The sequence below is a fragment of the Pseudoxanthomonas sp. 3HH-4 genome (assembly GCF_006716465.1).
Classification (GTDB): Bacteria; Pseudomonadota; Gammaproteobacteria; order Xanthomonadales; family Xanthomonadaceae; genus Pseudoxanthomonas_A.
The window spans coordinates 229,210-285,353 of record NZ_VFPB01000003.1; the positions used below are offsets into that span (position 1 = coordinate 229,210).

The window sequence follows — 56,144 nt, forward strand, 5'->3', positions numbered from 1 at the left end:
TGATGAAGCCCCACTTCTTCGGTGCCGCCCCGGAACTGACCTAGGCGGTGATGTCAGTCAATGCCCAGGCATTGCCGGCCAGCAGGCCCATGCGCTGCTTGATCACGGCGCCGGGGAGCGAAGTGTCTACGACAAGATCGATTTGCAGATCCTGTTGGGAGCCAGAAACGCGCGCCCCGGGATCGACCATGGCCAAGACCGGATCAATGCCGTCAGGATCCACATGGGTGTTCTTCCATCGCTCAAAGAAGTTCGGATGGCTCAACGCCGCTTGCAGCTGATCGGCAAATTCCTGGGATCCTTGCGCGCTAAAGCTAAACGCCGGGTCTTGCCCCCGGGCCACCTGAGGGTTCGGCAGACTGATGTAATAACGGATCGACACGGCAACTTCCTTTTTCTGGTTTCAAACGGCGCAAACTCGACCATCTCTGCGCTCAATGACTAGCCACCAATGTAATGCATCTCGATCTTCCTGCCAGAGGATCTGGTTGAACTCCCCCGGCCTCGCAGCTCGCTATACCGGTCCGAGCGGGCTGCCCAGATTTCATGCACGCGCGCTTCAATGCGCTGATCGTCCAAACCGCTGCGCAAGAGGGCCCTCAGGTCAGTGCCTTGGGTGGAGAACAGACAGGTATACAGTGTGCCATCGGCGGACAGTCGGGCACGCGAGCAATCCCCGCAGAAGGGTTTGCTGATCGAAGAGATCAGACCAATCTCCCCTTGCCCATCGAGAAACCTGTAGCGGGTCGCCACCTCCCCAGGATAGTGAGCCGGCACTGCCTCAACAGGCCATCGCTCCTGTATCTTCGACAGCAGCTGGTCCGATGACACGATGTCCTGTCGCTGCCACTGGTTCCGATTGCCCACATCCATGTATTCAATGAACCGGACAATGACACCTGTGGCGCGCGACCAAGCCACCAGATCCGGGACGGAACTCTCGTTCACACCCCGCTGAACCACCGTGTTGATCTTGATACCTTGCGGAAAGCCGGCGTGCACCGCCGCCTGCACGCCAGCAAGGACCTCGGCCACCGAGCCTCGACCGCCGCTCATTTGATGGAACAGGGCCGGTTCCAGCGCATCCAGACTAACGGTTATGCGATCCAGTCCCGCCTTGCGAAGATCCTCGGCTTGACGCGTCAGCAGCATCCCGTTAGTGGTCAGGGCAAGGTCCGTGATGCCAGGGATGGCACGCAAGCGGGCCACCAGATCGGGCAGCCCGGGCCTGAGCAGCGGCTCACCCCCGGTCAAACGCAGCTTGCTCACACCCAGTTGCGTGCAGGTCCTGCATATCCGCTCGATCTCATCAAAGCTCAACCAGTCCTCGCTCGCCATGAAGCGATAGTCAGGTCCATACGTGCCCTCGGGCATGCAGTAGGTGCAACGAAAATTGCATCGGTCCATGACCGAAATGCGCAAATCCCGCAACGGTCGCCCACGCGTATCCAACAGCGCAAGCAAAGCCTCTGAAGCAGTATGTCTTGCGGTCGCACTCATAGGACCTCAGTGCAGCTTGATCTTGGTGGATATCGACCTGCGCAACAGGTTGGCCAACATGTCAACGCCCGTTCGCCACCAGCCATGCAAAGCGACACAGTGCATCCGATACAAGGATCGATACATGATCCTGGCCAAGATGCCATCGACAAACAGGCGACCGCTGATCAACCCGCCCATCAGGTTGCCCGTGGCACCCAGCCTGCCCAGTGAGACGAGCGAGCCTAGATCCCGATAGCGGAACAACGGCAGTCGTTCGTGAGGATCCTTTAGTCGGATTCCCAGCGCACGCAACAGGAACTGGACTTGCTGATGGGCCGCCTGGGCACGTGGAGGAACCCACTGAGCCTGCCCACTCCAATGACACTGGGCACAATCACCAAGGGCGAAGATCGTATCATCGTTCACGCTCTGCAAAGTCTGTTTCACCAACAGCTGGCCGCGCTCCCCTACCGCAAGCCCATCCAGCTTGGAAAGCAGCGGGAGCGCTTTGATACCGGCCGCCCACACGATCAGGTCGGCACCATGAAAAGTGATGTCAGAGGTAAATAGCCCTTGCGCCGTTACCGTTTTAACCTGCTCGCGCAGGGCCAGTTGCACGCTATACCGTTCAAGCAGCTCCGAGGCGGCTTCGGACACGCGCTCTGGGAGCGTGGGCAGGATCCGAGGACCGGCCTCCACGATGCTGATGTGAATATCGCGCATGGGATCAAGATGATGCAGACCGTAGACGGAGAGAAAGCGAGCCGTCTGTCGCAGCTCGGCCGCCAACTCCACCCCCGTCGCACCGCCGCCTACGATCACGATACGCACGCGGCGTTTCGCACCCTCCTGCGCGCTGTCGGCCCGAATGCAGGCCGACACCAGATTGCTGCGAAACCGCTCCGCGTCCTCGACCGTATCCAACGCAAAACTGTGCTCGCGCGCACCTGGGATGTCGAAGAAGTTTGTCGTGCTGCCCACGGCAATCACCAACGTCTCATAGGGCAAAGCCCGGGCCGGGAACAGCGGCTGGCCATGCGTATCGAACACAGCACCCACCTTCACCAGCTTCCGGCTCCGATCCAGACCCGTCATGGCACCTTGTGCGAAATCAAAACCATGCCAGTAGCCCTGCGCCGCATAGTCCACTTGGTGAATACCCGGATCCAGGCTGCCTGAGGCCACCTCGTGCAGCAGGGGCTTCCACACATGGAACGGCTCTGGGTCTACCAGCGTTACCCCCACCTTCTTGGCCTTCCTGCCGCGACAGTAGGCATTGCCCAACTGGGTGGCCAGTTCCAGGCCGCCCGCACCGCCACCGACCACGACGACTCTATGCATGTCGAGCTCTCTCTAGCCTGGGAGTATGTCCACTCACCGCAGCTCAGAGGACACTGGGTGGTGCATACCCCAGATAGAGAGCAACTTGCGTGCCAGCTCATCTATCCAATGAACTCAGTATCTTGCGATACATGTGCCCTGCTTGACGGACAATCTGTCTCGATGCGAGCGGACGTTCTGTCTTCCATGCGCGGCCCGCAACCGGCGTAGGATGCAATCGCAAACTCGGATCAGGAAAGCGCCATGGACTACCACAGGCTCCCCAACGATGTAGCGTTGACCAACCTCATCCTGCAGAACCTCATCCGCACCCTCCTCGACAAGGGCCTGCTTTCCGAACAGGACGTGCACGACCTGCTATCGATGGCAGCCGAGCGCATCGACATCGTGGGAGATGAACTCACACGCCCGGCGGCACATGCCATCGTGCGAGCTTCCTTGCTACCGGCCATCTTGCAGCGACAGGAATAAAACGCCTCATCACCCTTGGCCAATGTAATCCTCGTTGGACGTCCCTTCCGGGCCCAACTCATGCTGCAAGGACCTCAATACCCTGCGCAACGCATGAATCTGATCCACCAGGTGAAGGGCCACTTCAATGCCAGCGTCGTTGACACCGAAATCGGCGCTGAGGTCCCGCACGAAATACACCCTGGCCACATCCACCGATGTCAGGTGAACACCCACGCCCGTTCTCGAAGGGGTAACCCACTCGTTCTCGATCCATTGCTCGAGAACCTCACGCTTGATCCCCGAGTTCGATAGGAATACTTCAATATCGATGCTCATCGCTTGCTCTCCTCGCGGGGATTGAACGAACGCCCCGCCTCCCATGCAGAAACGAAGTCTTTCAGAGCTGGATCAATCGCCTTGGGCAGCGCAATCCTGAGCTTGACGAACTCATCGCCTCTACCGCCTCCGCGGCGGGGCATGCCCTGCCCTTTCAATCGCAACCTGACGCTTCCATCAGAGCCAGGCGCCACCGTTACCTCAAGCCGACCGGTAGGCGTCGAGACACGAACCTTTCCGCCCGACACCGCCTCGTGAAGCGAAATGGGAACCTCGATCGTCAAGTCATCGCCCTCGCGCACAAAACGCGGATCGTCCCTGACTTCAAGCTCGATCAAAGCATCCCCAGGCTTACCCTTGCCGGCACCCGGCGCCCCCTTGCCCCGCAATCGTATGGCCTGCCCATCCACCACGCCGGCGGGAACGACCACATCCAGCGTATCGCCAGTGGGCAACGTCAGGCGCTTCTTCCCACCCTCAATCGCTTCGGCAAGATCGATGGACAATCGAAAATGCAAATCCTGTCCGGGGCGATTGGCCCGGGCCTGCGCACTACGCCGCAACAGGTCAGCGAAAGGATCATCACCCTGCATGAAGTCTGCGTAAGCGTCATCGCCACCGTAGCCGTAGGCTTGCTCGGAGTCGGCATAGTCGCGGTAGTAGTTGTGGCGGGGCCGCTCAGCGCCGGTCTCATCGATCTCGCCTGCATCAAAACGTGCCCGCTTTTCCGTATCGCTTAGCAAACGGTAGGCGTTGTTGACGTCCTTGAATTTCTCCTCGGCCGCCTTATCGCCCGGATTGAGGTCGGGGTGCAGCTTTCTCGCCAACCGTCGGTAGGCTTTCTTTATCTGATCGAGGGAGGCATTGGACTCAACGCCCAGCACTTCGTATGGATTGCTCAAAACCTGATCTCCACTATTCTTTCTATGCTCAGAACGGATGCCACCGCATTGCTAGGCGCTCTCAGGCAGCCATAGTGTGAAAGTAGAACCCTTGCCCAACCCGCTGGTGGCCGTCAGTGTGCCGCCCTGCCGGGATGCCAGCATTTGGCTGATAGACAAGCCAAGCCCCGTCCCCTCCTGCTGCTTTGTGGACACAAACGGATCGAAGATCCGGGCAAGCAAATCTGGAGCGATGCCCGCACCGGTGTCTGCCACCTGAATGGCAACGCCAGCATCACCCGTCATGCTCTCCGCATCTGTCGTGCGAAGCACCAAACGCCCGCCATCGGGCATGGCATGGATCGCATTAACGATTAGATTGACCAGAACCTGCTGAACTTCGCTCTTGTTTACCGATACCAAGCGCGTAGCGGAAAACTGCTTCTCAATGACGATCGAGGTCTTCCGCAGAATATGCTGGACCAAGGGGAGCGTATCGGACACGATCTCGGAGGGATCCTGCTCATCCAAATGTCCGGCATATTCGGCTGGTTTGGAGAACTGCAAGAGCTTGGTTACGATCGAACTGATGCGATGGATCTGCTCATCCAACAGTTTGAACTCCACGTCAGCTGTATCGGCCTGACTGCCCAGCAGATCGCGCACGACCTCAAGGTTGCCTTGCATCACGGCCAGGGGGTTGTTGATCTCATGCGCCACCCCTGCGGTGATCTCACCAATGGTAGCCAGCTTTTCGGACATGATCAGTTGCTTGGTCGTCGCCTCAAGCTGCTGATTGGCCAACAGCAGATTTCGGGTTCGCTCTTCCACCCGCTCATTGAGTTCCTCGTTCCACCCCCGAAGACGCTTATCGCTTTCCTCCAACTGTCCCAACAGCTTGTCCAGATGCGCTGCCAGCTGACCGAGTTCATCGGTCGCATCGATCTGTCCAGTCCTGGCGCCGAGATTGCCGCTCTCAACACGCTCGATCGTCCGGGCAATGCGCTCGAGTGGCTTGAAGATGTTCCGTGCCCAATGAAGGAACAGTGGCGTGGTCAACGTCGCCACAAGAAGAAACACGAGCACGGTGGCGATTAGGGTGCTCTTCTTGGCATGCACGAAGGGCTGGGACTTGAAACCCACATACAGCATCCCCACCCTCTTGCCGAAACTGTCCCGGATGGGCTCATAGCCGGATACATACCAATCATTCACGACATAGGCGTCGTTGAGCCAGGTTTTCCCCTCCACCAGAACCGCCTGCCGCACCACCTCAGATGCTCGAGTGCCCATGGCCCGTTTGCGTCCGGTCATGTGCACATTCGTGCTGATCCGCAGATCGTCCAGGAAAAGCGAGGCGGTGCCGATACTGCCTTCTGGCAGCGCTTCCCGCCGATAGACCATGTCGTGGATGGTGTCGATAAAGCGTAGGTTCCCATTGAGCAGCATCCCGCCCACGAGCGCCGCTGCTTTGCCGTCGGGCAGTCGAACGGGCGCAGCCACATGCACCACCAGCGCCCGGGTCTCTTCTGCTCCTTCCAAGGTATCGGCAGACCGGTTGCCCAAGATCGGCAACTGCGCACGCCTCGCCAGCGCAGGGTCAATCGCATCCAGATCCCTGGCACTAAAGACATCCGTGGCAACGCTTGCCCCCCCTTTCAGGGCCGAGGCCACGACAGGCCAATCCACGCGTTGGATAGCGCTGCTGGCCGGGCTGCTCGAACCCACCCTGCCGCCCTGCGCGTCGACCAGATACAAAAAGTCCAGCTCTCGTTGCTGCGCCTGTGTGGCCAGTAGCGCATCCAAAGCGCCAGGAGAAGTAGTCTCCTGCTTGAGCGCCTGATCAAATCTCACGCTCTCCGTCAGGGCGACCAGCGCTCGCTGGGACCTTAACAACAACTGCGCCATGTATTGATCAGCGATCTTCAGATCGCTACTGACCTTGGTGGTCAGCATGTCATCGATCTTGGTGTTCCATTGAAGACCCGTGGCTGCCAGGAACAGCGGCAGAATGACCAACGTGGGAAGCAGGGCTATCGTAAGCAGTCGGTAGCGGACCGATCGCTTTCCTCTTCCAACAGTGGAGCTGGCCTTAGACATTCCAGATGGAGCATTTTCTATCAATGGTCTTTCGCGATATCCCCAACAACCGGGCTGCCTTCTCCCGATCTCCACCGGTCTCGCGCAGGATGGAGAGGATATGCAGTCGCTCCACTTCGGCCAGGGATTTGTTCCTGCCCTGACGGGGCGTTTCGATGCTGGAGAACGACTTCGGGAAGGAGCCCACGATCAACGCTCGCTCGATCAGATTACGCAATTCGCGGACGTTTCCCGGCCACCGGTAACTCAGTAGGTGGGCCTTGACCTTATCGTCGATCGTGATGGTCGGCAGCCCCAGTTGCACGGACATATCTTCCATGAAGCGCTGCGCCAGCTCGAGCACATCCTCACCGCGCTCGCACAGGCGCGGCATGTTGATTTCCATGATGTTGATCCGGTAATACAGATCCGCCCTGAAGGTCCCTGCCTCCACGCACGTCATCAAATCCACATTGGTAGCAAAGACGAAGCGGACATCCACCGGTTGCTCGCGCTCTGAGCCGACGGGCCGAATGCGTTTGTCTTCCAGCACGCGCAGCAACTTGCTCTGCATGGCCGCAGGCAGATCCCCGATTTCATCCAGGAACAGCGTGCCACCTTGCGCGTGCATGATCAGACCCGGGCGCGCGCTTTCGGCATTGGTGAAAGATCCTTTCAGGTGCCCAAACAACTCGCTCTCAATAAGGTCTGCCGGAATGGCGCCGCAGTTGATAGGTACAAACAGTCGTTTCGCGCGACTGGATAGCGCATGCAGCGATCGCGCGGCGACTTCCTTGCCCGTGCCCGACGGACCGGTGAACAAGACGGTGCTCGGCGTGGGTGCAGCGCGGGAGATCAGTTCGCGCACGGCTTCAATGGCAGGCGAGTTGCCCAACAGTCTGTCTCGGAGCAAGGTCTGATCGCCAGCAACATTCAACTCGTGACGCAGAACGGCATTCTCCCGACGCAACTGGTTACGCTCCAGACAACGGGAGAGCGCACCCAGCAATTGATTGGAGCGAAATGGTTTGAGCAGGAAATCGGCTGCCCCGGCACGCAGTGCCCCGATAGCAGCTTCCAGATCCGCATAAGCGGTGATGAGGATGACGTCGGCAAACATGCCGCGGCGGCGTTGCTCGGCCAGCCACTCCACGCCGTTTTGGCCGGGCAGGACGTTATCGAGAATGACCACGTCAAATGGCTGGGCATCCAGTTTCGCCGACGCCTCGCTGGTGTCGGCCACCTCTTCGACATGCTTGCAGCGCGGCCGAAGGGTGCGAACCAGGAAGTTCCTCATACCCGGCTCGTCGTCCACGATCAATATCGAGGCCTGAGCTAGCCAGGGCCACAGATCTGCCCCGACAGCAGGATCGTCGGAACTACGTGCGCTTTTGAGCGGCATAGAACTCCTGAGCAGCTGAATCTACAACAATAATTTAACTTTCCCGCTGGCGACTGGGCGTCATTGACCTAATAGCGCTATTTCGGAAAAGCTTCCATAGGCTGCCGGTTCAAGGCCGCAGCACCAATCCGATCAACCACGCGAAGCCGCCCACCATCCCCACACCAGCCAACCAGAAGGCCAGCATCCACCCCAGACGTCTCCAAAGCGGGCCGGAGGGTTGGTCAGTGGTAGCCATGGACGCCGGCCTTACCGCGGAAAACCCAGTAGGCCCATGCCGTATAGGCCAGAATGATCGGGATGATGACCACCGCCCCTACCAACATGAACGCTTGGCTTTGACGGGGAGCGGCCGCCTCCCAGATGGTGATCGTCGGTGGAACCAGGTAGGGAAAGACGCTGATACCCAATCCCACAAAGCCCAACATGAACAGCCCCAGGGATGTGAAAAACGGCATGCGTTCACGGCCGCGTCGCAAACTCCAGAGCAGAGCCGCTGAGCACAGCAGGGTCAGGATGGGAACCTGGGAGGTGAGCATCACCCCTGGCATGGCGAACCAGCGGCGCCAGTAGGCGTAGTCCAAGAAGGGAGTGGCCGCGCTAACCGCGGCCAACGCACTCAAGGTGCCCAAGGCCAACCAGAACGCAACCTTGCGCGCATGCCTTGCGCTACCGCCCTCGGTCTTCCAGATCAACCACGTAGCCCCCAGCAGGGAATAGCCGATCACCACGGACACGCCGGTGAGTAGGCTAAAGGGACTCAGCCAGTCCAGCCATCCGCCGGCATACGCGCCGTTCTCCACCCGGATGCCCTGCAAGATCGCACCCAAGGTGATGCCCTGTGCCAACGCCGCCACCACCGAGCCCAAGGTGAAAGCAAAATCCCAGAAGGCGCGGTGTCGTGGGTCGCGCCAGCGGAATTCGAAAGCAGCACCCCTGAAAATCAGCCCCAACAGCATGGCGATCATCAGCGGATAAGTCGCCGGCAACACAATGGCGTAGACCATCGGGAACGCCGCAAACAGCGCCCCACCGCCAAGAACCAGCCATGTCTCGTTGCCGTCCCAGAAGGGTGCAATCGAGTTCATCGCTTGGTCCCGCTCCTCGCCCACCGCCAAACTGGGGAACAAGATCCCAATCCCCAGATCAAACCCATCCATCACCACATAGGCGAAAATGGCGAACGCGATGATGGCAAGCCACACAAGGCTTAGATCCATATTCGCCATGACGCTACTCCTCGATGGCCGGTGCAGGGGTTACACCCGCCGCACGTTGGGGAATATGGGGAGGTTCCGGCTCACCCGGCTGCGGCGGCTTGGACATCAGGTGAAGCAGGTAATAGATGCCGGCGCCGAAGACGAAGAAATACACCACGATGAAAGCAATCAGTGAGGTCGCCACCGCCGGCGCTGCCAGGGGCGAATGCGACTCGGCTGTGCGCAAGAAGCCATACACCGTAAAAGGCTGCCGACCTACTTCGGTGGTAACCCAACCCGCGATCACCGCCACAAAGCCCGCAGGGCCCATCGCCACGGCAGCGCGCTGCAGCATCGTGGCTTCGTAGAGCTTCTTCCTGGCGCGCATGAGCAGGCTCCAAAGGCCCAATGTCAGCATCGCCATGCCCAAGCCCACCATGATCCGGAATGACCAGAACACAATAGGTGTGGGGGGCCAATCCTCGCGCGGGTAGTCATTCAAACCCGGAAGCGGCGCGTTCGGATCGTGCTTCAAGATCAGTGAACCCAACTTGGGCACTTCCACCTTGTAGCGCACGCGCGCCTCATCGTTGTCGGGCAACCCAAACAAGATCAGGGATGCACCATCGGGGCTCGGTTCGTAGTGGCCTTCCATGGCCAATACTTTCACCGGCTGATGTTCCAGCGTATTCAAGCCGTGTGCATCCCCTACCAGGATCTGTATCGGCGCTACAAGGGCGACCATCCACATGGCCATGGAGAACATCTTGCGCGCGCCAGCAGTGCTGTTGTTTCTCAGTAAGTGCCATGCCCCCACCGCACCCACGACCAAGGCGGTGGTCAGATAGGCTGCGATGACGGTGTGCGCCAGGCGATAGGGAAAGCTTGGCGTAAAGACGATCGGCAACCATGACCCTGCGGGGATGAACTGGCCGTCGGCGTTGATGGCAAAGCCCTGCGGCGTCTGCATCCAGCTGTTGACCGCCAAGATCCACGTCGCCGAAATGCAGGTTCCCAACGCAACCATGCAGGTCGCGAAAAAGTGCAGACCTTTGCCGACCTTGCTCATGCCAAAAAGCATCACGCCAAGAAAGCCCGCCTCCAAGAAGAAGGCGGTGAGCACCTCGTAGGCCATCAAGGGGCCAATGACAGGCCCGGCCTTGTAAGAAAAGACCGACCAGTTGGTGCCGAACTGGTAAGACATAACGACGCCGGAAACCACGCCCATGCCAAAGACAATGGCGAAGATCTTGAGCCAGTAGCGATACAGATCACCGTAGACCGCCTTGCCGGTTTTGAGCCAGCAAGCTTCCAGCACCATCAGGTAGCTGGCCAGGCCGATGGAGAACGAGGGAAAAATGAAATGGAACGCAATGGTGAACGCGAACTGCGCACGCGCCAGCGTCAAGGCATCAAATTGCTCGAACACACGCCACGCTCCCATGCTCTTTCGAGCATCGCTTGAACCGATACATCACCACCCACCCGCTGCTCTAGAGGGCGATGGTCCGCACAGGAATGGACTTGGCTGCCGGCGTTCCACTGATCTTGTCGTAATACTCCAGCGGCAGCAGCGGATTGAGCTCGGGGTAGTATCCGGCCACCGCACCACGGGGCATGGGGTAGTCCAAAATCGTCAATCCATCCACACGACGCTTGATCCCGTCATCGCTGATGGTTTCCAAGGCCACTTTGGCTTGGGGGTCAAGTCCGCGCGCGATCCTGTCCTCGGCATTCATGAACAACACCATGCGATCGTTGTAGACCCCGCGGTAGCGATCGTTGTTGCTGTAAATCGTGGTGTTGAACTGATCATGCGACCTGACGGTGGCCAGACGAAGCATCGTGGGGTCATCCACCACATCGTTGACTTCCAACCCCGGCAGCAGCAGGAAGTTCGCCTTTCCGTTGGGCGTATTCCACACCCGGCGGCGCGGCGGCACGTCCAGATGGAACCCGCGAATATCTTGAATTCGCTCGGAGAAATTGCTGTATATCTCCGGATACACCTGAGCGATCTTGTCCCGGATAAGATCGTAGTTGTCGATGTAGCTTTCCCACGGCGTATTGCTGTCGGGCAAAGTCGCCATGGCCATTTGGCAGACGATCTCCACTTCTGGCATGCAGTGCTCGCTGGGCGCATTTAGCACGCCACGCGAAGGCGAGACATTGGACATGGAGTCTTCGATGGTGACGAACTGCTCACCCAACGCCGTGATGATGCGCTCCGAACGCGAGACCACCGGAAGAATCAAGGCCTCGCGCCCGTGAACCAGATGGCCTCGATTGAGCTTGGTGGCAATCCCCACCGTAAGGTCCAGCTTTCGCATCGCATCATATGAGCGCTCGGTATCCGGCACGGCGCGCACAAAGTTGCCGCCCATCCCGATGAATACCTTGGCGGTGCCCGCCATCATCGCCTCGATGGTCTCCAACGTGTGGTGGCCGTGCTCCCTGGGAGGCTCGAATCCAAATGCATCGCGCACGCGGTCAAGATACGCCTGCGAGGGCTTCTCATCGATGCCCACAGTGCGATCGCCTTGAACATTGGAGTGCCCGCGGATCGGCGAGATGCCCGCCCCTGGTCGGCCGAAATTGCCTTTCAGGAAGAGCAGGTTCGCGATCTGCTGGACCAGACGAGAACCCTCCTGGTGTTGGGTGATCCCCATGCCGTAGCAGATAACGGTGGCGCGCGACTGGATATAGATCTCCGCGCACTTGCGAATCTGCGCCTCAGAGATGCCCGACACACGAACCAAGTCCTTCCAGTCGTGGGACATGACCTCTTCACGGATCGCATCGATACCGACCGTGTGCTCAGCAATGAACGCCTCATCCAGAATCTTCTCGCCCATGGCCTGGCGCTCGAAGATGACTTTCATCATGCCCTTGATCAGCGCCAGGTCGCCGCCGATCTTGATGTGGACGAATTCGCTGCTGATGGCCATCGATCCGAAGGTGGCCATTTGCAGAAAGTCCTGCGGCTCGGTGAACTTGATGAGCGCACGCTCGGGCATCGGATTGACTGCCACGATCGGTATGCCCCGTCGCCGCGCTTCGACCAGGTTGGTCATCATCCGGGGAGAGTTGGTGCCGGTGTTCTGACCGATGACGAAAATCGCATCAGCATGCTCGAAATCTTCGAGCACGACTGTGCCCTTACCGATCCCGATGGAAGGCGGCAGACCACGGCTGGTAGGCTCGTGGCACATGTTCGAGCAGTCGGGGAAGTTGTTGGTGCCAAACTCCCGCACGAAGATCGAATACAGGAATGCCGCCTCATTTGGCGTGCGCCCAGAAGTATAGAACTCAGCGTGGTGCGGGCTGCTCAGCTCCCGCAAATGCTTGCCGATCAACTCGAAAGCGTCGTTCCAGCTGCAGGGCACGTAGTGATCGCTTTGCGCGTCGTAGCGCATGGGCTCGGTCAATCGCCCCTGCATCTCCAGCCAGTAATCGGACTGTTCCATGAGCTTGGAAACAGAATGCGTGGCGAAAAACTCACGATCGACCCGGAACTTGGTCGCCTCGAAGGCCAGCGCCTTTACGCCGTTCTCGCAGAACTCCAGCTTCTTCGTGCAATCAGCATCGGGAAATGCGCAGCTGGGGCATTTGAAGCCACCATGCTGGTTCATCGCCAACAGCGCTCGGGAGCCCTTGGTTACCACGCTTTGTTCCAGCAGCACCTTGGCCGTGGCAGCTGCAGCGCCCCATCCGCCTGCTGGCTGATCGTAGGGCTTGTATAGCGGGATCTTCTTCTCAGCCATGGCGCTCGCACTCCCAAGAAGTCAGCTGGCGTTTCGAAAGTAGATCACGCTATCTGACTGATCACCATAGACATTTTGTCCGCGCGCCACGGACAAAATGTCCATCCTCAACCCTTTAAGACGCGCGCTCTACGTCAGCACATGGCCTTGGGGTTCGGCAGGTGAAGGCAGATCAGCGTGCCCCAGAATGGCGAGCATTTCGCGCTCGACGGTTCGCCGCATGGCATACAGCGGCAGCGCATTGGGCTCCAAGCTAAATGGGTCTTCCAACTGATGGCCTAGCGCGTCCAAGCCGAAGAAGGTGTAGGCCACCAGCAAAACCGGCACCAGCGTCCACCACCCCAGCGAACCAGCTAGGGCAAAGGGAAGCGTCAGGCAAAAGACCAACGCGGTGCGGTGCAGCAATAGCGAGTAGGAAAAGGGGACCGGGGTCGACAGGATCCGTTCGCAGCCGCCTTGCACGTGCGCCAGTTGGGTCAGCTGCACTTCCAGCACTGAATACAGAATTGAACCGATCTTCTGCTGTTGCTGTAGTTCGAGAAAATACCGACCAAGCCCTTGGAGCACGTCATTGGTCGGATTGGGCCGGCCGGGCGTGGCCACCGGTAGCCAAAGGGAGATGGCCGCCTCCTCATTGGCACCCCGCAGCCGAGCCGCCAAGCCCGCAGTGAATGCGCACAACGATCGCCCCACATGCTCTCGCTCGTCCTTCCCCTGTAGCGAGATCTGTCGCGCCAAACTGCGGCAGGCCACGATCAGCTCTCCCCACAGCTCCCTGCCTTCCCACCACCGCGCATAGCAGGCGTTGTTGCGGAAGCTCATGAACACCGACAAGGCGATGCCGATCAGGGTGAAGGGGATGAAGCTCATCTTGGCGAAAATTCCAGGATGCTCAGAAGAAGCCAAGACGGCAATGACACTGACTACGGCAATGGTAAACAAGCGCCTTGAGATGCGAGGCAGGATCGAACCGTTGATCGCAAAGACGATGTCGTTGAACGTGGGCTGCCGCTTGGTAATCATCTGGGTATGCTCGGTTGAACCTCGGATGCTCCAAACCTCGGAAAGGTGATGCACTAGAACTCGAGAACCTCGACACAGCCGCCCATCTGAACCGGATCGGCTTTGCTGGGCCGGCGAATGAGAACATCTGCCTGAGCCAGTGCACGTTGCGCGCTACTGTCCTGCTCAGGCAGCGGCAGCACGCGGCCCTCATACCAAAGGGCGCGAACAAACGTCTCGCGCTCATGGCCCGCCGCCATTTCCAGTGCCAACCCTGCCTGTATCCAGCGCAGTGCATCGGCCATGCGACCACCACCCAACCGCATCAGAAGCGGGGCCAGGAACAACCGAGCAGTAACCAGCGCGCTGGAAGGATTACCCGGCAGGCCGAGCACCAGTTTCCCACCCGCACGGCCTAGCCAAACCGGCTTGCCAGGCTTGATGGCCACTTTGGAGAAGATCAGCTCTAGGCCATGCGGATGAAACATGGCCTTGGCGAAATCTCGTTCCCCCACCGATGCTCCGCCTGCCACGACCACCAGGTCGGCCTTTTCAAGCGCACCCCCTGCGGCACGTTCAAGGATGTCGAGCACATCGGGCAGCAGAACGCGACCAATGCATACCCCACCCCATTGCTCAACGAGTGCGGCGACGCCGAAGGACACACTCTCAGGCACCCCCAGCTCGCTTTCACGCGCCGTGCCAGGCGCGCACAGCTCATCACCCAGCCCCAGCACAATCACGCGGGGACGCAGATGCACGTCAACGCGTGCACGATCGGCCCCGGCTGCCGCAACCACCGCGCGCGCGTCGAGTCGGGTGCCAGCGATCAGCAGCATGTCGCCTCGCCGGAAATCACTCCCTTGCGCGCGGATGTGGCGCCCTGAACCCACGGCCTGCTCAAAGATCGCCTCCCCTGCCTTCTCGTGCACCTGCTCCTGGATAACGACCCGGTCCAGATCTTCGGACACGCTAGCCCCGGTAAAGATGCGCGCGCAGCTTCCTCGGGGCACGTCCGGGGCCGGGCTACCACCGGCATAGCAGGTGGTCGCAACCGGGAGACGGACCGGAAGGATAGCCAGATCGGCCTCTCGCACCGCATAGCCGTCCATGGCGGAGACGCGCTGCCTGGGCGAGTCCACATGCGCATGCACATCCCGTGCAAGGACTCGCCCGCAGGCCTGCGACAAGGGAGTGGACTCGATCCCGGTGCGCTCGTGCAGTCCTGCGATCAGCGAACACGCGTGCTCAAAATCGATCATGAGCTTTCTCCAGCGTCACACATCTAGCTCACGCAGCCGGGGAATGTGGCCCGCAATGGAGCAAGGCCGATATCGGCTGTCCAACTCCAACACCAAGACCTTGTCCCATCCATCGCGGCATGCACCGGCCGATCCCGGCAGACAGAAAATGAAGGTGTCTCCCACCTGGCCGGCGAACGCGCGAGATTGCAGGGTGGACACGCCCACCGTGGCCAGACTGGCTAGGTGAAACAGGACGGAGAACCCATCCATCTCCTTGCGAAGCAACGGCCTAACGGCCTCCACGGTTACGTCCCTGGGACTAAAACCGGTGCCTCCCGTGGTCAAGATGACATCGATCTCGGCGTTATCGGCCCAGGTCAACACCTGATCCTGTATCTGCTGGATGTCATCGCGCACCAACGCGCGCTCCATCAGTCGATGTCCCGCATCGGCAAGCCGGCCAGCCAGCAGCGAACCAGAACTATCCGTGTCCCGGGTGCGGGTGTCTGAGATGGTCAGCACAGCGACTTGCAAGGCGTTGAATGGCAACTGGCTATCTATTCCTGGCATAAAAGGATTCAAGGGTCGATATCGCCGAACCGATGGCGAACAGCGGAGTGGAATTGGTGCAAGGTCTGCGGTTTGACAAACAACGCGATGACATCCGGGTGCAGCGACTTCACCTGAGCCTCAATCGAGGCCACGCATACTTCAACTTGCGATACCGACAGCGTGGGCTCGAAGGCGATACTCAAAGCGACCAGGGATTGGTTGGGGGAGAGCTGGGCAGTCAAGGCGCTGTTGGCCGATAGCACGCCCGGTTGCTGGGCGGCGATACGGCAGATTGCTTCTACCAATGCCGGTGGGGCGCGCTCTCCGATCAGCAGACTCTTGCTCTCCACGGCCAACAACCCGGCAATGATCGCCAAGACCAGCCCGATCAAGATGGACGCCACTCCATCGAGCATGGGAAGCCCCAAACGCTCCGACAGGTAGATGCCCAGCGCTGCAATCACGATACCCACCAATGCCGCAGAGTCTTCAAACAGCACCATGAAGGCAGGTGGATCCTTGCTCTTGCGAAATGCCTCCCAGAAGCCCTGCCCACCCCTGACCTGGGAGAAACCTTTCCAGGCCACCCACCACGAATAGGCTTCGAACACGAACGAAAAGCCCAACACGACATAGGTGATCTGGACGTTCTCCACGGGGTCAGGCGCCATGACATGGCGCACACCTTGATAGATCGAGACGCCCGCCCCTACCGAGAAAAGCAACAAGGCAACGATGAAGCTCCAGAAATACAGCTCACGTCCATACCCGAACGGATGCATGAGATTGGGTCGCTTCTCCGACTGCCGATACCCATACAGCAGGAGCACCTCGTTGCCCGTGTCCACAACCGAGTGAATGGCCTCGCTGAGCATGGCCGAACTGCCGGTCATCACCGCAGCAACAATCTTGGTCAGCGCCACGGCTAGGTTGCCCGCCAAGGCGGCATACACCGTGCGGCGGGAAGTGATGCCGGCCTTGGAGTTGGATTGGGCTGCTAGCTGGGTCATAGAATGGACTCAAGGTTGGCGCTGCGTGGCCACGGTGCCAGCGGCACCGTCAGGCCAGCAATGCTGCAGCCTTCTCAACGGTTTCAAACACCCCCCAGCAAATGGGAATACCCACCGCGATCCATGCCAGGGCCAGCCTTCCGCGAACCGGATTGACAGCCTCACCTCCAATCAAGCCCAGGACACCCGTTGACCCCACGCTCTTGGTTGCCACCCCTTCCGACGCCGCGCTCATGTGGAACCGCGGGTTCACGGGCCGGATCAGCAGGTTGAGTAGGAAACCCAGCACGAGCAGCCCAGCCAACGTCCAATAGATTGGCTGGTAGACATCGCCTCCTTGCGCACCCGCGGCAATACGTGCATCGCGTATTGAGGTAACCAAGTAAGGACCCACGATGCCGGCAGTGGACCATGCCGTGAGCAAGCGTCCGTGGATCGCACCCACGAACCGCGTTCCAAACGTATCAGCCAGATAGGCAGGCACCGTGGCAAAGCCGCCGCCATACATCGAGGCACAGATGCAGAACACCAGGATATACAACGCGATCGGACCGCCAACCAGCGACGGCGCCGCGATGCCATAGAGCAATGCACCCAAGCCTGTCATCACGGCATAGGTGAGCTTTCTACCCAGTTTGTCTGAGGAGCTTGCCCACAGAAACCGTCCGCCAATATTGAACAGACTGATGACCCCCACAAAGCCCGCGCCGATGGCGCCGGCGGCCACGCGCTCAGCATCACCAAACTGGGAGAATGCGAGATCCGGCAACGCGATCAGCTTTCCACCGAAGATCTCCTGGAGCATTGGCGAAGCCATGCCGATAATGCCGATGGAGGCGGAGACATTGAGAAACAGCACCAGCCAAATCAGCCAGAACTGAGGCGTGCGATGCGCATCCTTCAAATGGACATCGAACTGGCTGCTAGCCACGGCTGCGGGCGGCGTCCACCCCGCCGGGGCCCAGCCTGGAGCGGGAATGCGATAGCCCAGCGCACCGGCCATGGTGAATGCCAAATACAGCACGGCCAAGATCAGCAGCGTTTGCCAAACACCCACCTGCGTGGCATCGGCGAACTTCTCCATGAGGATCGTCGCCAAAGGACTGCCGATCATGGCGCCTCCACCAAAGCCCATGATGGCCATGCCCGTGGCCATGCCGCGACGGTCTGGAAACCACTTGATCAGCGTTGAGACTGGGGAAATGTAGCCAAGACCCAATCCGATACCGCCTATCAGGCCCGTGCCAAACCACAACAACCAAAGTTGATGTATGTAGACGCCCAATGCACCGAGCAGCAGACCACCGGACCAGCAACAGGACGCCACTACACCGGCCTTGCGCGGCCCTACCCGTTCCAGCCACCCGCCCCAAAGCGCGGCCGCCGCGCCAAGCACGACGAAGAAGATCGAATAGGTCCACACCAGATCACTCACTCTCCAATCGCAGGTGCTAGTGGTGAGTGCATCAAGAAGCGTCATGTCCGGGCATGCAGCAGGCTCTGAGAGGCCGATGGCCCTGGACAGGGGCAGCCAGAAGACACTGAACCCATACGCCATGCCGATGCACAGATGCATCGCCAGCGCACAAGGGGGAACAAGCCATCGATTGAAGCCAGGTCGTGCAACGCTACGGGACTTGTCCAGAAACCCAACGGTGGCCCCACTGTTGGCTGCCTTCTCCATACATCTCCTCCCAAAGACTGCTGGTATCGACATTGGCCCATGACGTGATGGACCTGCGTGCCAGTAATGTTGTTGGCCCGCGGAACGCTACCACCGCGTTAAAGACAGAATGTCCGGACAAGATGGACAGAATGTCCGTCCGGAAGCGCTACTTTCGTAGCGGCGTTGCGAGAGGATTTACGGTCTGATCCGGAAAGGTCTATCCTCATCCGGCTCGCCGACAGTTTGTCCGCAAATGTTCCAATGGCCAGAGGATGCGAAGGCCGCGGTGCCGTGGGGTGAATCAGGGTGAAGGCATGATGTGCGCAACCAACACCGAGTCGATCACCAGGTATGCACAACGCCCGATCGTGCGTGTGCAGGGCGATGCGAGCGCCAACACAAGTGATAAGGTCGCAGAGGAAGTCCCTATCGCCATGCTCTACAACGATCGTTCCTATGCCGTGATGATGGCCACGCCTGGCGATCTGGACGATTTTGCGCTGGGCTTCTCGTTGACCGAAGGATTGATCAGCCATCCAGATCAGCTGCTGGATGTCAAAACCAAGGACTATGTCGAAGGGATTTCCCTTTCCATGCGTGTGGCCGAACAAGCGCCCGTCAACGCCCTGTCTACCGACGACCAAAGATTGCTTCCTGGTCGCAGCGGATGCGGCATCTGTGGCACACGCCAACTCGAAGATCTCGTCAGGCAGCCCGCCCCTCTTGCCAAGGTGCGCTCATTCTCCGCGCAGGCATTGCGCCATGCACTGGAGACACTCAGTCAGCACCAGCCTATCAACGATGCCACCGGCTCAATGCATGCGGCAGCCTGGGCCGATACGAACGGCAACATTCAGCTCACGCGCGAGGATGTGGGGCGGCACAACGCCTTGGACAAGCTTATCGGCGCACTCACGCGCGAGGGTATCAACCCCAACGACGGCTTCTTGCTCATATCCAGCCGAGCCAGTTATGAAATGATCGCCAAGGCGGCCAGTGCGGGGGTAAGCATGATCGCGGCAATTTCTGCCCCCACGGCCCTGGCGATCGACTTGGCCCGTGGCGCAGGGATATGTCTCATCGGATTTTCCCGCCCTCAACGCTACAACATCTACACCTATCCCGAGCGCCTGACATGACTGCGCGCCTCGAACTGCCCAACCTAGCTGGGAAGACAAGCTCCTTGCTGGACCCAAGCTCCCTAGCCGGCGCGATCATCATAGGCATCGTGGCGCTCTGCGTTTGTGCAACGCTGGCGTGGTTCACACGAAGGGCGGCCAAGCGCTTAGAGCACCGCCTTTCAGATGTGACCGTGTTGCAGTTCGCCAGCGTCTTTGTGCAGATGCTGATCTATCTCTTCGGCATCGCCGCATTCGCGCACGTCGTGCCAGAACTTCGCGCCTTGGGCACCGCCCTGCTGGCGGGAGCGAGCATTATCTCCGTGGTGCTTGGACTGGCTGCGCAAGACACGTTGGGCAACCTCATCGCCGGCTTTTCCCTCGTGGCCTCCAAAGCCATCCGGGTGGGCGATGATGTGCGAATTTATTCACCGGTTGGCACCATTTCAGCAAGCGTGAAGGAAATTTCCTTAGGGTTCACTTCCCTGATAGACGAGGAGTCCAACGAGGTTGTTATCCCAAACGGTGTGATCATGAGCGGTGCTGTGGTTCGTGTAGTCAATGCCCCGAAGAAGGGATGAACTCACTGGGGTTCCAACAGCCCGTGCCATAACCGACGTCGATTGAGCGAGGGATCCAAGCCATGGCACAGCCGGAAATCTACACCGAGCAGCAAATACACCAGGCCATCATCAACAATGAGATGTTCCTTGAATACATGCCAACCGTATCGTTGATGCAAGATCTGCGCTGCGTGGGCGCTGAGGCCTTGGTTCGCTGGAAACATCAAGGACAAATCATCGAGCCCATGGACTTCGTGCCCCTGGTGGAGAACACGCCCGTCGCTGGAGCACTGACTTATTGGGTAATCGATCAGGTGGCAAAGGAACTCGGACCATGGCTTAAACAGTATCCTGGCGCTCAGATCGGCATCAACGTCCCGCCCAAAGTGCTGGGCCGCGGTGGTTTTGAGTATGTGGCCAGAACATCGAAGCTACTGGACTACCCAGGGTCCATTCTGCTCGAGGTAACCGAACGCGGCATCCCCGACAGGCTGGGCCTCGAAGAACTCAAGGAAGTATCGGACGAGGGCGTAGCGATCGGACTGGATGACATCGCCGCCCGCAGCCGCAACCTTCTGGTGTTGTTTCAGGCACCCGTGGATGTGATCAAGCTCGACAGGGAAGTAAGCCGCAGCATCGATGACAGTGGCCACAGTTCGCTGCTGCAGGAGTTGGCACCCCTGATCCAGGCCAGTGGTAGGAAAGTCGTGGCTGAATGCGTGGAACGGATAGAGCAGGAAGCAGCGCTGCGCAAAGCCGGCATTGAGATGGCACAAGGGTGGCTGTATTCCAAGTCTCTGCCCGCGGAAGAATTCATTGCCTGGCACGCAGCACACCAGCACTCAACGCAACAGGAGCAAGTGTGACCTCAGCCATCTCCCAACCGGTCGTAACCAAGATCACGCGGGCGGCCATCTTTCTTGTGATCGTCTTCAAACAAGAAGCCGATCCACTCAAGGCGTGCAGTGCATTGTGCTCGGATTTGAGTTCCATACTCCGCGCCGTTGGCTCCCGCGCGCCTGAGGCGGGCCTGTCTTGCATCATGGGATTTGGCTCAGATGCCTGGGACAGGCTCTTTGGCGACCCCAGGCCCAAGGATCTTCACCCGTTCCGCGAGATCAAAGGGCAACATCATGCGGTGTCGACACCAGGCGATGTCCTTTTCCACATCCGAGCCGATCGCATGGACTTGTGTTTCGAGCTCGCCTCTGTCCTGATCGAGCGCTTAGGGGCTGATGCGGCCACGACGGACGAAGTCCATGGGTTTAGCTACTTCGACAGCCGCGACCTCATTGGCTTTGTCGATGGCACGGAAAACCCGGCTGATCAGGATGCAATAGACGCTGTTGTTATTGGTGAGGAGGACTCCTCCTTCGCAGGCGGAAGCTATGTGATCGTCCAGAAGTATCTGCATGACCTCACCGCGTGGAACAAACTTCCGGTCTCAACCCAAGAGGCCATCATCGGACGCAAGAAACTCTCCAACATAGAGATCGCCGACGAAGAGAAGGCTCCCTACGCCCACAATGTGCTGACCAACATCACCAAAGATGGCAAGCAGCTACAGATTCTTCGGGACAACATGCCGTTTGGCGATGTGGGCAAAGGGGAATTTGGCACTTACTTCATCGGCTACGCCCGCTCGCCCGAACGCACCGAACAGATGCTCACCAATATGTTCGTCGGCAATCCACCCGGCAACTATGACCGCCTGCTTGATTTCAGCAAGGCCATCACCGGAAGCCTGTTCTTTGTCCCCTCGGTGGACCTGCTCGCAAGCCTTCCCGCGCGCCCTGAGTCAGCGCCAACGATCCGAGAAGAGCACTCCCCTTCCTCGGAGGTTGAAGGCACAAAGAACGGCTCGCTCCGCATTGGCTCACTGAAAGGAGAATAGACCCATGAACAACCTGCATCGCCAGCTGGCGCCCATCTCCTCCGGCGCATGGGAGCAGATCGAAGAAGAAGCTTCTCGGACCCTCAAACGCTACCTGGCAGCGCGCAAGGTCGTGGATGTCATCGGGCCGGCCGGATCCGATCTGGCTGCCGTGGGCACCGGCCACCTGCAGGCCCTCAAATCCGAGCAAGAAGGCCTGACGGTGAGCCAATACAAGGTAAAGCCCTTGGTGCGCTTTCGCGTTCCCTTCAAGCTTTCCCGCGAGGCGATCGATTCGGTGGAGCGTGGCGCGAACGATCCGGATCTCCAACCGCTCAAAGACGCAGCCCGCTGCATCGCCTTTGGCGAGGACCGGGCCATTGTCGATGGTTACGCGTTGGCCAACATCGACGGAATTCGCCCCAGCAGCAGCAATCAGTCCATCGCCTTGCCTGCCGAGGTGAGGGAGTATCCGGGCACCGTGGAGCGGGCCGTTGCAACATTGAAAAATGCAGGCGTCAACGGCCCTTACAAGCTTTTGCTGGGCCGCAAGCCCTACGAACGACTCAGTGGGGCCCCAGCAGAGAGCTACCCGGTCCTCAAGGACATTCGTGGCTTGATCGATGGAGAGATCATCTGGGCACCGGCCATCGAAGGCGGGCTCATGCTCACCGGGCGCGGGGGTGATTTCGAACTGCACCTGGGCGAGGAGTTGTCCATCGGCTACATCGGTCACTCGCATGAAGACGTCGAACTGTATTTCCAGGAAAGCTTCACGTTTCTCAATCTGACTACCGAAGCGTCTGTGGATCTTTCACTAGGCGGCTGACCCTTTCCGACAGGAGCATGTCAAATGCAACCGCAAGAGTTCGACCTCTACATCAATCCTAGTCGCCCTACCCTGGGTCTTTATGTGCGTAAAGGGGCGGGACTGCCCGACCTGGCCGATGCAAGCCAGTGGCAACTGGAAGGACACGTCTGGCAGAACGAGATCCCACCGGATCAGCTAAAGGAGCTTGAGGCCAACGGCCACCTCTTCCAGGAACTGGGCTGAGGGCGAGCGTGGCCCATGTTCGGCCCCTCTATGGCCTTGTGCTCAGTGGCGGCCAAAGCCGACGCATGCAGCAGGACAAGGCCTACTTGGGCTACCAAGGACAACCGCAGCTCCAGCGGGCTTACGCACTGCTCCAAAGCCGAGTGGATCGATGTTTCATCTCCGTGCGCGAGGCGCAGACGGATGATGCGTTGCGATCCACACTTCCGCAGATCGTCGATCAGCTGGCCGACTGTGGCCCGGTCGCGGGGATCTTGGCGGCCATGCACGCCTATCCTGATGTCGGCTGGCTGGTGATCGCCTGCGATCTTCCTCTGCTCGATGCACCCACACTGCAAAGATTGATCACCTCCCGGTTCCACGAAGGCGGTGCCACGGCATACGCGAGCGTCGTTGACGCGCGGCCCGAGCCGCTATGCGCCATCTGGGAGCCTTCCTGCCGCACGGCCCTGCATGCCTGTATCGACCATGGCGGCGCAAGCCTGCGGCACGCAATGGCTCACCTGCAGCTGCGCCTGCTGGATGTGAAAGATCCTACCGTGCTGATCAATACGAACACGCCCGCCGATGCCTCATATGTGAGGACCATCAATCCGGCACTGAGGGAGTAGACCTGCACTGCAGCAGGCATGAACCCGACAAAACAGGTGCGTAGGACTAGGTCGCAGGCTCTGGATGCAACCAGTCTTGGCGACCGTCCTCGTAGTGCTCTTTCTTCCAGATGGCCACATCTTCCTTCACTGCATCGATGATGTAGCGACATGCGGAGAACGCGGCATCACGATGAGCTGCGCTCACCCCGACCCAAACCGCCATTTCCCCCAACGCCAGCTCACCGATCCGGTGCACGCAGGCGGCATCGAGAATGGCGAACTTCTCGCACGCCATGTCAACGATGCGCTTGCCCTCTGCCGTGGCAAGCGACTCGTAGGCTTCATACCGCAGGCCCCGCACAGCTTGGCCCATATGATGATCCCGAACCCAACCTTCGAAGCTGGCGAAGGCACCCGCACGTCGATCCAGCAGCGTATCCCGAAGGGATATCGCATCGATAGGCACGTTTGAAATGACGAAGCCACCCATATCAGCCTCCGCTCACCGGTGGAATGAAGGCGATCTCGCTGCCTTCTTGGGGCGCATCTGACCACCGTGCAAACGCACCGTCCGAGGCGACGCGAAGGTGAGCAGTAGGCCACTGTAGCCCGTGTCGCTGGGCCACTTGCGCATAAAGACCCGCCAGATCCAACGCTTCGGTGCTCACATCCTCCTCAGCGAGCCCCACCGCATCGCGCAGCGAAGCAAAATACAAGACGCGCACAGTCTTCATGCCAGCCGATCTACACCAAAGAAATTAAGAATAATCATTCTATCGGCCTAATCATCGAACAGCGCATCTAGCGCCATGCTATCTCCACGGCCGAACTGATTCTCCAAGTTAGGAGTAGCCCCGTTGTTCGGTCCAGTAGAGAACAGTTGCAACGCGTTGACTTGAACCTTGATGGCTGCACAGCATCTATTAGCCCTCACACATCTAACGATTTAGCCCGAGAAAGTCTGTCGACAGTGAACCTCGGGAAGCGGCTGCGATGAGGGGCGCCAGATCACTGCTTCACCGCTCTGCTCCCCTTGCCGCCAACTCTTTAAGGCGCTCTAGCGCCTCCTTCTGCTTCGCCACGGGAAGGCGAGACACGACCAGAATAATTTCGGCAAGCACGTCGGATGTCGCGTGGAAATACGCAAGCGGCAGGCCCAAGGCCTTGGCCAGCGCCTCCGCCGTTGCAGGATCCGGGTCATGCGCACCGGTCTCGTAGCGACTCACGCGCGTGGCCCCGGACACGGTGTCCACCATGCCAATCCGCTTGGCCAAGTCGGCCTGCGTCCAGCCCTTGGCCAGCCGCGCACTGCGCAGGCGCTTGCCATAGACCGTTGCCGGCGTTTTGGGCTGGGGCATGTCGGAAATTGCACGGCAGCTGAATTCCCCTAAGTGTGCCGGTTGGACCCCGTCTGCACATCTGCGATTATCGTAAATGCCGACGGCTCGTCGGTCTACAGGGGCCACACCAATGAAGCACACAGGACACGGAGCCCTGGCGCTCCTGACGCTGGCACTGGCCAGCTTTTCCACCCTCGCCCAAGACCAGCCCGCACAGAAGCCCGGCTTCTTCCGCCAATTGGGTGACAGCCTGAAAGGCGCGGGCCAACAGATGGTCGGCGCCAAGCCCCGCTCCGGCGCTCGTAAGACCGCGGGCCCGCTCTACACCCCGATCAGTGGTGCTGGCCGCATCAATGGGCTCTTCAAGGGCCAGGATCATCAGGCCGCCCAGATGGGCCGCCTGGACTGGCCCCGGGTCGCGCTGACCTTCAAAGAATGGGGCGCGTCGCTGCCCTGCTGGACCGTTGAAGCCCGGATCTGGACCAGTGCCGCCGCATCGACCTCGGAGACCTTCCAGGCTTGCGCGGACGCCCCTCTAACCATCCTGGACGATCTGGGTGAGGAAGCCGAGCTCAACGATAACGCCAGGGCGAAGGCAACCACGGATTTGATGGTCGGCCTGCGGGTGCGCCCTGGGAAGCCCAACACCGGCGACCAGCGGACGACCGGGCCGAATCCTCCCAGGGAGCCATTCAACGTCGTTACGTCCCGCGATGGCGTTGCCGAGCAGGCCCGGAAGGTCGCCTTGAGCATGGCGTGGGTGTCCGGCTACCTGCGCGCCGAAGACCTCTACCCCGGCCCCTCTGGGATCCTCACGCCCTTCCGGGACACCCGTATGTGGATCGGTGGGTTCGACCCCAACGGCAACCGCGACAAGTAAGTGCCCCCTCCCTACCCATTCTCAACAAGGACGAATTCATGACCACTCTTCGCAACGCCGCCCTCGCACTCTCCGCAGCCCTGATCTTGGCTGCCTGCAGCAGCAATGAGCCCTCTGAAAGCGACGCCAAGAAAGCCATCGCCGCGAGATTCGAAGGTGCCATGGGCAGCGCCGTCCAGGTCAAGGAATTCCGTGACTTCGCCTTGAGTGGCTGCCGACAATCGGAGACGGCAGACGGTGTCGTCTGCGACGTTGGGGGTGCGATCGTTTTGGACATCGCCGGGACGCCCCAGGTTCGGCCGTTCACGGAGCCGGTCCGGTTCTCCAAGGCCTCGGGCACCTGGACGGCGCACAGGCCCTGAGCACCCCTATGACAACCACACGCTCATACGCGCACGTTGGCTGCGCGACGGTCCTGCTCGGCGGGGCCAGCCTGGTGTTCGCAGGTGGAGGCTTTGAGGCCATCCAACAGGGGCACCCTCTTGGTTGGCTCGCCGTCGCGGGCGCAATCGGTCTGCTCCTGCTTCTCGGCTTCCTGTATTGGATCAGCTACCGCGCGTATCAGCGGCGGGACTGGATCGAACGACAGCCCTATTCCCACTTCGCACAGCAGGGGCTGAAGCGGGGTGGGTTCTGGAAGGGCTTCCTAGTCGCCTGGTCCGTGGTGCTGGTTGTCCACGTGGTGGCCCTCTTCGGCATGGGATTTGCGCCAGCGCTTCCGTATCCCGAGCAAACCGGAGCGATCTTCAGTCTGGCGGTGTTGGTCCTCGTGCCGGCACACGTGGTGGTTCCGATACTCGGAGGCGCTGTTTACAGCTTGACTAGATCCACCAGCATTCCCGACCAATGAGCTCGCTCGGCCCCGACCCCAAGAGCGAAACTCTCACCTCTAGTTCTAAACTGGGTATGTAACACCTAAGAATCCATATCAGTCCACCGCCGCACCCGAACGCCATTGAACAGACCTGCCTGGAGAAGAAGGCAGGCTGGATGCCGCGACAACCAATGTCTTGCTGGATATGATCACATCTCAGAATGCACCTTTCTGACCGTTACGCGGCAGGAGGGCCGAGTCCGCGCCAGAACACAATCCAAACCAAACTATGCCCCGTTTTATCAAAGACGGACCTGTGGTTCCTGACGATCTCGTCCAAGACCTAGAAGACGATCGCGTCATCTTCTTCTGTGGCGCCGGCATATCGATGGGCGCAGGATTGCCTAGCTATGCTGGATTAGTTAAGCATTGCTACACAGAACTTGGCATGCCAGTGCCTGGCAAGCACAGCAAAGCATGGGACTGGCCCGACCGCATGCTGGGGATTCTCGAAAGCAACTACGAAGCCGCTGCAGTGCGCCGAGTGGTTTCAGAGCGATTGTCCAAGCCGCCGAGGGATTTACGACTTCATGAATCGATACTCAAGCTTTCTCGCCTGCGCAACAGCGGCGGCACAAGGCTCATAACCACCAACTTCGATACCTACTTCGAGCAGGCGCAGAAAGGGGTATCTGATGAAGTCCCCTTTCATTCGGGTCCCGTGCTCCCCATCCCGCGCAATGACCATATTGTGAGCTGGAAAAGCGTGGTGTATCTGCACGGGAGACTCGTCGAAGACAACAACCATCATCTGGTTCTAACAAGCGCCGATTTTGGTCGCGCCTACTTGACGGACGCATGGGCGGCACGCTTCGTGGCACGACTTTTCGCAGAGTTCACGGTCCTTTTCGTCGGATACAGTCTCAACGATCCTGTTCTTCGCTACATGACAGATGCATTTGCTGCTGAGAGGGCCGCCTCGCGCACAACATACTTACGCAACAAGGCCTACATTTTCGTTGCCAGACCAAGCACCTCGCCGGACCCGGCCCCTTATCGGCAGCGCAGGCTCGAACCAATCTTCTATAAGAAAACAAAAGACCATCGCTACTTGCGCGATACGGTCATTGCTTGGGCTAAAGCGCGACAGGACTATCTTGCTAATACTGCAGGAATGATCCAGCGAATCGCACCAACACAGCCCGCCTCGCTGGATCCAAGTGAAGCAGCAAATGTCTTATGGGCGGTTGCAGGACGACCCAAAGACCAAGGACATGGCGCAAGGGTGTTTGCACGCCTCGCGGACGCCCCTCATCTCACTTGGCTTGACGAGATTGAGCAACACGACAAGCAACTCGTTGCGGAACACGCAACTGAGGCGGAGCAAGCCAGCAAACAGAACATGCCGATACCGCCAGCACCACAGTTGCTAACAAATGAGTTATTTCCACATAACTCAAACCTCTCGGATCACCGACTATCACCCACAGCGCTTGCCCTGACAGCTTGGCTGGTTAGGCACCTTGCTTCCGTTGACTTGGTCGAGCGAGTAATCGAAAAGATTGGTCATGGTAGACGCTTGCATGAACAGTTTCGCTTCGCGATTCGAGAAGAGATTGAGAGAGAAAAAGGTCTGAGAGATGGCTTTCTCAGATTTTGGCGGTGCATCTCGGCAGAGGGCGACTGGGCAATTCCGCCCCGGCCGCGCTGGCAGGGCCCTTTTCATACGGCCTCAAAATCTTTTACCGACTCGCACGCAGAGCCGTGGCTTCGGCAGGAAGTCCTGGCTGGACTGCGCCCGTCTTTAACCTTCTTGCCGGCTTACTACCAGCCTCCCCTGGATGATCAAGGCAACCCAACTCCTGACGATGACCGGGGATCGCGCCTAAATCAGCTTGCAAGAGCCAAAGTTGTCCTCAGCGAGGAAACCCACATAGCAAGTCTGCTTTCCGCACTGCGCGGCAAGCCATTTGAAGGCTCCTTTTGCGCCAGCATCATCACGGAGTTGACGTCAAAACTGAAATCCGCACTCGATCTCTTCGCTCTTGTTGGTGAGGCCGGGCCCAATAGTGATCCATCAATCTACCAACGTCCTTCCATCGTTCCCCATGAGCAGAATCGAAATCGTGAAAAGTGGACATGCCTATTCGATCTCATCTGGCTGGGTTGGCAACATCTCGATGGAACAGATGCCGCGGCTAGCAAGCGCCTCATCGAAGGGTGGTTTTCGATAGATTACCCTGCGTTCCGCAGGCTCGCTTTAGCGGCCACCTCTCGCACAGCGCACCTGAGTCCATCGGAGAAGATGGGGTATCTTCTGAATGTCTGACATACCTTCACTTTGGAACAGCGCGCATCGAAAAGAGGCGCTCGACCTACTCGTTTCTCTGTGGCCAATGCTCTCGGACAACGATCAGGCGATCCTTTCATCCGCACTTGTTTCTGGACCACCGGCCCGTCTAAACCCCAACCTTCCAGAGGCGGAACGAGAAGCTTCACGTGATCGCCGAGTATTTGACCGAATCGCTGCAATGGAGCATGCGGGCCATACCCTCAGTGGCTCTCTCGTAGCAGAACGTGATCGCCTAGTTGAGCGTTATCCGAACTGGCAATGGGGTGGCGAGCAAAGCCATTTTGGTGTTTATACGCAAGTCCGATGGGGCAGCGGAAGCGACTACACAGTGGAAGCACTTCTTGAAATATCGGATGAAGAGCTTCAGGACCTACTTCTTGCTGAAAGCGAAGATCGTGACGGCCTTCTCGATGCATGGCGCCAGTTCGCATCGCGCGAAACACGACGGACGTTGTCGATACTCAGCGAGATAGGAAGCGCCAGCATCGATCATGCAGACTTCTGGTCCGACGCACTATGGGGATTGCGCGACGCAACGAAGGATTCCGAGCAGATCCAAGCTGTTCTGGCACTGATTGCAAACATCGATTCCGCAATGCTGCGCACTCCGCGCGTATCCAGCGCAGCATCCAACCTTCTTGAGGCCATCGCGTCAAATCAAACACTTCAAGATTCTGAAGGTCCCGAGTTTTGGCGCGTATTCGATCTTGTCACGACTGCGGCCTCATTCGATCCTAGTAACGCGGATCAGCCCGGACACGACGATTGGGTTTCACTTTCTATCAATCGATCGCTGGGCACGCTAGCCACGACCTTTCTCGGCGTGCTTTTCTCCCGCCGCTTGCTCGTGGGCGCTGGCATCCCAGAAGATCTTGTTGGTCGCCTGAACGTTCTGCTATCTCCTGAAGAAATTTCGCATCGTCCAGCCCGCGTCATCGCCGCTTCTCGCTTATCCTATCTTTTCGCCGTAGACCCTGACTGGTCACATACCCAGCTTCTGCCAAGCTTTGATTGGATGCGAGATGAAGAAGAGGCTGTCGCTTCCTGGCAAGGCTTTTCCTGGCAACCTCGCTTCGACCCTTTGCTGTGGCAAGCGATCAAGCACAGCTTCCTGGCGAGCTTCACCACGGATCGAATTTCTAGGCTTGGGGAGCAAGCCGCAGGGTCAATGGCACAACTCCTTGCCGTTGTGGTTGTTGAGTTGGGAATGGCTGAGCTGCCGCGCAATATGGGCCGCGCTGCTCTTGCAGTCCTAGGACCTCAAGAACGCTCTGAAGCCCTTTCCTGGATCGCTGCGCACATGCAACGACCAATTGAGAACGAAGACTCTCGAAGTGCCGACAGCATCTGGCATGACAACGTTTCTCCGTGGTTGCGCCGCAGTTGGCCACTTGGTCCTGATGCACGGAGCGCATCGGAATCGCGCCATCTGGCAGAGATCGCAATCGCAACTCAAGCACATTTCGAGTCAGCGGTGCATCAGATCGTTCCGCTTGTTGTGCCGTCGGATGCAGGGTTGCCCCTGGAGCAGTTAGCTAATACAAATCACCCAGAGCAGCATCCAGCCGCCACGCTGGATTTGGTGACTGCCATACTCGACCCCAACCAATTAATGTTCGTCCGCGACGCATTACGAGCAATCCTGGGTCGTATCCAGAATCGGCACCCGTCCATGATTGAAGATCATCGCTACCGACATTGGAACGACCGGCTACGTGTTCATATGGCCTATTGAACCGTGACAGTCAGAGAAACTTGATCGGAATCTCACGACGCTAGAGGCTGGACGAGGCAGCGATCTTGCTCGACACGCCGGACCACCAGAGCACTATCGGCGCGCCCACATCCAGCTGCAGAGGTAGCGCTGAATACGTCCTTTCTCGGGTTTGGCGCCCCGAGTTCAAGCGAGCAAACCATCAACTCGGAGGAAAAGGAAGCTATGCGAACTGGACGACGGGGCGGCGAAGCCAAGGTTTGCAAGGAAAGGCACCAAGGACCGTCAAGCGAGGAGGCCCAGCAGTCCCTCCCACAGATTGCGACCACGGCAGCGACACTGGTCGGCGCGATAGCTGCTCTTGCAACGATCATAGGCTTTTGCCTGCATCTCGCTGGTGACATTGCCAATTCAACCTATCTGACCAGCTTGGGAGTCGAACCTTCATCGTTCCCGCAGGCGGTCGACTCAAAGATCATCCACGGCTACTACGTGACACTGCTTCAAGGACTGGGCCTTCTCAAAGACGTTCCTTGGGGGGCCGTGCTAGCGATTATCGGCCTGTCCACATTAGCCATCGTGATCATCCGGATTCCGGTCAAGGAAGATTCCGAGTTGCGGAGCTGGTTGGACCGTCGGTCTTTTTGGGTCAAACAGCCCATCGTCGCCGCGCTGGCCTCCACGCTGTTCTTATCAGCTACTGTCTGCGTAGGCTGCCTTGTCCTGCTAATGGCAATTGTGCCGGGCCTTGCAGGCGAGAAGTTTGGCAAGTCCAAGGCCGACGAAATGAATGCCTTTCTTAAGCGAGAAACCGCTCACTTCTCAGAGCTTTGGCGCGACGATCAGCTCTTGGTTAGTGGTCACGTCATCACAACCAATGAGAACCTGATCGCCATCTACGACATCAATACTAAGGCCATGAGGACATTGCCTCGAGAGGGGATCGAGATCAGAACTCCGCTGCCAGCCTTGAGTATCCAGGCCACGGCCAAATGATCTAGTTGTCGATTTGGAAAGTTCACCGTGGGGATTGAGCGAACTGGGAAGAGGGGCCGCTAAAAGCCCCTCTCAAAAACGATGATCTTGCTCACCCCGGAAACCTCGGGAACTTCTCATCAGGGTGCCGAGCCTTCCATTCCTTGTAGGCAGCAGTTCCCTCCCATGCGGTAAACGACCTCGGCGGCCGACCTCGCCCGCTCCACGTCTCCTGGGTATGGGGCAGCCAATACTTCGGGGCGACTTCTTTGGTCCCTGCTTCCTTCTTGGCCTTTGCTGGGCTACTTGCACCCACGGCCGTCACGATCTCGGCCTTTTGCTTAGCGCTGAAGTGCTGACCGTATTGGCCGAGCAAGTTCATGACCTCGGCGTAGGCATCAGCTGCCTGTTGCTGGCGGAGCTGGATCTCTTGTTCTTCGAGCTTCCGGAGTTCCTCCTCCAGCTTGGCCTTGGCGGTGGCGATGGAATCCAGGGTTGGCTTACTCATGCGTTGCGTTGACCTCTTTCAGAAGACGGACCTGATGGCCGGCAGCCCACGAGTTTAATTGAACCGGTGGCGAAGCAGCCTACCCAAGGCTTGGCTAGAATCAGCCCTAACGGGCCGGAGCGCCCAGCCGACTTGGGGTTTCCCTTGCCAACCGTCTTCTTCTCCTACTCCCATGCCGACGAGGACCTGCGCGACCAGTTGGAGAAGCAGCTGGCCATGCTGAAGCGCCAGGGGGTGATTGAGACTTGGCATGATCGCCGTATCGGCGCGGGCCAGGAGCTTGGGCAAGTCATCGATGAGCACATCAATACCGATGACATCATCTTGTTACTGGTGAGCCAAGACTTCATTTCCTCGGACTACTGCTACAACATTGAGATGAAGCAGGCACTGGAGCGTCACGAGGCAGGCGAGGCTATCGTCATCCCCGTGATTCTGAGGGCGTGCGAATGGCCCTATGCCCCTTTTGGCAAGCTGATGGCCACTCCTACGGACGGAAAGCCTGTCACCCAATGGCCGGACCGGGATGAGGCCTTTCTCCAGGTCGCCAGAGCGGTCCGGGACGCCGCCGGACGCCTTTCAGGAGGAAAGGCACCGGCCTTAGTGGGACCCTCCCCCTCAAAGGCATCCATCACTGAAGGTGATGTCACGTCGTCAAGGCCTGGCCCCCGATCGAGCAACCTACGGCTGTCCAAGAGTTTCACCCAACGAGACAAGGACCAGTTCAAGGCCGACACGTTCGAATACATCGCGCGCTACTTCGAGAATTCCTTAGCGGAGCTCGAGGCTCGGAACCCGGGCTACCAAGGCACGTTCCGGCGTGTGGATGCCAACCGCTTCTTTGCCACGATCTACAAGGACGGCAAAGACGTTGCGCGGGCGACGGTCTACCTGGGCGGCATGCTGGGTGCGATCAACTATCTCCAAGGCGAAACCACCAGCAGCAATTCGTCCAACGAGTCGCTTTCGGTCGACGCTGACGACCAGATGCTCTTCCTGACCAGCATGGGCATGTCATCGTTCGGACGAGCGCGCGAGCAGAAGCTGACCCAGGAGGGGGCCGCGGAGCTCCTGTGGGGCTTGGTCATAGATCCACTTCAACAACGCCACAACTGGTAGGCGCAGCATGCTCTCCGCAAGCGAATTTACCGTCGGCAGCATCGGGCAGGCAATGCCATTGGCCCTGGTTCTCCCTCGACATGACCATGAGGAGACCATCTTGATCGCTCGATGTGAGAATGGCCCTGCGGCCTTCTTTCTCAGTGAACGAGAGCGATTCAAATGGTTTGAGTCATCAGGCAACGAGCACTGGCATGGTCTGATTATCCCTAACGTGCGTATCGAAGTAGATGAGAGCAGCATCTTTGATCCGAGCCGCATGGACGAGCGACCGGGGACTGTCATCCGCAGTCGGGACCGGCTGGTAGTCAAAGCTAAAGGCCTTAGGGCGTTTAGCATGCTCGAGTCACTTATCCTCGAAGACAGCTTGACGCCAACGTCGCAAGAACATGCAGGCTTCCTCCGATGGCAGGTTGTAATAGGCACCGGTGTGGAGAAACGCGTTCTATCTTCGGTATCGGCTGACAATCCAAAGTGAGCAGGCGAATTCGGCACACAAGGTCACTCCCTTCGAGTTGACCAACCTGACGTGCCGCGGCTGAGCCAGCATCCACACACGGCTCCGTGCAAACGGAGGCCATCAGAGACGTTAGAGCTCGAAAGTCAGCTGCCTGACATGCCGGTTCGGCGACAAATACGGCGCACTATTAACCAAACAGGGTTGACAGCCGCCCGCCCTTTGCTAGAAAGCGAATTCCCCATGCTCCTCTCGCGAGACTTTATGAAGGTCGAAACATTCTGGAACAACGCCTTTCTTGCCGCTTTGAGTCGTGTGCCTCCGGCACAGGCAAAGGTCGAGGCTGACGAAGCAACCAGGCTTGTCATCACCCATTGGCAAGAACAGCTCTACAACTGGGGCCCTTCTATTACCCCGCGCTGGCAAGACCAAAACATCTCCGAGATACCAAGAAACCTCGAAACACCTAACGCCGCTGCCTTGGAGGGCGCGGCGCAGTAGGCGTCGCGGGATCAACACGTTGTTTGTATCCAAGAAGGCTTGCAAGATCGTCGAAAGAATGCTCCCCGAGAAGAATCGAGAGTCCGCCCTTATTTGGACCGCCAACATTGAGGGCAACGAGAACCCATGACCTCTCGAACTCTTTACTGCTAGAAGTATTTGAACGATCGACGATTTCAACCTTGCAGACCATTCCTTTAGCCGCTGAAGCGTCCTCAGGAAAGCTTGATCGAAATGTCTCTGAAAGATACTCAGCTGAGATCACTTCATCGCTTGCCGCGCTATAGCCAGGACTTTTGTCAACAAAGCCCCAAGCTTCGTCTGGCGATTCTCCTCTGAACCTAACGATTGGCGGACCGTTGACGTCGATGACCTGAAAACGCCCTTTTGGCTGATCGCTCACAGGAACGGGATTCCCCGTCTCATCATATCGATCGAGACGAATGACAATGACTCCATTTTTTGCCGCAGTAACAACGGAAACAGTATTCCCACTCATCGATAGCCTCTTTGACAGCGTATTAATCGGCGAACCTGTCGCCACCCGTTTCCCGGGAAAATGATTGAAGCTTCAGAGGTGACAACAAACACTCATCGCTGGTCTTCACAGTGTTCACTAGTCAGCTCCAACCCGTAGCGGAGAACCGCCAATCCTGGAGAGTGAGGCCCCAATCCCCTCAACTTCTCCGTAACCGTGAAGTCCCTGCTATACGTGCCATGGTGTTCGTCATCCAGCTCATGTCCAACGATTTGAGCCCTTAGCTCAGACACGACCCCAGCGCCCTGCAACTCCTGGATGAAAGTCTTTCGTAGGGAATGGAAGCCCCTCTTGGCCTCTGGCCAGCCCTTCCCTACTACCGCCAGATGGCGGCTGAAAGCCTTCGAAATCCAGTTCCCCTGGCCATTCTTGGCATCCGCTTTCGCGGCTGGGAAGAGACGCTTGCTGCCATTCGCTTTCAGCGAGTTCACCCACTCCTCGAAGCCCAATGCCAAGAGATCAGGGTGGACAGGCACGGTTCGAAGACTGACGTCGGTCTTCACTTTCTGGTGAGGACCTTCGTCTGAAATGCGGATGCAGAGGATGCCTTCTTCCTCGATCACATCCGACACCAATAGCTGCCCGACTTCCGACGCCCGCGCGCCCGTGTAAAGACCGAGCAGTGCAGCCCAGCGCGCGGCACGCGAGAGATGTCCAAAGGCCTCAGGCGCGAATAGAGCTTGGATTTGCTCCCGGTCATAGGCCTTAAAGCCCAGCTTCCGTCGCGACCGCTTCTCACGGGTCGAATAGCGCACGTGCCCTGCGGCAGGGTTATCCCCTTGGGGGTAATACCCCGAAGCCATCGCCCAATCAAAGAAGCCCCCTTTCCCGCCGACGTAACTCTGTTTGTTCGTCAGCGTGGGCGTGGAGGCGCCTTCTTGGCGCATGTGCTGATACCACCTGGCCAGGTCTGACCGATGGATGGTCGCGAGCTGGGTCTTATCTCCCAGGAAGCGGACCAATGACTCAATGGCGGTTTTCTTGATCGTGTAGGTCTTGGGAAGCGTCGAGGCCTTCAGCGTGGCCAGCCAAGCATTGCGGGCCTTGCCCAAGGTCAACGACTCCACGGCGGCCTTGGCCACCGGCGAAGACCGCGACGGAAAAGGCGTGTGGACGGCCTCGAGCAAGGGATCCTTTGCATAGATCTCTTGCATCGAGCGGAACAGCTGGACGTCTTTTTCGTCGTCCATCTGCCAGCGCTCTGTAACGGTCCCATCCGGTGCCCGGCTGCGGTGCAGCGTCAGTTCCCGCAGATCCTTGGATGCGGTAAGTCGCGCGACCAACTCATCAGCATCTTTCTTCCCCAGCTTGTCCACGCGTTGATCCCTCAACAGTGTGAAGAGACGAGCATAACCGGCCGTCAGCCACACCGCGCGCACCTTGGCCTCGGGAAGGTCTCCCGTGCGAAGCGTCCGTTTTATGACGCGACACCCCAGCACGCGCTGGAGGTCGGTGGGAACGCGCTGGCGAAACGACCACCGACCAGAGGCCAGGGAACGGGTCAAATAGTGGGGAATGCGCATGAGGTATGCGCCAATATGAGTCCTACAGCCATTGCGCCGAATCTGCCAAAAATTCCTTTAAAATCAGAATTTTATGAGGCGCTATTGGCGGAGAGAGTGGGATTCGAACCCACGGTAGGCTTGCACCTACGGCAGTTTTCAAGACTGCTGCCTTAAACCGCTCGGCCATCTCTCCGTTGTCTGGAACTGCCCGCGACCCCGTCGCGGTGAATCGCCACCCTGCCCCGGCGGCGCGCCCGGCCCCTTGCGGGCCGGACGGCATTTTCGCACGAACACCCTGCCCGTGGCTTACGACGCCTTCTTCACCTTGCCGGCGTGGGTGTTGTCGATGGCCATCGCGATGGCCTTCTCCTTCTCCTCCGAACACTTGCCACCGCAATCCAGCCGCGAGGATTCGATCTGCTGCGGCAGGTGCTCGGCCAGGAAATCGATGAACACCCGCACCGCCGGCAACATGCCCCGACGCGAGGCGAACACCGCATGGCAGATACCCTGCGGCAGGCTCCATTCCGGCAGCACCACCTCCAGCTCGCCCTTGCGCACCGCGTCCGCGCACACCGTCTCCGGCAGCAGCGTGATGCCGTAACCGTCCTTCGCCATCGACTGCAGCAGCGGGAAATCGAAACCCGCCAGGCGCGGATTCAACTCGATGCGGCGCACCTCGCCATTGGGCCCATGCAGCTCCCAGCGCTGGCGCGCCTCGTCCTCGCTGATGCTCAGCGTGACGTGTTCGGCCAGGTCTTCCGGCACCTTCGGGCGGCCAGCGCGGTTGAGGTACTTCGGACTGGCGACCAGCAACTCCTGGATCTGGCCGAAGCTGCGCATCACCAGGCTGCCGTCGTCATCCAGCTTGGCGCGCACGCGCAGGGCCACGTCGTAGCCCTCGTTGATGATGTCCACGCGGCGGTTGTTGACGTGCAACTGCAGCCGCACCTTCGGGTACTTGTCCAGGAACGCCGGCAGGATCTTGGGCAACTGCATCTGTGCCACCGCCACCGGCACGCTGACGCGCACCACGCCCCGCGGTTCCGCACTCAGGCGATCGACCACCTCGCGCGCGGCCTGCGCTTCGGCCAGCATCGTCTGCGCATGGCGGTGCACGCTCATGCCCACGTCGGTCACCGCGAAGCGGCGCGTGGAGCGCTGCAGCAGGCGCACGCCCAGGTCGGTTTCCAGCTGGCTGATGCGCCGGCTCAGGCGGGACTTGGGAATGCCCAGCGCCCGCTCGGCCGCGGCGAAGCCGCCGTGGTCCACCACCATGGCGAAGTAATAGAGGTCATTGAGGTCGTGCTGCATGAATTAGATCCACCTTTAGAACAATCAGTGACGTTTGACCACATTTACCATACAAATGCAACGACCTACAGTGTTCTCCAACGCGGTTGAGGCCGCATCCCGACCGGAGAACCACCATGAAACTATTGCATATCGACAGCAGCGCCCTGGCCGCCAATTCGGTCAGCCGACAACTGACCGCCGCCATCGTAGCCCGTTGGCAGGACACCGTGCCCGGGCTGGAGGTCACCTACCGCGACCTGGACGCCGACCCGCTGCCCCACCTGACCAACGCCGTACTGGGTGGGGGCGATGCCGCCGCCGCACAAGCCGGCGAGGCGGCGATGCAGCAGTTCCTGGCCGCCGACGTCATCGTGCTGGGCGCCCCGCGCTACAACTTCGGCGTGCCGTCCACGCTGAAGGCCTGGATCGACCGCGTGGCCGTGGCCGGCCGCACCTTCAAGTACACCGAGAACGGCCCCGTCGGCCTGGCCGGCGGCAAGCAGGTGATCGTGGCCGAGGCCAGCGGTGGCGAATACGCCGGTACGGCGATCGACTTCGTGGCGCCGTACCTGAAGCAGGTGTTCGGCTTCCTCGGCATCACCGATGTGGAGTTCATCCGTGCCGAGCGCGTGGCGTATTCGCCGCAGCACAAGGCCGAGGCCATCGAGGCCGCGCTTGCGAGCATCCCGATGCCGCTGCGCAAGGCGGCCTGAGTCTTCGGGTCGCGGGACGGGGCCGGTATGCTGCCGGCACCCGTTCCCACCGCCCGCCGATGCCCGCCCGGAACACGACGCCCGACGCGATCGACGCCCCAGAGGCGCTGGCCCTGCTGAAGGCCGCCGCCCGCCCGGACCACCGCGCCGGGCTGGCGCGCTACGGCATTCCCGACACGCACGCGCTGGGCGTACCGATGCGCGATATCCAGGCGCTGGGCAAGCGCATCGGCCGTCGTCACGCCATGGCCCAACTCCTCTGGGACAGCGGCATCTACGAAGCCCGCCTGCTGGTGGCCTTCATCGCCGATCCCACGCACCTCACCCCCACGCAGATGGACCGCTGGTGCCGCCAGTTCGACAACTGGGCGGTCTGCGACACGCTGTGCCTGCACCTGTTCGACCGCAGTCCGCATGCGTGGGGACGGATCGATGCATGGGCGCGCAAGCGCGGCGAATTCGAGAAACGCGCGGCGTTCGCGCTGCTGGCCGGACTGGCGGTTCATGACCGCCACACGCCGGATGCGCCCTTCCTCGCCGGACTGGCCCACGTGGACGCGGCCGCTGGCGACGCGCGCAACTTCGTCAGCAAGGGCGTGAGCTGGGCGCTGCGCGCCATCGGCCACCGCAATGCGGCGCTGCATGCGGAGGCGACCGCATTGGCTGCACGGCTGGCCGCCTCGGACGATGCGACGCGGCGCCGGATCGGCAAGGAGGCGCTGCGCGATCTCAACCGCCCGCTGGTGCGCGCGAAGGTGGCGAAGTCGGACAAAGGACGCGCGCAGAAAAACGTCTAGGAGTGCGCCGATCCTGCGCATCCCCTCGCCCCGCTGGGGGTTGGAAGGAAACCGATACCGCGAAGCTGTGGCTGCCTCTCCCTCTCCCTGCGAAGCGGGGAGAGGGTGCCCAACGGGCGGGTGAGGGGCGAGCGGAGACGGGATGCTTGAACCACGCAGCCTGCGCTCCACATGCGCGCACATCCAAACGCGGAAAGTCCCGCGCGAACAGCAACCCCTCATCCGCCCTCCGGGCACCTTCTCCCCGCAGGCGGGGAGAAGGGATGTGCGCCACCTTCTCCGCGCGGGAGAAGGGATACAGCGTCAGGCGATGCGCTCCACGCTGCCCATGTACGGACGCAGCACCTCCGGCACGGTGATCGAGCCGTCGGCGTTCTGGTAGTTCTCCATCACCGCGATCAACGCACGGCCGACGGCGGTGCCGGAGCCGTTGAGCGTGTGCACCGGCTCGGGCTTGCCGGTGGCGGGATTGCGCCAGCGGGCCTGCATGCGGCGGGCCTGGAAGTCTTCGCAGTTGGAGCAGGAGGAGATCTCGCGGTACATGTCCTGCGACGGCAGCCAGACTTCCAGGTCGAAGGTCCTGGTGGCACCGAAGCCCATGTCGCCGGTGCACAGCAGCATGCGGCGGTACGGCAGGCCCAGCTTCTCCAGCACGGTTTCGGCGGCGCGGGTCATGCGTTCCTGCTCGTCGTAGCTTTCCGACGGGCGCGTGATGGAGACCAGTTCCACCTTCTCGAACTGGTGCTGGCGGATCATGCCGCGCACGTCGCGGCCGCCGCTGCCGGCCTCGGAGCGGAAGCACATCGAATGCGCGGTCATGCGCAGCGGCAGGCGGGCGTCGTCGAGGATCTCGTCGCGGACGATGTTGGTCAGCGGCACTTCAGAGGTCGGGATCAGGTAGCGGCGATCACCTGCCGCGACAATATCGCCATACATCTCGGCAAAGTAACGGACCGCCGCGGGATTGGCCGGATCTACCTGCACAGCAGCCAGCCTTCTCGCACCCTCCTGGATCTTGGGAAGCTGTTTCCACGTGTCCGTCAACACCGCGCCAAATGGCAGCCGGAACAGATCCTCTTCAAACTTGGGCAGCTGTCCGGTCCCACGCATAGACTCACTGTTGACGATCAACGGCACATTGGTCTCTTCGTAGCCGTGGTCGCCGGTGTGCAAATCCAGCATGAACTGCGCGAGCGCACGGTGTAGGCGGGCCAGCTGGCCGCGCAGCACGGTGAAACGCGCGCCGGACAGCTTGGCGGCGGTGTCGGCGTCCAGCCAGCCATGGCGGGCGCCGAGTTCGACGTGGTCCTTCACCGGGAAGTCGAACGCGCGCGGTGTGCCCCAGCGGTGCTGCTCAACGTTGCCGGCCTCGTCGCTGCCCACCGGCACGCTGGCGTGCGGCAGGTTGGGGATGCCCAAGGCGATGCCTTCGATCTCGGCGCGAATCTCATCCAGCTTCACTTCCGAGGCCTTCAGCTCGTCGCCGAAGCCGGCCACTTCCGCCATCAGTGCGGACACGTCCTCGCCCTTGGCCTTGGCCTGGCCGATGGCCTTGGAGCGGGTGTTGCGCAGGTTCTGCAGTTCCTCGGTGCGCTTCTGGATCTGCTTGCGCGCGGCTTCCAGATCGGCGATGCGGGACACGTCCAGGTCGAAACCACGGGTCTCCTTGAGGCGCTGGGCGAGTTCGGCGGGCTGGGTGCGGAGCAGGACGGGATCGAGCATGGAAACAGCTGTCTGGCGTGGGAGGCCGGCATTATCGCCCATCTGCGACCGGTTGCCCGCGCGGTTAACCGCGGCTGTGCAAGAATCGGCGCGACTTCACCGGTGATTCCCATGTCGGCCCAGCAACCGCACGAACCGCACTTCACCTTCCGCCTGCCCCGCACGGCCCTGCGCAACGCCGCCATCGCCTTCGGCATCGGCCTGCTGCTGTTCGCGATCGTCTGGTGGGCGGGCCGCGACGACGGGTTCTACACGCCGGAAGCCACGGTGCCTGGCAAATCGCTGCCGGTCGAGGCGCTGCCCGAACCCCTTTCCACTGGCGATGGCGCGAGCGGCATGGAAGAACCCGCACCGCGACCGCCCACCGAGGAGCGCCCGCAACTGGTGGAAGAAAAGCCGATGCCCGCGCCCGTGCCGGAGACCCCGGTACCCACGGCACCGGCCAATGCGACGCCGGCGGCGGCAGGTATTCCGCTCGCCCCCGGCGATGTGCCGGTGCCGATCCCCGGCCAGACACCCGCGCCCGAGTACCCGCCCTCTGCCATGCGCAATGGCGCGGAGGGCACGGTGATGGTGCGGGTGGAAGTGGGTGCGGATGGCGTTCCCACGTCGGTCGATGTGGCCCAGCGCAGCGGCTCCCGTGATCTGGATCGCGCTGCGGTGGCGGCCGTGCGTCGCTGGCGCTTCCAGCCGGCGCAGCGCGATGGCCAGGCGGTGCCGGGCGCGGTGACGGTGCCGATCGACTTCAAGATGCGGTGATGGCATGGGCCATGCGCGATCACTGAAACGCATCGCAGCCTGGTCCGCGGCATCATTGATCGCCCTGTGCGTCTGCGCATGGCTCTGGTCCCTGCGCAGCCCAACCGTCCACGACCCGTTGGGCGACGAGCCAGGCGAGACTTGGGTGAAGGGCCGCGGCTATTCGCATGCTGTGCGGCTGATGGACTCCGGGCGCTACGCGATGCAAACCCAGTGCGATATCTGCGCTGCGCCGCTCCAGTCGGGCACGTGGACGCGACAAGACAGCACGCTCGTGCTGCGGCACGCATCCGGTTCGGTTGCCATGGAGCTTGTGCCTGTCACCGTGATGGGCTGCGAAGCGCTTGCAAGACGAGGCGAACAGAACGTGCGCGCGCCAGGCAGCGTCTACTTCAAACGGGATGACCGATGCGCGGATGCGTTTTGACAGCGGATATGCATTGCTGAACCGTTGTTCCGCTAGCTGAACTTCGCCCCGCCTGCTTCATCGCGACATCACGCATCGCAAACATCGCCCCGCCAAGACTCGGCCCCGTTCCAACGCGAAACCCACAACGCGAAACGGAGGTTCACATGTCGATGCCCACAAACAACGAGTACCGCACCCCGGATACCGGGGAAGACACCACGATGGAACCGCGCCGCACGACGTCGCCCGTGCTGCTGATGCTGCTTGCGTTCACCGTGACGGCCACCGGCCTGATCTGGTGGAGCCAGTCCCGGACGACCCGGGACGTGCCGGTCGCCACGATGCCGGCGCCGGTGATCGAGAACGAAGCGGCCACGACTCCAGCAAAAGAACGTGCAACGGCAGCCGCAAACCGCGCGCGCACCGAGCGCCCGGCTACCCGCCAGGCCGCGATCAGCCGTGACGCGCGACCGCTGTCGGGCAACGCCGAGCCGAAGTATCCGGCTTCCATGCTGCGCGCTGGCGTGGGCGGCACGGTCGTCGTCCAGGCCGAACTGGATGCCAACGGCAATCCGGTCAACGTGCGCGTGATCGAGCGCAGCGGTGAGCGCGACCTGGATCGCGCCGCGCTGAGCGCGGTGCGCCAGTGGCGTTTCGAGCCGGCCATGCGCAATGGCAAGGCGATCGCCAGCAGCGTTAAGGTACCGGTGGACTTCAAGCCGATCTAAGCGCTGCCCCGCTCCGCACAGGGAGCTCACGAGGAAAGAAAAGGGGGACGCGCGCAAGCGTCCCCCTTTCTCATGTCTCGCTATTGTAGGAGCGACGTGAGTCGCGACCGTGATCCTTCCGCAACAGGATCACGGCAAGCAACCGCGGGATAGGCGCGGAACGGGAGAGCAACACACGAACCCGGGGTCTGCGGTCGCGACTTACGTCGCTCCTACAGAAGCGAAAGTGTCACGCCTTCCGCAACGCAAACCCCGCGCCGGTCGCCAAGCCGTCGTAGTTCGGGAACGAGGTCGCCACGTTGGCGACATCGCCGATGCGCACCTCGCCGGTTGCGACCTGCCCGGCGATGGAGAACGCCATCGCGATGCGGTGGTCGCCGTGGGAATCCACGGTGCCGCCATGCAGCGGGCCCGGAAAGATCGTCGCGCCATCGGGCGTCTCATCGATTCGCAGGCCCAGGGCACGCAGACCGTTCGCCATCGCCGCGAGGCGGTCGGATTCCTTCACCCGCAGTTCCGCAGCGCCGCGCACAACCGTGGGGCCGTCCGCCGCTGCCGCCGCGACGAACAGCGCGGGGAACTCGTCGATCATGTCCGGCACCAGCGCTTCCGGCACTTCGATGCCGTGCAGCGGCGCGTGACGCACCACCAGATCGGCCACCGGCTCGCCGCCGTGCTCGCTGGCATTCTCTTCGCTGATGTCCGCGCCCATTAGGCGCAGTGCCTGCAACAGGCCGGTGCGACGCGGATTCAGGCCGACGGCGCGCAGGCGCAGTTCGGAGCCGGGAATGATGCTGGCGGCGACCAGGAAGAACGCGGCCGACGAGAAATCCGCGGGCACGGCGATGTCGGTGGCCTTCAGCCGCTGCCCGCCGCGCAGGCGCGCGAAGCCGGGCGAGAAGTCGATGTCCACGCCGAACGCCTTCAGCATGCGCTCGGTGTAGTCGCGGGTGGGATGCGGCTCGCGCACGACGGTTTCGCCATCGGCATACAGGCCCGCCAGCAGTACGGCGGACTTCACCTGGGCACTGGCGACTTCCAGCGTGTAGTCGATGCCCGCCAGCGGCTGGCCGCCGTGGATGCGCAGCGGTGGCAGGCCGCCTTCTTCGGTGTCGATGCGCGCGCCCATCGAGGAAAGCGGCCCGGTGACGCGGCGCATGGGGCGCTTGGACAAGGATTCGTCGCCGACCAGCACGCTGTCGAAAGGCTGCGCGGCCAGCAGGCCCGCGAGCAGCCGCATGCCGGTACCGGCGTTGCCGCAGTCGAGCGCGCCGTCGGCAGCCTTCAGGCCATCCACGCCGACGCCATGGACGATGCGGCGCGACGGCGACGGGGTTTCCATCTGCACGCCCAGGCGCGAAAAGATCGCGGCAGTGGCACGGGTGTCCTCGCCTTCAAGGAAGCCGTCGATCGTCGACGTGCCATCGGCGAGTGCGGCGAACATCACCGCGCGGTGCGACACCGACTTGTCACCAGGGATGTGGAGGGTGCCGCGCAGGGGTTGGCCGGTGGAGGCGATCCAGTCTTGTGTCATGGGAGCTGTGATTCGTGATTCGTGATTCGTGAGGAGCGATTCGATGAGCGGCGTTCGGATTGGGCGTAATCAGTGCGATGGCAAATCACGAATCCCCAATCACGAATCACGGCGCTCAAGGCACCGCAACGGGGTACGAGCCCAGCACCTTGATCTGCGCCGAATGCTGCTTCAGTTCGGCCAGCGCCTGCTTCATCGCCTCGTCGTCGATGTGGCCAGCGAGGTCGATGAAGAAACCATACTCCCACTTCGCGTGGTGCGAGGGACGCGACTCGATGCGATTCATGCTGATGCCGTGGCGGGCGAACGGACTGAGCACGTCGAACAGCGCGCCGGGCTTGTCGTGGATGAAGACCAGCACCGAGGTGCGATCGTGGCCCGACGGCGGGAAGATGCTGCGCCCGATCACCAGGAAGCGCGTGGTGTTGTCCTTGTCGTCCTGGATCGGGCTCATGACGACTTTCTTGAGGCCGTACACATGGGCGGCGCTTTCGCCGCCGATGGCGGCTGCGTCGTCATTGCCACGCGCGCGGCGCGCGCCTTCGGCATTGCTCGACACCGGCACCTTCTCGACCTTGGGCAGATTGGCGCGCAGCCAACCCGCGGTCTGCGCGAAGGACTGCGGGTGCGCATAGATGCGTTCGATGTCGTCGATGCGGCCGGTGCGCGACATCAGGAACTGGTGCACGCGCAGTTCGACTTCGCCGCAGATCTTCAGGTCGGAGGTGAGGAACATGTCCAGGGTGATCTGGATGGTCCCCTGCCCCGAGTTCTCCACCGGCACCACGCCGAAATCGGCGTTTCCGCTGGCCACTTCCTGGAACACCTCTTCGATGCTGGCCAGCGGAAGACCATGCGCCGAGCGGCCGAAGTGCTTGAGCACCGCCTGCTGGCTGAAGGTGCCCTCCGGGCCGAGGTAACCGATCTTCAACGGTTCCTGCTGCGCCAGGCAGGCGGACATGATCTCGCGGAAGACGTGCACCAGCACTTCGTCGCTGAGCGGGCCTTCGTTGCGGTCCACCACCATGCGCAGCACCTGCGCCTCGCGCTCGGGACGGTAATAGTCCACCGCGGCAGCCAGCTTGCCCTTGGCCTTGCCGACCTGGTGGGCGAAGCGTGCGCGCTCGGCGATCAGCGACTGGATCTGGCGGTCGATGCCATCGATCTTGGCGCGTACGTCGGAGAGGGCGGGAGCGGCGGGGGTCGTGGCGTCGGTTTTCTTGCCTTTCGCAGGCTTGGCGGAGGGTTTGCTGGGCTTGGAAGCCATTGTTGTTGTGTCCTGTGTTGCCTTCTGTAGGAGCGACGTAAGTCGCGACCTGGATGTTGACGGTCGCGACTTACGTCGCTCCTACAACAACGACCCGAATCATCCGTTGCGCTGCTGGAAATCGCGCATGAACTCCACCAACGCCTGCGCGCCTTCCACCGGCAGCGCGTTGTACAGCGAGGCGCGAATGCCGCCGACTGCCTTGTGCCCCTTCAGCGCCAGCAGGCCGGCTGCTTTGGATTCGGCCACGAAGCGCGAAGTCAGCGTCTCGTCGGGCAGGAAGAACGGGATGTTCATCCGCGACCGCACGGCCGGGGCCACTTCATTGCGGTAGAAGCCACCCGATGCATCGATGGCACCATAGACCAGCGACGACTTCATGGCGTTGCGGCGCGCGAATTCGGACACGCCGCCTTCGGCAAGCATCCACTTGAACACCAGCCCGGCCAGGTACCAGTTCCAGGTCGGCGGCGTGTTGAGCATGGAGTCGCGGGCGGCGTGCGAGCGGTAGTCGAAGATGTCGGCGCGCGGCTGGCCGCTGCGTTCGAACAGATCTTTGCGGATGATGACCACTGCAACGCCCACCGGGCCCAGATTCTTCTGCGCGCCGGCATAGATCACCCCGTACTTCGACACATCCAGCGGCTCGGAGGCGATCGACGAACTGAAGTCGGCGAACAGCGGCACCTCGCCGACGTCCGGGGTATCGCGAAACTCGACGCCGTGGATGGTCTCGTTGGCGGTGATGTGCACGTAGGCGGCACCGGGCGTGAGCTTCCAGGTGTCGCGCGGCGGGATGTCGTGGAAGCCGCCGGCCTCGCCGTCGGCGGCGATGTTGACGGTGCAGTACGGCTTGGCCTGTTTGATCGCGGTCTTGCCCCAGTGCCCGGTCACCACGTAGTCGACCACCTGGCCGGGGGCGGCGAAGTTCAGCGCCAACAGGGCCTGGTGGGTGGTGGCACCACCGGACAGGAACAGCACGGCGTAGTCGTCCGGGATGCCGACCAGGGCGCGCAGGTCGGCCTCGGCCTGTGCGGCCACGACGATGAAATCCTGGCTGCGGTGGCTGATTTCCACGATGGACGCGCCGATGCCGTTCCAGTCGAGCATCTCGGCCTGGGCCTGCCGCAATACCGACTCGGGCAACGTGGCGGGACCGGCACTGAAGTTGAACGCGCGCGTCATGGGGCACCTGGAAGGATGAACGGCTAGTATGCCGCAGCGCATCCGTTGCAGGGGCAACCATGCGAACGTTGGGGCATGAAATGCGGACGGACTGCATCCCGCACCGGGCCATGGCCGTATAGGCTTGCGACAGGTCGTCCGCGAGCCGGGAATTTTCCCGCCGTACAGACGTCCAAGATCCTCTGCAACGTTCCGGAGCTCCCCCATGTCCCTGCGCGACGCCTTGCGAATCCCCTCCTCCGAGATCACCGACGAGTCCGTATACCGGGAGCGCCGCGCCCTGCTGCGTGCTTTCGCGATGGCGCCGGCGCTTGCCCTGTCCGGTTGCGCCGAGGCCGAGCCGCCGCCTCCGCCGAGGATCGCGGTGACACCCGAGCAGGCGCGGTCCGGATTCCGCACGACGGAAGAACTGACCCGTTACGAAGACGTGGCCAGTTACAACAACTTCTACGAGTTCGGCACCGGCAAGGCCGACCCGTCCACCGCACGCAAGACATTGAAGACGTCGCCGTGGTCGGTGGTGGTGGGCGGCGAATGCGCGAAGCCGGGCCGGATCTCGCTGGAAGATCTTGTGAAGGGCCTGACACCCGAAGAGCGTATCTACCGCCTGCGCTGCGTCGAAGGCTGGTCGATGGTGATCCCCTGGCTGGGCGTGCCGTTGGGTGAGGTACTGAAGAAGTTCCAGCCCACTTCCAAGGCGAAGTACGTCGCCTTCACCACCCTCGCCGATCCGGTGCAGATGCCGGGCGTGCGCTATTCGTCGATCAACTGGCCTTACCGCGAAGGGCTGCGCATCGACGAGGCGATGCATCCCCTCACCCTGCTGGCCACCGGCCTGTACGGCAAGCCGCTGCCGCAGCAGAACGGCGCGCCACTGCGGCTAGTGGTGCCGTGGAAGTACGGCTTCAAGAGCATCAAGTCCATCGTCGAGATCAAGTTCGTCGAAAAAATGCCGGAAACCGCGTGGCACGACCTGCAGCCGTCGGAGTACGGCTTCTTTTCCAACGTGAACCCGAGCGTCGACCATCCACGCTGGAGCCAGAAGACCGAACGCCGCATCGCCGGCAAGCAGAGCAAGCTGTTCGCCGAGCGCATCCCGACACGCATGTTCAATGGCTATGCCGACCAGGTCGCCTCGATGTACGCCGGCATGGACCTGAAGAAGTGGTACTGAGGCAAGGTCCGGAAACCACGCCCTGAGCCTCTGCGTGGGTCGCGCGTCCTGGTTCCGCGGGTGGTGACCACGCCATTCGCAGGCCCGTCGGTGGTGAGCTTCAACGCCATCCGTGGTGAGCCTGTCGAGCCGCGCTCTTGCCGGATAACCCAGATATCACCTCCTTCCCGACACCGACCCAGCCACGCATGCCCAAGACTTCCCCGCGCATCATCGCCGCCAAGACCCTGGTCCATGCCCTCGCGCTCACCCCGCTGGCGATCCTGGCCTGGCAGTTCCACGACGTCTGGCGCAACGGCAGCGACGCCCTGGGCGCGGACCCGGTGGCCGAGATCGAACACCGCACGGGACTGTGGGCGCTGCGCCTGCTGATGGTCGCGCTGGCCGTCACGCCGCTGCGCCAGCTGACGGGGCAGTCGGCGTTGCTGCGCTTCCGGCGGATGCTCGGCCTGTACGCGTTCTTCTACGCCACGCTGCACCTGGCGGTATACCTGGGCCTGGACCTGCGCGGTTACTGGACCCAGATCTTCGAGGACATCGTCAAACGTCCCTATATCACCGTCGGCTTCACCGCCTGGCTGCTGCTGGTGCCTTTGGTCATCACATCGACGCTGGGATGGATGCGCCGCCTCGGCCGTCGCTGGGGCCAACTGCACAAGCTCGTGTATGCCATCGGCGTGCTGGCCGTGCTGCATTTCTGGTGGCTGGTGAAATCCGACATCCGCGAGCCGTTGCTGTACGCGGCCATCCTCGCCGCCCTGCTGGGCTGGCGTGCGTGGAAGCGGTTCAGCCCGCGCCGAACAGCAGCAGTGCGCTGAGCGCACCTGCCATCAACAAGGCCGCGAGCAGCAGCCAGGGCCAGCGCAACACCGATGACGATGACGCCGGGGCGGTGTCGCCAGCGGCCGGTGCCGGCCCCGTTTCGTCCTGCTGCACAGCCTCGTCCGACTTGGCGCTGGGTGCCCACGGCACTTCCAGAACGAAACGATGCTGGGCATCGAAGACGATCTGGTCGCCGGCCACGAGCAGTGCGTCGCGCACGGCCACACCGTTCACCCGGGTGCCGTCGGCGGATCCGAGGTCGCGCAGAAGGACGCGTTCACCACGCAGCTCCAGCCGCGCGTGCCGCTCGGCGAATGCCGGATCGTCAACGCGGATATGGGCGTCGCGCGCACGCCCGACCACACGCGGCTGCTCGAGCGAAATGCTCTTGCCGTGGTACTTGCCCCCAAGGCCCCGCAGCACCACGCGGACATCGCCTTGGCCGGCGTCGCTTTCCCGGAGGTCGGCGGCCGATTGGTAGCCCGACTGCAGCAGCAGCTCCACGCCTTCCACGTACACCGCATCGCCGGGCCGCAATACCGCCATGCGCTTCACCGGACGGCCGTTGATGTGCACACCCCGCATGCCGTTGGCCACCTGCAGCCAGAGGCCGCGCCGGTCAACGCAGATCTGCGCGAGCAGTGCGCCCTGCGGCGAATCCCCTACACCCACGGTACCTGCCGCTTCACGCACGATGCGATGCACGCCGGTGGTGAGCGGCCGGTCGGGCGAAGGGCGGTTTGCGAAGTGAAGTCTGAGGTTCTGCACGCCCCGGGAGCCTATCAGGTTGGGGCCCATCCGGCAGCCCCGGCTTGGCATATGCCGCCACGCTGCGCAGAATAGCGCCGCACAAAGGGAGCCTTCGCATGGCCAGCATCGACATCCTCCATCCGCATTCCAAATCGCCCAAGCAGGCGCGCAAGGCAGTCGAAGACGTGGCAAAGAAACTGTCCGAGCGCTTCGACATGGACTACGGCTGGGACGGCGACACGCTGAACTTCAGCCGTTCGGGTGTGGAAGGAAGAATCGCCCTGCTCGCCGACACGCTGCGCGTTACCGCCAACCTGGGCTTCCTGCTGTCGGCGATGAAAGGCCCCATCGAGGCCGAGATCCGTCGGGTCCTGAGCGACAAGTTCGACTGAACGTCAGTCGCGGAACGGGTCGGGCTCGTCCTCGAACAATCGCTGCGACACGGCGCGCTCTGCCCGCTCGATGTCGCGCACGAAAGCCTTGCCGTCGCCCAGTGCGGCGAAGGCAGCGAAGCCCCGCTCCAGGAATCCCTGCAGTTCCCCAAGCCCGGTCGCCCTTGCCGGCCCACGGGACAGTTTGAGCAGCGTGGCCACGCCGGGCGTCTTCACCGCCCGCGCCAGGCCCACGCCCACCTCGGCGATAAGGTCGATCTGGTGCCCGCGCAGGCGTTGCAGGCCCACCTCACGATAGGCACGCCCGTACAGCCCGGCGTCCAGCTTGCGGCGATTCGGTGCCAGCTGGTGCAGCGCCTCGGCCATCCGAATGTCCAGCGCGTGCGTCAGCACGCCCAGTTCGATCCCGTGCGCCACGGTATCCAGCACGGCACCGGGCAGCAGGCGCTGCATCATCGGCATCACCTTGGCGACATTGGCGTCGCGCTTGCTGAAATCGTGGTCGCCATAGACGTCGGTCAGGAAGAACATCGCCGCCGCGCGCCGCGTCGGGTCGTTCAGGAAGTGCTCGAAGCTGGTCTCCAGCCGTGCTGCCTGCCAGCGCCGCAGCTCCGGCAGCCAGCGCAGCCGGTTGCGGGGCTCCTGCACCGGATCATGCAGGGCCTGGTGCCAGGCCAGGCGCCTGCCAACGCGTTCGATCAAGGGATTTCCTGAGGTCATGCCGGCCATGATCCGGGCCCGCCGGGGGCGCCGCAACCCGGCGGCAGGTCGGCTACACTCGGGCGGCAAGGTCACCACGGGTAGTACATGCTTTCGATCCACAGTGCACGGCGGCGGGGCCACAACGGCAAGATCGGGCTGGCCATCGCCGGCGGCGGCCCCATCGGGGGCATGTACGAGCTGGGCGCGCTGCGTGCCCTGGACGAAGCCCTCGACGGCCTGGACCTGACCCGGATGGACTGCTATGTCGGCGTCAGTTCCGGTGCATTCCTCGCCGCCGGGCTGGCCAACCGGATGGGCACGGCCGAGATGTGCCGCATCTTCATCACCGGCACCAGCGACGATGCGGAATTCAGGCCCGAAACCTTCCTGCGCCCGAATGTCGGCGAGTACCTGCGCCGTGCGGCCAGCCTCCCGGGCCTGTACGCCGACTGGCTGAACCGCCTGGTGCGCAATCCGCGCCGCGCGACGCGCTGGTCCGACATGTTCCTGCGTTTTGGCGGCCTGGTACCCACCGGCATCTTCGACAACGAGGAAGTGGAGCGTTTCCTGCGCGACATTTTCAGCCGCCGAGGCCGCAGCAATGATTTCCGCACACTCGACGCGGATCTCTTCGTCGTTGCGGTCGACCTCGACAGCGGCGAGGCCGTGCGCTTCGGCGAGGAAGGCTGGGACGACATCCCGATCTCGCGCGCCGTGCAGGCCAGTTCCGCCCTGCCCGGCCTGTATCCGCCGGTGGAAATCGGCGGCCGCCATTTCCTCGACGGCGCCCTGCGCCGGACCATGCATGCGAGCACGGTACTGGATCGCGGCATCGACCTGATGATCGGCATCAACCCGCTGGTGCCGTTCGATGCGAACCAGGCCACGCCCCAGGCCGACGAGGCTGAACAGGTGGGCCTGGCAAGCGGTGGCCTGCCGGCCGTGCTGTCGCAGACCCTGCGCACACTGCTGCAGTCGCGCATGCAGATCGGCATGGAGAAGTATCCGCATCGCTACCCCGATATCGACCAGCTGGTGTTCGAGCCCAATTCGGACGACAGCGAACTGTTCTTCACCAATCTCTTCAGCTTCTCTTCGCGCCACCGGGTCTGCCAGCTGGCCTACCGCAACACGCTGGCCGACCTGCGCAAGCGCGCGTCGGTGCTCAAGCCCATGCTGGCCGTGCACGGCATCCGCTACAACGAGGACATCGTCAACGACCGCCACCGCTCCATCCTCGATGGGCTGGACGTGATGCCGCGGATGACCGAAACCACGGCGCGCCTGCGGCGTGCCCTGGACGACGTGGACCAGCTCGTGTCGCGGCATCGCGCGGCCCGTCGCGGCTGATGCGCTCACGGCCGCGTCACCGCCTGGTGTGAAAACTCTAGACAGCACGCCGATTCTGGTGCGCAATCCCCGACACCAACCACCGACGGAACGCCATGGCCACGCTGAAGAAATCCGCACGCAAGAAGACCGCTTCTGCATCCGCTTCCAAGAACGACAACCTGCAGGCCCAGGCCGAGCAGATGTCCAAGCGCCTGGGCGAATCCGCACAGCAGGTATGGCTGGCAGGCGTGGGCGCTTTCGGGCGCGCGCAGGCCGAAGGCACCAAGCTGTTCGAAACGCTGGTGAAGGAAGGTCTGTCGCTGGAGCAGACCACGCGCAAGGTGGCAGGCGGCAAGGCCCAGGCCATGCGCGATGCGATGGAGACCACCGTCGGCCAGGCGCGCGAACGCGCGTCGGATACCTGGGACCGTCTGGAGAAGGTGTTCGAAGAACGCGTGCATCGCGCGCTGCGCCGTCTCGAGGTGCCCAGCCGCGAGGATCTGTCCGCGCTCATTGATCGTGTTGACGCACTGAATGCCCAACTGCGCACGATGGGCGGTGCATCGGCCACCAAGCCGTCCCGTGCCAAGCGCAGCACCAAGCCGGCCGTCAAAAAACCGGCACCTGCCGCGAAGAAAACGCCCGCGAAACGTGCAGCGCGCAAGAAGGCTGCACCATAAGGCTGCATGCGCATTTTCATGCGTATTCCTGAATAAAATTTTGTTGCGTGGCAACATCGAATGACGTAACAATCATTCCAGCCCGCCAGTCCATCGAAGTTCGTTTGCTCCCCTCCCCTTACGGCTTCGGACTGGCGGGCTTTTCTTTGCCCGCCGTCCGGCGCGGGCACCCGCCAGCACAGACAGCCGTGGGTGCGGCCCGGTAGAATCGCGGGCCTAATAACAACAACGCACCCGCGACGCATGTCCATTTGGCTCCTCGGTTTGGCGGTCACCCTTGTGACCGGTGCGGCAGCCACCGCCTATCTCTGGCTTGTGCGGCGCCCCAGCGACGAAATGTCCTACGGGCTGCACGCCCTGTCCGGATTGCGCTGGAGGGAGTTCTCGAAACTCGTCCTTGCCGCGATGGCAGGCCGTGGCCTGGTCGAAACCGGCCCCGATCCCCAGGAATCCCGCGAACCCCAGACGACCTTCCTGCTCGCGCGCGGCCAGGAAAAGTGGCTGCTCTCGTGCAAGCACGGTTCGGCCTACCGGATCGCTGCTGCCCCGGTACAGGAACTTGCCGCCAGCATCCGCCTGGGTGCGGCCAGCGGCGGCATCCTCGCCACCGAGGGCAAAGTGGAAAAGGAAGGCCGCGAGGCGGCCCAGGGCAACAACATCGAGTTGCTCGATGGGCCGCGGCTGTGGCCGGAAGTCCGACACCTTGTCGAGCCGAGCCTGCGCGAGCAGATCGTGACGTATGCATCGGCACGCGCCAAACGGCATGTCGGCATCAGCTGGCTCGGGGCGGTGACGCTCGGTGCCCTCGCCATGGCGGGATGGGCAGGAAGGCAGGCGGCGGACACGAGCGTCGATGCACGGCCAGCAGCACCCGCACCGGCACGGACGATCAGCGCACCCGCCACGCCTGCGCCGCAGGAAGCCTTCCGCGAACCGACGCAGGAAGAGCTCGAAGCGCAGATGCGCAGCGTGCTCCAGGCGCTGTCGAAAACCCCCGGCATCACCCGCGGCGTCTGGCAGACCAAGCTGACGTTGAGTATCGATCGGGCGGGCAGCGAGAACGACATCTGGCCGTCGATCTGCCTCGAGCTGGAGCGCTACCCGGCCCTGCGCGCCACCCGCGTGCAACTCAACCCCCCACCGGGCAGCAGCGAGCCGGTGCGCTGGCGCCAGTGCAAGACGATGTGATTCCGCCGCGACACTTCGTCGCTGTGCGCCCGGGCAGCGCTGCCGGATGATCGTGCTGCCGTCGACCCGCCTTCCGATCCGATGAACGATCCTGCCGCTCCCACGCCCTACGACCGCATCGGCGGTGAAGCCGGCCTGCGCCGGATGGCTCAACGCATGTACGCGCTGATGGACACGTTGCCGGAAGCCGCCGCCGTCCGCGCGCAACATCCGGCCACGCTCGACGGCAGCGAGCAGAAGCTGTTCGAATTCCTCAGCGGCTGGCTGGGTGGCCCACCGCTGTTCACGCAGAAGCACGGCGCCCCGATGCTGCGCGCCCGCCACCTGCCCTTCCGGATCGGCATGGAGGAAGCCAGCGGCTGGCTGGCCTGCTTCCATGGCGCGATGGTCGAGACGGTTGAAGACGCCGAGCTACGCGACTTCCTGTGGCGCCGGATCGAACCGCTGGCGCTGCATATGCGAAACATGCAGGCGGTGCCGTTGCGATGGGCGGATCCGCAACAGGCCTGATACCGGGTTGCAATCTCGACGACACGCCTTAGCGCGTCGTCGGCCAGCACGCCACTACCAGTGAACACCTCGCATCAGCGAGGCAAACGCGATCTGCTCCTGGCTGGGCGCGGCTTCCTTCAACGCCTTGCGATCGCCCTTGGCCGCGGCCGAATCCGGGAACAGTTCGAACGCGGTGTTCATCACCACCTCGTAGGCCTTCGGTGCCACTGCATTGACCAGTGCAGCGAAGATGCCCAGGCGCGTGGCGATGCGGCTGGGCTTCTCGATGATGGCCTTCACCAGCAGGTCGGCGGCTTCCTCCGGCGACAGCGTCGGCACGCTGTCGTACATCTTGGTCGGCGCGATCATCGGCGTCTTCACCAGCGGCATGTTGATGGTGGTGAAGCTGATGCCCTTGCCCGACAACTCGCCCTGCGCGCACCGGCTGAACGCATCCAGCGCCGCCTTCGATGCGACGTAGGCCGAGAAACGCGGTGAATTGGCCAGCACGCCGATCGAACTGATGTTGATGATGTGGCCCTTGCGGCGCTCGGTCATCTTCGGCAGGAAGCCCATGATCAGGCGGATGCTGCCGAAATAGTTCAGCTGCATCGTGCGCTCGAAATCGTGGAAGCGGTCGTAGCTGGCCTCGATGGAACGTCGGATCGAGCGGCCGGCATTGTTGATCAGGATGTCGACATGGCCATGCTCGTCCAGCACCATCTTCACCAGCCGGTCGCAGTCGGCCATGTCGGCCAGGTCCGCGGTATAGGCGAACACCTTGCCGCCCGCCTTCTTCATGTCGTCGCGGGCCTTGAACAGTTCTTCCTCGCCACGCGCCACGATGATCGTGGTGGCGCCGGCCTCCGCCACGCGTTGCGCCGTCGACAGGCCGATGCCGGACGAGCCGCCGGTGATGACCACCACCTTGTTGCGCACCTTGCCCTTCAGCGAGCGGTCGATGAACAGGTCCGGATCAAGGTGGCGCTCCCAGTAATCCCACAGGCGCCACGCGTAGTCGTCCAGGCGTGGCACGGCGATGCCGCTGCCCTTCAGCGCCCGCTCGGTCTCGCGGCTGTCGAAGCGCGTCGGATAGGTGATGAACTTCAGTACTTCCTTCGGGATCTTGAAGTCGCGCAGCAGCATGCCGATGAAGCGTCGCACCGGCGGCAGGTTGCCCACCGCCATGCGGATGCTGCCCGGCACGAAGGCGAACATGCGCGCGTCGATGCGCATGGTCATCTCCGGCGCATGTCCGGCGCGGCAGAACGTGTTGAGCACCTCGCCCACGCGCATCGGCTCCGGATCGGTCAGGTGGAAGGTGTGACCATCGAGCTTGGGCTTGTGCGCGATGTGGTCCATCGCGTCGGCGACGAAGTCCACCGGCACGATGTTGATGCGCCCGCCTTCGATGCCCAGCACCGGCACCCACTGCGGCAGCAGTTCGCGCAGCTTCTTGATCAGAGTGAAGAAATAGTACGGACCGTCGATCTTGTCGATCTCGCCGGTCTTCGAATGGCCCACCACCATGCCCGGGCGGTAGATGCGCCACTTGATGCGCTTCTCGTTGCGCACCAGCCCTTCGGACTCGTGCTTGGTCCGCAGGTAGGGATCGTCCAGGCCTTCGGCTTCGTCGAACATGTCCTCGCGGAAGATGCCCGGGTACAGGCCGGCCGCCGCGATGGAACTGGTGTGGTGGAAGCAGCCGGCTTTCAGTGCGGCGGCCAGATCGAGCGCATGCTGGGTGCCGTCGATGTTGGCGGCCTGTTGCGCTTCGCGGGTCGCGGTCAGGTCGTAGATGGCCGCCAGATGGAAGAAGTGCTTCACCTTGCCGGTCAGTGCACGCAATTGTGCGGGCGTCAGGCCGCACTTGGGCTTGGTCATGT

The 56,144-nt window shown here is 61.6% G+C and carries 58 protein-coding genes and 1 tRNA gene (1 of these 59 running past the window's edge); 29 read left to right on the top strand and 30 right to left on the bottom strand.

All coding sequences use genetic code 11. The annotated features are described in order from the left end of the window. Positions 1 to 40: 40 nt before the first annotated feature. From FB548_RS10990 to FB548_RS11000, 3 genes are read right to left on the bottom strand one after another with little or no spacing between them, the layout of a single operon-like run. A complete protein-coding gene (locus FB548_RS10990) occupies positions 41 to 382 on the bottom strand; it encodes a hypothetical protein (RefSeq protein ID WP_142124821.1) in 342 nt (113 codons plus the stop codon). A 59-nt stretch (positions 383 to 441) separates the two neighbouring features. Further along, complete coding sequence (gene moaA, locus FB548_RS10995; protein ID WP_142124822.1) at positions 442 to 1,500, bottom strand: GTP 3',8-cyclase MoaA; 1,059 nt, start codon at positions 1,498 to 1,500, stop codon at positions 442 to 444. Between the two features lie 6 nt (positions 1,501 to 1,506). After that, entirely contained in the window at positions 1,507 to 2,823 is a 1,317-nt protein-coding gene (locus FB548_RS11000) for an NAD(P)/FAD-dependent oxidoreductase (RefSeq protein WP_142124823.1), read from the bottom strand. A 243-nt stretch (positions 2,824 to 3,066) separates the two neighbouring features. Here FB548_RS11000 and FB548_RS11005 point away from each other — a divergent pair, with 243 nt between their 5' ends. Further along, positions 3,067 to 3,294: a hypothetical protein gene (locus tag FB548_RS11005; protein WP_142124824.1), complete on the top strand. Its 228-nt coding sequence runs from the start codon at positions 3,067 to 3,069 to the stop codon at positions 3,292 to 3,294. Positions 3,295 to 3,303: 9 nt separating this feature from the next. Here the strand turns inward: FB548_RS11005 and FB548_RS11010 are convergent, their stop codons facing one another. From FB548_RS11010 to FB548_RS11070, 12 genes are all read right to left on the bottom strand, one after another. Continuing rightward, a complete protein-coding gene (locus FB548_RS11010; protein WP_185742085.1) occupies positions 3,304 to 3,612 on the bottom strand; it encodes a chaperone modulator CbpM in 309 nt (102 codons plus the stop codon). Beyond that, complete coding sequence (locus FB548_RS11015) at positions 3,609 to 4,514, bottom strand: DnaJ C-terminal domain-containing protein (RefSeq protein ID WP_142124826.1); 906 nt, start codon at positions 4,512 to 4,514, stop codon at positions 3,609 to 3,611. Before FB548_RS11015 ends, FB548_RS11010 begins: the two co-directional genes overlap by 4 nt. A gap of 51 nt (positions 4,515 to 4,565) precedes the next feature. Then, complete coding sequence (locus FB548_RS11020) at positions 4,566 to 6,512, bottom strand: cache domain-containing protein (RefSeq protein WP_221625948.1); 1,947 nt, start codon at positions 6,510 to 6,512, stop codon at positions 4,566 to 4,568. A 73-nt stretch (positions 6,513 to 6,585) separates the two neighbouring features. Further along, a complete protein-coding gene (locus FB548_RS11025; protein WP_255470506.1) occupies positions 6,586 to 7,887 on the bottom strand; it encodes a sigma-54 dependent transcriptional regulator in 1,302 nt (433 codons plus the stop codon). A gap of 311 nt (positions 7,888 to 8,198) precedes the next feature. Further along, on the bottom strand, positions 8,199 to 9,194 hold the full coding sequence (gene cydB, locus FB548_RS11035) for a cytochrome d ubiquinol oxidase subunit II (protein ID WP_221625952.1): 996 nt from the start codon (positions 9,192 to 9,194) through the stop codon (positions 8,199 to 8,201). 13 nt (positions 9,195 to 9,207) lie between these two features. Beyond that, the gene (locus FB548_RS11040) at positions 9,208 to 10,617 is read right to left on the bottom strand and encodes a cytochrome ubiquinol oxidase subunit I (protein ID WP_142124831.1); all 1,410 of its coding nucleotides are present in this window, start codon (positions 10,615 to 10,617) and stop codon (positions 9,208 to 9,210) included. 49 nt (positions 10,618 to 10,666) lie between these two features. Further along, positions 10,667 to 12,937, bottom strand: a complete 2,271-nt coding sequence (locus tag FB548_RS11045; protein ID WP_142124832.1) for an FdhF/YdeP family oxidoreductase — start codon at positions 12,935 to 12,937, stop codon at positions 10,667 to 10,669. 129 nt (positions 12,938 to 13,066) lie between these two features. Continuing rightward, positions 13,067 to 13,960, bottom strand: a complete 894-nt coding sequence (locus tag FB548_RS11050) for a bestrophin family protein (protein WP_142124833.1) — start codon at positions 13,958 to 13,960, stop codon at positions 13,067 to 13,069. A 53-nt stretch (positions 13,961 to 14,013) separates the two neighbouring features. Beyond that, positions 14,014 to 15,201 (bottom strand): molybdopterin molybdotransferase MoeA, encoded by a 1,188-nt coding sequence (locus FB548_RS11055; RefSeq protein ID WP_142124834.1) that lies wholly within the window; start codon positions 15,199 to 15,201, stop codon positions 14,014 to 14,016. 15 nt (positions 15,202 to 15,216) lie between these two features. Beyond that, complete coding sequence (locus FB548_RS11060; RefSeq protein WP_142124835.1) at positions 15,217 to 15,753, bottom strand: molybdenum cofactor synthesis domain-containing protein; 537 nt, start codon at positions 15,751 to 15,753, stop codon at positions 15,217 to 15,219. An 8-nt stretch (positions 15,754 to 15,761) separates the two neighbouring features. Further along, entirely contained in the window at positions 15,762 to 16,745 is a 984-nt protein-coding gene (locus FB548_RS11065; protein WP_142124836.1) for a cation diffusion facilitator family transporter, read from the bottom strand. 49 nt (positions 16,746 to 16,794) lie between these two features. After that, a complete protein-coding gene (locus tag FB548_RS11070) occupies positions 16,795 to 18,429 on the bottom strand; it encodes an OFA family MFS transporter (RefSeq protein ID WP_142124837.1) in 1,635 nt (544 codons plus the stop codon). A gap of 278 nt (positions 18,430 to 18,707) precedes the next feature. Here FB548_RS11070 and fdhD point away from each other — a divergent pair, with 278 nt between their 5' ends. The 7 genes from fdhD to FB548_RS11105 all read left to right on the top strand — a co-directional run bounded on the left by fdhD (position 18,708) and on the right by FB548_RS11105 (position 23,630). Then, the gene (fdhD, locus tag FB548_RS11075) at positions 18,708 to 19,550 is read left to right on the top strand and encodes a formate dehydrogenase accessory sulfurtransferase FdhD (protein WP_255470508.1); all 843 of its coding nucleotides are present in this window, start codon (positions 18,708 to 18,710) and stop codon (positions 19,548 to 19,550) included. Next, a complete protein-coding gene (locus tag FB548_RS11080) occupies positions 19,547 to 20,110 on the top strand; it encodes a mechanosensitive ion channel family protein (RefSeq protein WP_185742086.1) in 564 nt (187 codons plus the stop codon). Before fdhD ends, FB548_RS11080 begins: the two co-directional genes overlap by 4 nt. 62 nt (positions 20,111 to 20,172) lie before the next feature. Continuing rightward, positions 20,173 to 20,958 (top strand): EAL domain-containing protein, encoded by a 786-nt coding sequence (locus FB548_RS11085; RefSeq protein WP_142124840.1) that lies wholly within the window; start codon positions 20,173 to 20,175, stop codon positions 20,956 to 20,958. Next, positions 20,955 to 21,986, top strand: coding sequence for a Dyp-type peroxidase (locus tag FB548_RS11090; protein WP_142124841.1), 1,032 nt, complete (start codon positions 20,955 to 20,957; stop codon positions 21,984 to 21,986). The genes FB548_RS11085 and FB548_RS11090 overlap by 4 nt, the downstream gene beginning before the upstream one ends. A gap of 4 nt (positions 21,987 to 21,990) precedes the next feature. Then, the gene (locus FB548_RS11095; RefSeq protein ID WP_142124842.1) at positions 21,991 to 22,794 is read left to right on the top strand and encodes a family 1 encapsulin nanocompartment shell protein; all 804 of its coding nucleotides are present in this window, start codon (positions 21,991 to 21,993) and stop codon (positions 22,792 to 22,794) included. Between the two features lie 24 nt (positions 22,795 to 22,818). Next, complete coding sequence (locus FB548_RS11100; protein ID WP_142124843.1) at positions 22,819 to 23,019, top strand: hypothetical protein; 201 nt, start codon at positions 22,819 to 22,821, stop codon at positions 23,017 to 23,019. A 38-nt stretch (positions 23,020 to 23,057) separates the two neighbouring features. Then, positions 23,058 to 23,630 carry a molybdenum cofactor guanylyltransferase gene (locus FB548_RS11105; protein WP_255470526.1) on the top strand — a complete coding sequence of 191 codons (573 nt, stop codon included), beginning with the start codon at positions 23,058 to 23,060 and terminating at the stop codon, positions 23,628 to 23,630. A gap of 46 nt (positions 23,631 to 23,676) precedes the next feature. On the opposite strand, the gene FB548_RS11110 is transcribed toward FB548_RS11105, so the two are convergent. From FB548_RS11110 to FB548_RS11120, 3 genes are all read right to left on the bottom strand, one after another. Next, positions 23,677 to 24,102 (bottom strand): molybdenum cofactor biosynthesis protein MoaE, encoded by a 426-nt coding sequence (locus FB548_RS11110; RefSeq protein WP_142124845.1) that lies wholly within the window; start codon positions 24,100 to 24,102, stop codon positions 23,677 to 23,679. Between the two features lies 1 nt (position 24,103). Next, the gene (locus FB548_RS11115; RefSeq protein WP_142124846.1) at positions 24,104 to 24,346 is read right to left on the bottom strand and encodes a MoaD/ThiS family protein; all 243 of its coding nucleotides are present in this window, start codon (positions 24,344 to 24,346) and stop codon (positions 24,104 to 24,106) included. Between the two features lie 282 nt (positions 24,347 to 24,628). Then, complete coding sequence (locus tag FB548_RS11120; protein WP_142124847.1) at positions 24,629 to 24,970, bottom strand: helix-turn-helix transcriptional regulator; 342 nt, start codon at positions 24,968 to 24,970, stop codon at positions 24,629 to 24,631. 112 nt (positions 24,971 to 25,082) lie between these two features. Here FB548_RS11120 and FB548_RS11125 point away from each other — a divergent pair, with 112 nt between their 5' ends. From FB548_RS11125 to FB548_RS11150, 6 genes are all read left to right on the top strand, one after another. Beyond that, entirely contained in the window at positions 25,083 to 25,832 is a 750-nt protein-coding gene (locus FB548_RS11125; RefSeq protein ID WP_142124848.1) for a hypothetical protein, read from the top strand. A gap of 38 nt (positions 25,833 to 25,870) precedes the next feature. Beyond that, positions 25,871 to 26,194, top strand: coding sequence for a hypothetical protein (locus FB548_RS11130; RefSeq protein WP_142124849.1), 324 nt, complete (start codon positions 25,871 to 25,873; stop codon positions 26,192 to 26,194). An 8-nt stretch (positions 26,195 to 26,202) separates the two neighbouring features. Beyond that, positions 26,203 to 26,682, top strand: a complete 480-nt coding sequence (locus FB548_RS11135; RefSeq protein WP_142124850.1) for a hypothetical protein — start codon at positions 26,203 to 26,205, stop codon at positions 26,680 to 26,682. Between the two features lie 253 nt (positions 26,683 to 26,935). Beyond that, positions 26,936 to 28,975: an SIR2 family protein gene (locus FB548_RS11140; RefSeq protein ID WP_142124851.1), complete on the top strand. Its 2,040-nt coding sequence runs from the start codon at positions 26,936 to 26,938 to the stop codon at positions 28,973 to 28,975. Beyond that, on the top strand, positions 28,968 to 30,734 hold the full coding sequence (locus FB548_RS11145) for a hypothetical protein (protein ID WP_142124852.1): 1,767 nt from the start codon (positions 28,968 to 28,970) through the stop codon (positions 30,732 to 30,734). The genes FB548_RS11140 and FB548_RS11145 overlap by 8 nt, the downstream gene beginning before the upstream one ends. A 204-nt stretch (positions 30,735 to 30,938) precedes the next feature. Further along, complete coding sequence (locus tag FB548_RS11150; protein ID WP_142124853.1) at positions 30,939 to 31,709, top strand: hypothetical protein; 771 nt, start codon at positions 30,939 to 30,941, stop codon at positions 31,707 to 31,709. Positions 31,710 to 31,800: 91 nt separating this feature from the next. Here the strand turns inward: FB548_RS11150 and FB548_RS11155 are convergent, their stop codons facing one another. Next, positions 31,801 to 32,196, bottom strand: a complete 396-nt coding sequence (locus tag FB548_RS11155; RefSeq protein WP_142124854.1) for an H-NS family nucleoid-associated regulatory protein — start codon at positions 32,194 to 32,196, stop codon at positions 31,801 to 31,803. Positions 32,197 to 32,340: 144 nt separating this feature from the next. Here FB548_RS11155 and FB548_RS11160 point away from each other — a divergent pair, with 144 nt between their 5' ends. From FB548_RS11160 to FB548_RS11170, 3 genes are all read left to right on the top strand, one after another. After that, entirely contained in the window at positions 32,341 to 33,315 is a 975-nt protein-coding gene (locus tag FB548_RS11160; protein WP_142124855.1) for a toll/interleukin-1 receptor domain-containing protein, read from the top strand. Positions 33,316 to 33,322: 7 nt separating this feature from the next. Further along, entirely contained in the window at positions 33,323 to 33,793 is a 471-nt protein-coding gene (locus FB548_RS11165; protein WP_142124856.1) for a hypothetical protein, read from the top strand. 243 nt (positions 33,794 to 34,036) lie between these two features. Then, positions 34,037 to 34,273 carry a hypothetical protein gene (locus FB548_RS11170; protein ID WP_142124857.1) on the top strand — a complete coding sequence of 79 codons (237 nt, stop codon included), beginning with the start codon at positions 34,037 to 34,039 and terminating at the stop codon, positions 34,271 to 34,273. On the opposite strand, the gene FB548_RS11175 is transcribed toward FB548_RS11170, so the two are convergent. From FB548_RS11175 to FB548_RS11190, 4 genes are all read right to left on the bottom strand, one after another. Next, positions 34,239 to 34,772, bottom strand: a complete 534-nt coding sequence (locus FB548_RS11175) for a hypothetical protein (protein WP_142124858.1) — start codon at positions 34,770 to 34,772, stop codon at positions 34,239 to 34,241. The genes FB548_RS11170 and FB548_RS11175 overlap by 35 nt on opposite strands. 92 nt (positions 34,773 to 34,864) lie before the next feature. Next, a complete protein-coding gene (locus FB548_RS11180) occupies positions 34,865 to 36,334 on the bottom strand; it encodes a site-specific integrase (RefSeq protein ID WP_142124859.1) in 1,470 nt (489 codons plus the stop codon). A gap of 85 nt (positions 36,335 to 36,419) precedes the next feature. Then, a tRNA-Ser gene (locus FB548_RS11185) sits at positions 36,420 to 36,509 on the bottom strand. A 113-nt stretch (positions 36,510 to 36,622) separates the two neighbouring features. Next, positions 36,623 to 37,630 carry a LysR family transcriptional regulator gene (locus tag FB548_RS11190; RefSeq protein WP_255470509.1) on the bottom strand — a complete coding sequence of 336 codons (1,008 nt, stop codon included), beginning with the start codon at positions 37,628 to 37,630 and terminating at the stop codon, positions 36,623 to 36,625. 116 nt (positions 37,631 to 37,746) lie between these two features. Here FB548_RS11190 and FB548_RS11195 point away from each other — a divergent pair, with 116 nt between their 5' ends. Continuing rightward, positions 37,747 to 38,325, top strand: coding sequence for an NAD(P)H-dependent oxidoreductase (locus tag FB548_RS11195; RefSeq protein WP_142124860.1), 579 nt, complete (start codon positions 37,747 to 37,749; stop codon positions 38,323 to 38,325). Positions 38,326 to 38,384: 59 nt separating this feature from the next. Further along, on the top strand, positions 38,385 to 39,122 hold the full coding sequence (locus FB548_RS11200) for a DNA alkylation repair protein (protein ID WP_142124861.1): 738 nt from the start codon (positions 38,385 to 38,387) through the stop codon (positions 39,120 to 39,122). Between the two features lie 303 nt (positions 39,123 to 39,425). On the opposite strand, the gene serS is transcribed toward FB548_RS11200, so the two are convergent. After that, positions 39,426 to 40,844: a serine--tRNA ligase gene (serS, locus tag FB548_RS19000; RefSeq protein ID WP_142124862.1), complete on the bottom strand. Its 1,419-nt coding sequence runs from the start codon at positions 40,842 to 40,844 to the stop codon at positions 39,426 to 39,428. Positions 40,845 to 40,955: 111 nt separating this feature from the next. On the opposite strand from serS, the gene FB548_RS11210 reads away from it, so the two are divergent. The 3 genes from FB548_RS11210 to FB548_RS11220 all read left to right on the top strand — a co-directional run bounded on the left by FB548_RS11210 (position 40,956) and on the right by FB548_RS11220 (position 42,740). Then, positions 40,956 to 41,603 carry an energy transducer TonB gene (locus FB548_RS11210; RefSeq protein WP_142124863.1) on the top strand — a complete coding sequence of 216 codons (648 nt, stop codon included), beginning with the start codon at positions 40,956 to 40,958 and terminating at the stop codon, positions 41,601 to 41,603. Between the two features lie 4 nt (positions 41,604 to 41,607). Continuing rightward, the gene (locus FB548_RS11215) at positions 41,608 to 42,030 is read left to right on the top strand and encodes a hypothetical protein (RefSeq protein ID WP_142124864.1); all 423 of its coding nucleotides are present in this window, start codon (positions 41,608 to 41,610) and stop codon (positions 42,028 to 42,030) included. A 146-nt stretch (positions 42,031 to 42,176) separates the two neighbouring features. Then, a complete protein-coding gene (locus FB548_RS11220) occupies positions 42,177 to 42,740 on the top strand; it encodes an energy transducer TonB (RefSeq protein WP_142124865.1) in 564 nt (187 codons plus the stop codon). Between the two features lie 229 nt (positions 42,741 to 42,969). On the opposite strand, the gene aroA is transcribed toward FB548_RS11220, so the two are convergent. From aroA to serC, 3 genes are all read right to left on the bottom strand, one after another. Beyond that, the gene (aroA, locus tag FB548_RS11225; RefSeq protein WP_142124866.1) at positions 42,970 to 44,274 is read right to left on the bottom strand and encodes a 3-phosphoshikimate 1-carboxyvinyltransferase; all 1,305 of its coding nucleotides are present in this window, start codon (positions 44,272 to 44,274) and stop codon (positions 42,970 to 42,972) included. 115 nt (positions 44,275 to 44,389) lie between these two features. Continuing rightward, a complete protein-coding gene (gene pheA, locus FB548_RS11230) occupies positions 44,390 to 45,541 on the bottom strand; it encodes a prephenate dehydratase (RefSeq protein WP_142124867.1) in 1,152 nt (383 codons plus the stop codon). 99 nt (positions 45,542 to 45,640) lie between these two features. After that, positions 45,641 to 46,726, bottom strand: coding sequence for a phosphoserine transaminase (gene serC, locus FB548_RS11235; RefSeq protein ID WP_142124868.1), 1,086 nt, complete (start codon positions 46,724 to 46,726; stop codon positions 45,641 to 45,643). A gap of 205 nt (positions 46,727 to 46,931) precedes the next feature. Between serC and msrP the strand changes: the two genes are divergently transcribed. Beyond that, positions 46,932 to 47,900, top strand: a complete 969-nt coding sequence (msrP, locus tag FB548_RS11240) for a protein-methionine-sulfoxide reductase catalytic subunit MsrP (RefSeq protein WP_142124869.1) — start codon at positions 46,932 to 46,934, stop codon at positions 47,898 to 47,900. A 188-nt stretch (positions 47,901 to 48,088) separates the two neighbouring features. Beyond that, positions 48,089 to 48,718 carry a protein-methionine-sulfoxide reductase heme-binding subunit MsrQ gene (msrQ, locus tag FB548_RS11245; protein WP_142124870.1) on the top strand — a complete coding sequence of 210 codons (630 nt, stop codon included), beginning with the start codon at positions 48,089 to 48,091 and terminating at the stop codon, positions 48,716 to 48,718. Here msrQ and FB548_RS11250 read toward each other — a convergent pair. Further along, the gene (locus tag FB548_RS11250) at positions 48,687 to 49,490 is read right to left on the bottom strand and encodes an FHA domain-containing protein (RefSeq protein WP_142124871.1); all 804 of its coding nucleotides are present in this window, start codon (positions 49,488 to 49,490) and stop codon (positions 48,687 to 48,689) included. The two genes, msrQ and FB548_RS11250, sit on opposite strands and share 32 nt — an antisense overlap. 98 nt (positions 49,491 to 49,588) lie before the next feature. On the opposite strand from FB548_RS11250, the gene FB548_RS11255 reads away from it, so the two are divergent. Then, positions 49,589 to 49,864, top strand: coding sequence for a polyhydroxyalkanoic acid system family protein (locus FB548_RS11255; protein ID WP_142124872.1), 276 nt, complete (start codon positions 49,589 to 49,591; stop codon positions 49,862 to 49,864). A 3-nt stretch (positions 49,865 to 49,867) separates the two neighbouring features. Here FB548_RS11255 and FB548_RS11260 read toward each other — a convergent pair whose 3' ends face one another. Beyond that, positions 49,868 to 50,566 (bottom strand): hypothetical protein, encoded by a 699-nt coding sequence (locus FB548_RS11260; protein ID WP_255470510.1) that lies wholly within the window; start codon positions 50,564 to 50,566, stop codon positions 49,868 to 49,870. Positions 50,567 to 50,671: 105 nt separating this feature from the next. Between FB548_RS11260 and FB548_RS11265 the strand changes: the two genes are divergently transcribed. The 4 genes from FB548_RS11265 (at position 50,672) to FB548_RS11280 (ending at position 54,276) form a co-directional block, all read left to right on the top strand. Then, the gene (locus tag FB548_RS11265; RefSeq protein WP_142124874.1) at positions 50,672 to 51,916 is read left to right on the top strand and encodes a patatin-like phospholipase family protein; all 1,245 of its coding nucleotides are present in this window, start codon (positions 50,672 to 50,674) and stop codon (positions 51,914 to 51,916) included. A 95-nt stretch (positions 51,917 to 52,011) separates the two neighbouring features. Further along, a complete protein-coding gene (locus FB548_RS11270; RefSeq protein ID WP_142124875.1) occupies positions 52,012 to 52,578 on the top strand; it encodes a phasin family protein in 567 nt (188 codons plus the stop codon). Between the two features lie 243 nt (positions 52,579 to 52,821). After that, entirely contained in the window at positions 52,822 to 53,766 is a 945-nt protein-coding gene (locus tag FB548_RS11275; RefSeq protein ID WP_142124876.1) for a restriction endonuclease, read from the top strand. An 81-nt stretch (positions 53,767 to 53,847) separates the two neighbouring features. Continuing rightward, positions 53,848 to 54,276, top strand: coding sequence for a group II truncated hemoglobin (locus FB548_RS11280; RefSeq protein WP_142124877.1), 429 nt, complete (start codon positions 53,848 to 53,850; stop codon positions 54,274 to 54,276). Between the two features lie 54 nt (positions 54,277 to 54,330). On the opposite strand, the gene FB548_RS11285 is transcribed toward FB548_RS11280, so the two are convergent. Beyond that, positions 54,331 to 56,144 carry the 3' portion of an SDR family oxidoreductase gene (locus tag FB548_RS11285; RefSeq protein WP_142124878.1) on the bottom strand. 175 nt of this gene lie beyond the right edge of the window, so 1,814 of the gene's 1,989 nt are visible here — the last part of the coding sequence; its start codon lies off the right edge, out of view — the gene reads right to left on this strand; it ends in the stop codon at positions 54,331 to 54,333.

Coding starts and splice junctions, on each gene's coding strand:
- moaA (WP_142124822.1), bottom strand. CDS start 1,500: ATGAGTGCGACCGCAAGACATACTGCTTCAGAGGCTTTGCTTGCGCTG.
- FB548_RS11000 (WP_142124823.1), bottom strand. CDS start 2,823: ATGCATAGAGTCGTCGTGGTCGGTGGCGGTGCGGGCGGCCTGGAACTG.
- FB548_RS11005 (WP_142124824.1), top strand. CDS start 3,067: ATGGACTACCACAGGCTCCCCAACGATGTAGCGTTGACCAACCTCATC.
- FB548_RS11010 (WP_185742085.1), bottom strand. CDS start 3,612: ATGAGCATCGATATTGAAGTATTCCTATCGAACTCGGGGATCAAGCGT.
- cydB (WP_221625952.1), bottom strand. CDS start 9,194: ATGGATCTAAGCCTTGTGTGGCTTGCCATCATCGCGTTCGCCATTTTC.
- FB548_RS11040 (WP_142124831.1), bottom strand. CDS start 10,617: ATGGGAGCGTGGCGTGTGTTCGAGCAATTTGATGCCTTGACGCTGGCG.
- FB548_RS11045 (WP_142124832.1), bottom strand. CDS start 12,937: ATGGCTGAGAAGAAGATCCCGCTATACAAGCCCTACGATCAGCCAGCA.
- FB548_RS11050 (WP_142124833.1), bottom strand. CDS start 13,960: ATGATTACCAAGCGGCAGCCCACGTTCAACGACATCGTCTTTGCGATC.
- FB548_RS11055 (WP_142124834.1), bottom strand. CDS start 15,201: ATGATCGATTTTGAGCACGCGTGTTCGCTGATCGCAGGACTGCACGAG.
- FB548_RS11060 (WP_142124835.1), bottom strand. CDS start 15,753: ATGCCAGGAATAGATAGCCAGTTGCCATTCAACGCCTTGCAAGTCGCT.
- FB548_RS11065 (WP_142124836.1), bottom strand. CDS start 16,745: ATGACCCAGCTAGCAGCCCAATCCAACTCCAAGGCCGGCATCACTTCC.
- FB548_RS11070 (WP_142124837.1), bottom strand. CDS start 18,429: ATGGAGAAGGCAGCCAACAGTGGGGCCACCGTTGGGTTTCTGGACAAG.
- FB548_RS11080 (WP_185742086.1), top strand. CDS start 19,547: ATGACTGCGCGCCTCGAACTGCCCAACCTAGCTGGGAAGACAAGCTCC.
- FB548_RS11085 (WP_142124840.1), top strand. CDS start 20,173: ATGGCACAGCCGGAAATCTACACCGAGCAGCAAATACACCAGGCCATC.
- FB548_RS11095 (WP_142124842.1), top strand. CDS start 21,991: ATGAACAACCTGCATCGCCAGCTGGCGCCCATCTCCTCCGGCGCATGG.
- FB548_RS11100 (WP_142124843.1), top strand. CDS start 22,819: ATGCAACCGCAAGAGTTCGACCTCTACATCAATCCTAGTCGCCCTACC.
- FB548_RS11110 (WP_142124845.1), bottom strand. CDS start 24,102: ATGGGTGGCTTCGTCATTTCAAACGTGCCTATCGATGCGATATCCCTT.
- FB548_RS11115 (WP_142124846.1), bottom strand. CDS start 24,346: ATGAAGACTGTGCGCGTCTTGTATTTTGCTTCGCTGCGCGATGCGGTG.
- FB548_RS11120 (WP_142124847.1), bottom strand. CDS start 24,970: ATGCCCCAGCCCAAAACGCCGGCAACGGTCTATGGCAAGCGCCTGCGC.
- FB548_RS11125 (WP_142124848.1), top strand. CDS start 25,083: ATGAAGCACACAGGACACGGAGCCCTGGCGCTCCTGACGCTGGCACTG.
- FB548_RS11130 (WP_142124849.1), top strand. CDS start 25,871: ATGACCACTCTTCGCAACGCCGCCCTCGCACTCTCCGCAGCCCTGATC.
- FB548_RS11135 (WP_142124850.1), top strand. CDS start 26,203: ATGACAACCACACGCTCATACGCGCACGTTGGCTGCGCGACGGTCCTG.
- FB548_RS11140 (WP_142124851.1), top strand. CDS start 26,936: ATGCCCCGTTTTATCAAAGACGGACCTGTGGTTCCTGACGATCTCGTC.
- FB548_RS11145 (WP_142124852.1), top strand. CDS start 28,968: ATGTCTGACATACCTTCACTTTGGAACAGCGCGCATCGAAAAGAGGCG.
- FB548_RS11150 (WP_142124853.1), top strand. CDS start 30,939: ATGCGAACTGGACGACGGGGCGGCGAAGCCAAGGTTTGCAAGGAAAGG.
- FB548_RS11155 (WP_142124854.1), bottom strand. CDS start 32,196: ATGAGTAAGCCAACCCTGGATTCCATCGCCACCGCCAAGGCCAAGCTG.
- FB548_RS11165 (WP_142124856.1), top strand. CDS start 33,323: ATGCTCTCCGCAAGCGAATTTACCGTCGGCAGCATCGGGCAGGCAATG.
- FB548_RS11170 (WP_142124857.1), top strand. CDS start 34,037: ATGAAGGTCGAAACATTCTGGAACAACGCCTTTCTTGCCGCTTTGAGT.
- FB548_RS11175 (WP_142124858.1), bottom strand. CDS start 34,772: ATGAGTGGGAATACTGTTTCCGTTGTTACTGCGGCAAAAAATGGAGTC.
- FB548_RS11180 (WP_142124859.1), bottom strand. CDS start 36,334: ATGCGCATTCCCCACTATTTGACCCGTTCCCTGGCCTCTGGTCGGTGG.
- FB548_RS11190 (WP_255470509.1), bottom strand. CDS start 37,630: ATGCAGCACGACCTCAATGACCTCTATTACTTCGCCATGGTGGTGGAC.
- FB548_RS11195 (WP_142124860.1), top strand. CDS start 37,747: ATGAAACTATTGCATATCGACAGCAGCGCCCTGGCCGCCAATTCGGTC.
- FB548_RS11200 (WP_142124861.1), top strand. CDS start 38,385: ATGCCCGCCCGGAACACGACGCCCGACGCGATCGACGCCCCAGAGGCG.
- serS (WP_142124862.1), bottom strand. CDS start 40,844: ATGCTCGATCCCGTCCTGCTCCGCACCCAGCCCGCCGAACTCGCCCAG.
- FB548_RS11210 (WP_142124863.1), top strand. CDS start 40,956: ATGTCGGCCCAGCAACCGCACGAACCGCACTTCACCTTCCGCCTGCCC.
- FB548_RS11215 (WP_142124864.1), top strand. CDS start 41,608: ATGGGCCATGCGCGATCACTGAAACGCATCGCAGCCTGGTCCGCGGCA.
- FB548_RS11220 (WP_142124865.1), top strand. CDS start 42,177: ATGTCGATGCCCACAAACAACGAGTACCGCACCCCGGATACCGGGGAA.
- aroA (WP_142124866.1), bottom strand. CDS start 44,274: ATGACACAAGACTGGATCGCCTCCACCGGCCAACCCCTGCGCGGCACC.
- pheA (WP_142124867.1), bottom strand. CDS start 45,541: ATGGCTTCCAAGCCCAGCAAACCCTCCGCCAAGCCTGCGAAAGGCAAG.
- serC (WP_142124868.1), bottom strand. CDS start 46,726: ATGACGCGCGCGTTCAACTTCAGTGCCGGTCCCGCCACGTTGCCCGAG.
- msrP (WP_142124869.1), top strand. CDS start 46,932: ATGTCCCTGCGCGACGCCTTGCGAATCCCCTCCTCCGAGATCACCGAC.
- msrQ (WP_142124870.1), top strand. CDS start 48,089: ATGCCCAAGACTTCCCCGCGCATCATCGCCGCCAAGACCCTGGTCCAT.
- FB548_RS11255 (WP_142124872.1), top strand. CDS start 49,589: ATGGCCAGCATCGACATCCTCCATCCGCATTCCAAATCGCCCAAGCAG.
- FB548_RS11265 (WP_142124874.1), top strand. CDS start 50,672: ATGCTTTCGATCCACAGTGCACGGCGGCGGGGCCACAACGGCAAGATC.
- FB548_RS11270 (WP_142124875.1), top strand. CDS start 52,012: ATGGCCACGCTGAAGAAATCCGCACGCAAGAAGACCGCTTCTGCATCC.
- FB548_RS11275 (WP_142124876.1), top strand. CDS start 52,822: ATGTCCATTTGGCTCCTCGGTTTGGCGGTCACCCTTGTGACCGGTGCG.
- FB548_RS11280 (WP_142124877.1), top strand. CDS start 53,848: ATGAACGATCCTGCCGCTCCCACGCCCTACGACCGCATCGGCGGTGAA.